This window comes from Thermoanaerobacterium butyriciformans, from assembly GCF_017874545.1.
Lineage (GTDB): Bacteria > Bacillota > Thermoanaerobacteria > Thermoanaerobacterales > Thermoanaerobacteraceae > Thermoanaerobacterium > Thermoanaerobacterium butyriciformans.
Genome location: NZ_JAGGLT010000014.1, coordinates 1 through 57,671, shown reverse-complemented (window position 1 = coordinate 57,671; position 57,671 = coordinate 1). Strand labels below are relative to the sequence as shown.

The 57,671-nt window shown below is 36.1% G+C and carries 55 protein-coding genes, 1 tRNA gene and 2 other annotated features; of the genes, 2 read left to right on the top strand and 54 right to left on the bottom strand.

Annotated features, from left to right (window positions below):
• Positions 1–9 precede the first annotated feature (9 nt).
• The 30 genes from rpsJ to J2Z80_RS07110 all read right to left on the bottom strand — a co-directional run bounded on the left by rpsJ (position 10) and on the right by J2Z80_RS07110 (position 29,505).
• Complete coding sequence (gene rpsJ / locus J2Z80_RS07255) at positions 10–318, bottom strand: 30S ribosomal protein S10 (RefSeq protein WP_013296976.1); 309 nt, start codon at positions 316–318, stop codon at positions 10–12.
• A 177-nt stretch (positions 319–495) separates the two neighbouring features.
• Entirely contained in the window at positions 496–1,698 is a 1,203-nt protein-coding gene (gene tuf, locus J2Z80_RS07250) for an elongation factor Tu (RefSeq protein ID WP_209453801.1), read from the bottom strand.
• 30 nt (positions 1,699–1,728) lie between these two features.
• Positions 1,729–3,798, bottom strand: a complete 2,070-nt coding sequence (fusA, locus tag J2Z80_RS07245) for an elongation factor G (RefSeq protein WP_209453800.1) — start codon at positions 3,796–3,798, stop codon at positions 1,729–1,731.
• Positions 3,799–3,846: 48 nt separating this feature from the next.
• Complete coding sequence (gene rpsG, locus J2Z80_RS07240; RefSeq protein ID WP_209453799.1) at positions 3,847–4,317, bottom strand: 30S ribosomal protein S7; 471 nt, start codon at positions 4,315–4,317, stop codon at positions 3,847–3,849.
• Positions 4,318–4,332: 15 nt separating this feature from the next.
• Entirely contained in the window at positions 4,333–4,704 is a 372-nt protein-coding gene (gene rpsL, locus J2Z80_RS07235) for a 30S ribosomal protein S12 (protein ID WP_013296972.1), read from the bottom strand.
• 65 nt (positions 4,705–4,769) lie between these two features.
• A complete protein-coding gene (locus J2Z80_RS07230) occupies positions 4,770–5,015 on the bottom strand; it encodes a ribosomal L7Ae/L30e/S12e/Gadd45 family protein (protein WP_209453798.1) in 246 nt (81 codons plus the stop codon).
• An 86-nt stretch (positions 5,016–5,101) separates the two neighbouring features.
• Positions 5,102–8,656 carry a DNA-directed RNA polymerase subunit beta' gene (gene rpoC / locus J2Z80_RS07225; protein ID WP_209453797.1) on the bottom strand — a complete coding sequence of 1,185 codons (3,555 nt, stop codon included), beginning with the start codon at positions 8,654–8,656 and terminating at the stop codon, positions 5,102–5,104.
• A 26-nt stretch (positions 8,657–8,682) separates the two neighbouring features.
• Positions 8,683–12,396 carry a DNA-directed RNA polymerase subunit beta gene (gene rpoB, locus J2Z80_RS07220; RefSeq protein ID WP_209453796.1) on the bottom strand — a complete coding sequence of 1,238 codons (3,714 nt, stop codon included), beginning with the start codon at positions 12,394–12,396 and terminating at the stop codon, positions 8,683–8,685.
• 287 nt (positions 12,397–12,683) lie between these two features.
• A complete protein-coding gene (gene rplL / locus J2Z80_RS07215) occupies positions 12,684–13,058 on the bottom strand; it encodes a 50S ribosomal protein L7/L12 (protein ID WP_015310886.1) in 375 nt (124 codons plus the stop codon).
• A gap of 28 nt (positions 13,059–13,086) precedes the next feature.
• Positions 13,087–13,611, bottom strand: coding sequence for a 50S ribosomal protein L10 (gene rplJ, locus J2Z80_RS07210; RefSeq protein WP_015310885.1), 525 nt, complete (start codon positions 13,609–13,611; stop codon positions 13,087–13,089).
• A 14-nt stretch (positions 13,612–13,625) separates the two neighbouring features.
• Positions 13,626–13,743 (bottom strand) — a sequence feature (ribosomal protein L10 leader region).
• Between the two features lie 40 nt (positions 13,744–13,783).
• Positions 13,784–14,476 (bottom strand): 50S ribosomal protein L1, encoded by a 693-nt coding sequence (rplA, locus tag J2Z80_RS07205; RefSeq protein WP_209453795.1) that lies wholly within the window; start codon positions 14,474–14,476, stop codon positions 13,784–13,786.
• 57 nt (positions 14,477–14,533) lie between these two features.
• Positions 14,534–14,959, bottom strand: coding sequence for a 50S ribosomal protein L11 (rplK, locus tag J2Z80_RS07200; RefSeq protein WP_013296965.1), 426 nt, complete (start codon positions 14,957–14,959; stop codon positions 14,534–14,536).
• A 26-nt stretch (positions 14,960–14,985) separates the two neighbouring features.
• Positions 14,986–15,513 carry a transcription termination/antitermination protein NusG gene (gene nusG / locus J2Z80_RS07195; RefSeq protein WP_013296964.1) on the bottom strand — a complete coding sequence of 176 codons (528 nt, stop codon included), beginning with the start codon at positions 15,511–15,513 and terminating at the stop codon, positions 14,986–14,988.
• Positions 15,514–15,543: 30 nt separating this feature from the next.
• The gene (gene secE, locus J2Z80_RS07190) at positions 15,544–15,744 is read right to left on the bottom strand and encodes a preprotein translocase subunit SecE (protein WP_015310882.1); all 201 of its coding nucleotides are present in this window, start codon (positions 15,742–15,744) and stop codon (positions 15,544–15,546) included.
• Positions 15,745–15,772: 28 nt separating this feature from the next.
• Positions 15,773–15,922 carry a 50S ribosomal protein L33 gene (rpmG, locus tag J2Z80_RS07185; RefSeq protein ID WP_013296962.1) on the bottom strand — a complete coding sequence of 50 codons (150 nt, stop codon included), beginning with the start codon at positions 15,920–15,922 and terminating at the stop codon, positions 15,773–15,775.
• A 113-nt stretch (positions 15,923–16,035) separates the two neighbouring features.
• A complete protein-coding gene (tuf, locus tag J2Z80_RS07180; RefSeq protein ID WP_015310881.1) occupies positions 16,036–17,238 on the bottom strand; it encodes an elongation factor Tu in 1,203 nt (400 codons plus the stop codon).
• Between the two features lie 72 nt (positions 17,239–17,310).
• A tRNA-Thr gene (locus tag J2Z80_RS07175) sits at positions 17,311–17,386 on the bottom strand.
• Between the two features lie 57 nt (positions 17,387–17,443).
• A complete protein-coding gene (gene sigH, locus J2Z80_RS07170; RefSeq protein ID WP_209453794.1) occupies positions 17,444–18,088 on the bottom strand; it encodes an RNA polymerase sporulation sigma factor SigH in 645 nt (214 codons plus the stop codon).
• A gap of 79 nt (positions 18,089–18,167) precedes the next feature.
• Entirely contained in the window at positions 18,168–18,662 is a 495-nt protein-coding gene (locus J2Z80_RS07165; protein ID WP_209453793.1) for an NYN domain-containing protein, read from the bottom strand.
• 4 nt (positions 18,663–18,666) lie between these two features.
• Positions 18,667–19,413: a 23S rRNA (guanosine(2251)-2'-O)-methyltransferase RlmB gene (gene rlmB, locus J2Z80_RS07160; protein ID WP_209453792.1), complete on the bottom strand. Its 747-nt coding sequence runs from the start codon at positions 19,411–19,413 to the stop codon at positions 18,667–18,669.
• Positions 19,414–19,427: 14 nt separating this feature from the next.
• Positions 19,428–19,841 (bottom strand): Mini-ribonuclease 3, encoded by a 414-nt coding sequence (locus tag J2Z80_RS07155; protein WP_013296957.1) that lies wholly within the window; start codon positions 19,839–19,841, stop codon positions 19,428–19,430.
• Positions 19,841–21,235, bottom strand: a complete 1,395-nt coding sequence (cysS, locus tag J2Z80_RS07150; RefSeq protein WP_209453791.1) for a cysteine--tRNA ligase — start codon at positions 21,233–21,235, stop codon at positions 19,841–19,843. Before cysS ends, J2Z80_RS07155 begins: the two co-directional genes overlap by 1 nt.
• Positions 21,222–21,893, bottom strand: a complete 672-nt coding sequence (gene epsC / locus J2Z80_RS07145) for a serine O-acetyltransferase EpsC (RefSeq protein ID WP_013296955.1) — start codon at positions 21,891–21,893, stop codon at positions 21,222–21,224. Before epsC ends, cysS begins: the two co-directional genes overlap by 14 nt.
• A 55-nt stretch (positions 21,894–21,948) precedes the next feature.
• Positions 21,949–22,142, bottom strand: a binding site (T-box leader).
• Positions 22,139–23,593: a glutamate--tRNA ligase gene (gene gltX, locus J2Z80_RS07140; RefSeq protein WP_209453820.1), complete on the bottom strand. Its 1,455-nt coding sequence runs from the start codon at positions 23,591–23,593 to the stop codon at positions 22,139–22,141. Its footprint overlaps the feature before it by 4 nt.
• A 117-nt stretch (positions 23,594–23,710) precedes the next feature.
• A complete protein-coding gene (locus tag J2Z80_RS07135) occupies positions 23,711–23,950 on the bottom strand; it encodes a hypothetical protein (protein ID WP_013296953.1) in 240 nt (79 codons plus the stop codon).
• Positions 23,951–24,024: 74 nt separating this feature from the next.
• On the bottom strand, positions 24,025–25,737 hold the full coding sequence (locus J2Z80_RS07130) for a proline--tRNA ligase (RefSeq protein ID WP_209453790.1): 1,713 nt from the start codon (positions 25,735–25,737) through the stop codon (positions 24,025–24,027).
• A gap of 48 nt (positions 25,738–25,785) precedes the next feature.
• Entirely contained in the window at positions 25,786–26,268 is a 483-nt protein-coding gene (gene ispF / locus J2Z80_RS07125) for a 2-C-methyl-D-erythritol 2,4-cyclodiphosphate synthase (RefSeq protein ID WP_015310875.1), read from the bottom strand.
• Positions 26,269–26,280: 12 nt separating this feature from the next.
• A complete protein-coding gene (locus J2Z80_RS07120) occupies positions 26,281–27,525 on the bottom strand; it encodes an esterase/lipase family protein (protein ID WP_209453819.1) in 1,245 nt (414 codons plus the stop codon).
• A gap of 79 nt (positions 27,526–27,604) precedes the next feature.
• A complete protein-coding gene (gene ispD / locus J2Z80_RS07115; RefSeq protein ID WP_209453789.1) occupies positions 27,605–28,291 on the bottom strand; it encodes a 2-C-methyl-D-erythritol 4-phosphate cytidylyltransferase in 687 nt (228 codons plus the stop codon).
• 110 nt (positions 28,292–28,401) lie between these two features.
• Positions 28,402–29,505 (bottom strand): PIN/TRAM domain-containing protein, encoded by a 1,104-nt coding sequence (locus J2Z80_RS07110; protein ID WP_209453788.1) that lies wholly within the window; start codon positions 29,503–29,505, stop codon positions 28,402–28,404.
• 257 nt (positions 29,506–29,762) lie between these two features.
• On the opposite strand from J2Z80_RS07110, the gene J2Z80_RS07105 reads away from it, so the two are divergent.
• Positions 29,763–30,158, top strand: a complete 396-nt coding sequence (locus J2Z80_RS07105) for a nucleoside triphosphate pyrophosphohydrolase family protein (protein WP_209453787.1) — start codon at positions 29,763–29,765, stop codon at positions 30,156–30,158.
• Positions 30,159–30,182: 24 nt separating this feature from the next.
• On the opposite strand, the gene radA is transcribed toward J2Z80_RS07105, so the two are convergent.
• The 18 genes from radA to J2Z80_RS07015 form a co-directional block, all read right to left on the bottom strand.
• Positions 30,183–31,529 (bottom strand): DNA repair protein RadA, encoded by a 1,347-nt coding sequence (gene radA / locus J2Z80_RS07100; protein WP_209453786.1) that lies wholly within the window; start codon positions 31,527–31,529, stop codon positions 30,183–30,185.
• Between the two features lie 97 nt (positions 31,530–31,626).
• Positions 31,627–34,059, bottom strand: coding sequence for an ATP-dependent Clp protease ATP-binding subunit (locus J2Z80_RS07095; protein WP_209453785.1), 2,433 nt, complete (start codon positions 34,057–34,059; stop codon positions 31,627–31,629).
• A gap of 21 nt (positions 34,060–34,080) precedes the next feature.
• Entirely contained in the window at positions 34,081–35,088 is a 1,008-nt protein-coding gene (locus tag J2Z80_RS07090; protein WP_209453784.1) for a protein arginine kinase, read from the bottom strand.
• A 9-nt stretch (positions 35,089–35,097) separates the two neighbouring features.
• Complete coding sequence (locus J2Z80_RS07085) at positions 35,098–35,625, bottom strand: UvrB/UvrC motif-containing protein (protein WP_015310870.1); 528 nt, start codon at positions 35,623–35,625, stop codon at positions 35,098–35,100.
• Position 35,626: 1 nt separating this feature from the next.
• Entirely contained in the window at positions 35,627–36,100 is a 474-nt protein-coding gene (locus J2Z80_RS07080) for a CtsR family transcriptional regulator (RefSeq protein ID WP_209453818.1), read from the bottom strand.
• 147 nt (positions 36,101–36,247) lie between these two features.
• A complete protein-coding gene (locus J2Z80_RS07075; RefSeq protein WP_209453783.1) occupies positions 36,248–36,454 on the bottom strand; it encodes a hypothetical protein in 207 nt (68 codons plus the stop codon).
• A 58-nt stretch (positions 36,455–36,512) separates the two neighbouring features.
• Complete coding sequence (locus J2Z80_RS07070) at positions 36,513–37,730, bottom strand: NAD(P)-dependent malic enzyme (protein WP_209453782.1); 1,218 nt, start codon at positions 37,728–37,730, stop codon at positions 36,513–36,515.
• A 227-nt stretch (positions 37,731–37,957) separates the two neighbouring features.
• A complete protein-coding gene (gene fusA / locus J2Z80_RS07065) occupies positions 37,958–39,994 on the bottom strand; it encodes an elongation factor G (protein ID WP_209453781.1) in 2,037 nt (678 codons plus the stop codon).
• A 123-nt stretch (positions 39,995–40,117) separates the two neighbouring features.
• Entirely contained in the window at positions 40,118–41,845 is a 1,728-nt protein-coding gene (ptsP, locus tag J2Z80_RS07060) for a phosphoenolpyruvate--protein phosphotransferase (protein WP_209453780.1), read from the bottom strand.
• Between the two features lie 234 nt (positions 41,846–42,079).
• A complete protein-coding gene (locus J2Z80_RS07055; RefSeq protein ID WP_209453779.1) occupies positions 42,080–42,394 on the bottom strand; it encodes a PTS fructose transporter subunit IIB in 315 nt (104 codons plus the stop codon).
• 54 nt (positions 42,395–42,448) lie between these two features.
• Entirely contained in the window at positions 42,449–43,489 is a 1,041-nt protein-coding gene (locus tag J2Z80_RS07050) for a PTS fructose transporter subunit IIC (RefSeq protein WP_209453778.1), read from the bottom strand.
• A 17-nt stretch (positions 43,490–43,506) separates the two neighbouring features.
• On the bottom strand, positions 43,507–43,956 hold the full coding sequence (locus tag J2Z80_RS07045; RefSeq protein ID WP_209453777.1) for a PTS sugar transporter subunit IIA: 450 nt from the start codon (positions 43,954–43,956) through the stop codon (positions 43,507–43,509).
• A 266-nt stretch (positions 43,957–44,222) separates the two neighbouring features.
• The gene (locus J2Z80_RS07040; RefSeq protein WP_209453776.1) at positions 44,223–46,181 is read right to left on the bottom strand and encodes a BglG family transcription antiterminator; all 1,959 of its coding nucleotides are present in this window, start codon (positions 46,179–46,181) and stop codon (positions 44,223–44,225) included.
• 108 nt (positions 46,182–46,289) lie between these two features.
• Positions 46,290–46,451: a hypothetical protein gene (locus J2Z80_RS07035; protein ID WP_013296937.1), complete on the bottom strand. Its 162-nt coding sequence runs from the start codon at positions 46,449–46,451 to the stop codon at positions 46,290–46,292.
• Between the two features lie 74 nt (positions 46,452–46,525).
• Positions 46,526–48,190, bottom strand: coding sequence for a sensor domain-containing diguanylate cyclase (locus J2Z80_RS07030; protein WP_209453775.1), 1,665 nt, complete (start codon positions 48,188–48,190; stop codon positions 46,526–46,528).
• A 185-nt stretch (positions 48,191–48,375) separates the two neighbouring features.
• Positions 48,376–51,804, bottom strand: a complete 3,429-nt coding sequence (locus J2Z80_RS07025) for an adenosylcobalamin-dependent ribonucleoside-diphosphate reductase (RefSeq protein ID WP_209453774.1) — start codon at positions 51,802–51,804, stop codon at positions 48,376–48,378.
• Between the two features lie 206 nt (positions 51,805–52,010).
• Positions 52,011–52,502 carry a thioredoxin family protein gene (locus J2Z80_RS07020; RefSeq protein ID WP_209453773.1) on the bottom strand — a complete coding sequence of 164 codons (492 nt, stop codon included), beginning with the start codon at positions 52,500–52,502 and terminating at the stop codon, positions 52,011–52,013.
• Positions 52,503–52,511: 9 nt separating this feature from the next.
• Entirely contained in the window at positions 52,512–53,906 is a 1,395-nt protein-coding gene (locus J2Z80_RS07015; protein WP_209453772.1) for an aspartate aminotransferase family protein, read from the bottom strand.
• Between the two features lie 103 nt (positions 53,907–54,009).
• Here J2Z80_RS07015 and J2Z80_RS07010 point away from each other — a divergent pair, with 103 nt between their 5' ends.
• Positions 54,010–54,195, top strand: a complete 186-nt coding sequence (locus J2Z80_RS07010; RefSeq protein WP_014757882.1) for a hypothetical protein — start codon at positions 54,010–54,012, stop codon at positions 54,193–54,195.
• Between the two features lie 22 nt (positions 54,196–54,217).
• Here J2Z80_RS07010 and J2Z80_RS07005 read toward each other — a convergent pair whose 3' ends face one another.
• From J2Z80_RS07005 to folE, 6 genes are all read right to left on the bottom strand, one after another.
• Positions 54,218–54,433 (bottom strand): DUF896 domain-containing protein, encoded by a 216-nt coding sequence (locus J2Z80_RS07005; protein WP_209453771.1) that lies wholly within the window; start codon positions 54,431–54,433, stop codon positions 54,218–54,220.
• 88 nt (positions 54,434–54,521) lie between these two features.
• Positions 54,522–55,211: a DNA/RNA nuclease SfsA gene (sfsA, locus tag J2Z80_RS07000; protein ID WP_209453770.1), complete on the bottom strand. Its 690-nt coding sequence runs from the start codon at positions 55,209–55,211 to the stop codon at positions 54,522–54,524.
• 19 nt (positions 55,212–55,230) lie between these two features.
• The gene (gene queD, locus J2Z80_RS06995; RefSeq protein WP_209453769.1) at positions 55,231–55,602 is read right to left on the bottom strand and encodes a 6-carboxytetrahydropterin synthase QueD; all 372 of its coding nucleotides are present in this window, start codon (positions 55,600–55,602) and stop codon (positions 55,231–55,233) included.
• Positions 55,603–55,604: 2 nt separating this feature from the next.
• On the bottom strand, positions 55,605–56,102 hold the full coding sequence (folK, locus tag J2Z80_RS06990; protein WP_209453817.1) for a 2-amino-4-hydroxy-6-hydroxymethyldihydropteridine diphosphokinase: 498 nt from the start codon (positions 56,100–56,102) through the stop codon (positions 55,605–55,607).
• Entirely contained in the window at positions 56,099–56,911 is an 813-nt protein-coding gene (gene folP / locus J2Z80_RS06985; RefSeq protein WP_209453768.1) for a dihydropteroate synthase, read from the bottom strand. The genes folK and folP overlap by 4 nt, the downstream gene beginning before the upstream one ends.
• 21 nt (positions 56,912–56,932) lie before the next feature.
• Positions 56,933–57,499, bottom strand: a complete 567-nt coding sequence (gene folE / locus J2Z80_RS06980; RefSeq protein ID WP_209453767.1) for a GTP cyclohydrolase I FolE — start codon at positions 57,497–57,499, stop codon at positions 56,933–56,935.
• Positions 57,500–57,671 lie beyond the last annotated feature (172 nt).

Genomic DNA, 57,671 nt, shown 5'->3' with positions numbered 1-57,671 from the left:
TATTATTTATTATAATTTTATCTCTATATCAACACCAGCAGGTAAATCTAATCTCATTAATGCATCTACAGTCTTTGGTGTTGGACTTAATATGTCAATAAGCCTTTTATGTGTTCTCGTCTCAAACTGTTCTCTTGAATCTTTGTATTTGTGTGGCGCTCTCAATATTGTAATTACATCTCTCTCTGTTGGAAGTGGTATCGGTCCCGATACTTCTGCGCCTGTTCTTTTTGCTGTTTCAACTATTTTCTCAGCAGATTGATCTAAAACCATATGGTCAAAAGCTTTTAATCTTATGCGAATTTTCTGTTTGGGCATAATTTTCCCCTCCTTCTATATGAACAATCATTAATTCCAGATACACTCATCCGTGTGTTTTCAGTTTTAATAAGAATCTCGTTCAACTTTATTAGTTTAACTTAAAGACCGCATTATTTCAAGTCTTGACAAAACAATAGTTATGTGCTAATAGCTTAAGCTATTAGCACATTTTTATTAAGCAAGAATCTTGGAAACAACACCGGCTCCTACTGTGTGTCCGCCTTCCCTTATAGCAAATTTTAACCCTTCTTCCATCGCTATCGGTGTTATTAATTCTATTGTCATCGTTACATGGTCTCCGGGCATTACCATCTCTACGCCCTCTGGTAATTCTATTACTCCTGTTACGTCTGTTGTCCTGAAGTAGAACTGTGGCCTGTATCCATTGAAGAATGGTGTATGTCTTCCACCTTCTTCTTTTGTTAACACGTATACTTGTCCTTCAAATTTCGTGTGCGGTTTTACTGATCCTGGTTTCGCTAATACTTGTCCTCTTTCTACTTCTTCTCTCGTTACTCCTCTTAATAATACTCCTATGTTGTCTCCTGCTTCTGCTTCGTCTAATGTCTTCCTGAACATCTCTAATCCTGTTACTACTGTCTTCTTGCTTTCATCTGATAAGCCTATTATCTCTACTTCGTCTCCTACTTTTAACTTCCCTCTCTCTACTCTTCCTGTCGCTACTGTCCCTCTTCCTGTTATCGTAAATACATCTTCTACTGGCATCAGGAACGGCTTATCTACATCTCTTTCTGGTGTCGGTATATAACTGTCTACTATATCCATTAATTCCCATATCTTCCCGCACCACTGACAGTCTCTTTGTCCGCATCCGCATTCCATTGCTTTTAATGCTGATCCTACTACTATCGGTGTGTCATCTCCTGGGAACTCATATTCGTTTAACAGTTCTCTTACTTCCATCTCTACTAGCTCTATTAATTCTTCGTCATCTACCATGTCTGATTTGTTTAAGAATACTACGATGTACGGTACTCCTACCTGTCTCGCTAACAGGATGTGCTCTCTTGTCTGTGGCATTGGACCGTCTGCTGCTGATACTACTAGTATCGCTCCGTCCATCTGCGCTGCTCCTGTTATCATGTTCTTTACATAGTCTGCGTGTCCTGGACAGTCTACATGCGCATAGTGCCTTTTCTCTGTCTCGTATTCTACGTGCATTGTGTTTATTGTTATTCCTCTTGCTTTCTCTTCTGGTGCTTTGTCTATTTCGTCATATGCTGTCGCTTGTGCCATTCCTTGTTTTGATAATACTATTGTTATCGCTGATGTTAACGTCGTTTTGCCATGGTCTACGTGCCCTATTGTCCCTATGTTTGCATGGGGTTTCTTTCTTTCAAATTTTTGCTTCGCCATTTCTTTTTCCTCCTTACATTAATTTATTTTTTACTTTTTCGCTAATATTTGATCAGCAATATTTTTAGGCACCTCTTCATAGTGACTAAACTGCATAGTATATGTGCCTCTTCCTTGTGTTTTTGAACGAAGGTCTGTAGCATAACCAAACATTTCTGCTAGCGGAACCATGCCTCTTATGACTTTTGCACCAGCTCTATCCATCATGCCTTCAATTCTACCACGTCTTGAATTTATGTCACCCATTACATCGCCCATATATTCCTCTGGCACAACAACTTCAACTTCCATTATAGGCTCTAAAAGTACAGCTCCGCCTTTTTTCATACCTTCTTTGAAAGCCATTGAGCCTGCAATCTTAAACGCCATATCCGATGAGTCAACTTCGTGGTAAGAACCATCCACTAAAGAAACTTTTACGTCCACGACTTCATAACCACCAAGGATGCCATTCTCCATCGCTTCCTGTACGCCGGCATCAACTGCAGGTATATACTCCTTCGGTATAACACCGCCAACGATTTTATTCTCAAATTGATATCCTTGACCTCTCTCCAAAGGTTCCATTTCAAGCCATACATGTCCATATTGACCACGTCCACCTGACTGTCTTATAAACTTGCCTTCGATACGTACAGGCTTTGTTATCGTCTCTTTATAAGCAACTTGCGGTTTGCCAACATTGCATTCTACATTGAATTCTCTTTTCATTCTATCAACAATGATTTCCAAATGCAGTTCGCCCATGCCTGCTATAATTGTCTGTCCTGTCTCTTGATCTGTATATGTTTTAAATGTCGGATCTTCTTCTGCAAGTTTCTGAAGTGCTACAGCCATTTTATCCTGTGCAGCTTTAGTTTTTGGCTCTATTGCAACTCTTATAACAGGTTCAGGGAATTCCATCGACTCTAAAAGAATAGGTTGATTTTCATCGCACAGCGTATCACCTGTTGTCGTATCTTTTAATCCAACTGCTGCTGCTATATCACCTGTATAAACTTTGTCTATCTCTTTTCTATGATTAGCGTGCATCTGAAGGATTCTTCCTATTCTTTCTTTTTTTCCTTTTGTAGAATTCAATACGTATGAACCTGATTCCAAAGTTCCTGAATATACCCTAAAAAACGCAAGTTTTCCAACGTAAGGATCAGCCATTATCTTAAAAGCAAGTGCCGAGAATGGTTCATTGTCATCTGCTTTTCTCTCTATCTCCTCATCACTATTAAGCTTCATTCCTTTTACAGCAGGAATATCGATAGGAGATGGTAGATACCTTACAACAGCGTCTAACATCGGCTGTACACCTTTGTTTTTATATGAGGAACCGCAAGTAACACACACAAGCTCATTATTAAGGGTTCCCTTTCTCAATGCTGCGTGTATCTCTTCTTCAGTTATCTCTTCGCCTTCTAAGTATTTCTCCATCAATACTTCATCTTGCTCTGAAACAGCTTCTAAAAGTTTTTCTCTATACTCCTGAGCTAAATCCCTCATATCTTCTGGAATTTCAACTTCTTCTGATACAGTTCCTAAGTCATCTTCATATATAATCGCATCCATCTTTATTAGATCTATAATCCCCACAAATGTATCTTCTTTTCCAATAGGAAGCTGTATCGCAACGGGATTTGCGTTTAACCTTTCTTTCATCATCTTAATAACATTAAAAAAGTCCGCTCCCATTATGTCCATCTTGTTGACATATGCTAGCCTTGGTACTCTGTACTTATCTGCCTGTCTCCAAACTGTCTCTGATTGTGGTTCAACACCACCTTTTGCGCAGAATACTGCAACCGCTCCATCTAACACTCTTAAAGAGCGCTCTACCTCAACTGTAAAGTCCACGTGTCCCGGCGTATCTATAATATTAATCTTGTGATCTTTCCAATAGCATGTTGTAGCAGCAGAAGTTATTGTAATACCTCTCTCCTGCTCCTGCTCCATCCAGTCCATTGTTGCATTACCTTCGTGTACTTCACCTATCTTATGGACTTTCCCTGTATAAAATAGTATTCTTTCGGTAGTTGTAGTTTTGCCAGCATCTATATGCGCCATTATTCCAATGTTCCTAACTTTATCTAAGCTAAAATCTCTAGGCATTTATATCCTCCTTTCCTGCCCATATAATACACACTACCATAATCCTTATTACCATCTGTAATGTGCAAATGCTTTATTGGCTTCAGCCATTTTATGTGTATCTTCTCTCTTCTTAACACTAGCACCTGTATTATTTGCAGCATCCATAATTTCCGCCGCTAATTTTTCCATCATTGTCCTTCCGCTTCTCTTTCTTGCAAAATCTATGATCCACCTTATACCAAGTGTCTGTCTTCTCTCAGGTCTGACCTCGACAGGTACTTGGTAAGTAGCACCACCAACACGCCTTGGCTTTACTTCTAGCACAGGCATAACATTATTTAATGCTTCTTCAAAAACTTCCAGTGGATCTCTACCAGTTTTTTCTTTTATTATGTCAAATGCACCGTAGCATATCTTTTGAGCTATACCTCTTTTGCCACTGTACATTATTTTATTTATCAGTTTTGTGACTTTTTTACTATTATAAACTGGATCTGGTAGAACATCGCGTTTTGCTACATAGCCCTTTCTAGGCATTCGCTATCCCTCCTATCATTTAGGTTTTTTCGCACCATATTGTGAGCGAGCTTGTTTTCTATTAGCAACACCAGCTGCATCAAGCGTTCCTCTTATAATCTTATATCTAACACCAGGTAAATCTTTTACTCTTCCACCTCTAATAAGAACAACAGAGTGCTCCTGCAAATTATGTCCTATACCCGGGATATATGCAGTGACTTCAGTATTATTTACAAGTCTTACTCTGGCTATTTTCCTTAATGCTGAGTTAGGCTTCTTTGGCGTTGTTGTCTTAACAACTGTGCAAACACCCCTCTTTTGAGGATTACCTTTTAACGCTGGGGATGTAGATTTATATTTAACCTTTTTTCTTCCTTCTCTTACTAACTGATTAATTGTCGGCATCCTTACACCTCCTTCCAATATTTAGAAGATTTATCCCCTATGCAGGGGATAAATCTAATTATTTTTCACTTCAACTCAGCAGCAGTCGCTGCTCCTACATCAATACCACACATGTCTCCTAGTTCTTTCATTGTGTCTATATAAACTATATCGATAGATTTTGAATTACAAGCATCAATAATTTTTTTCGTAACGTGTTCTTCAGCATCCCGAGCAACATATACCTTAGCAGCTTTATCATTCGTTACAGCTTTAAATGTCTGCTTCGCCCCTATTACCATTCTAGAAGAACTACTTTTACTTGAACCCATTAAGTTCTTCTCCTCCCTACTTGGAAGTAGTTTTTAACACACTTAAATATTTTATCATTAAGGTGAAACTCTGTCAATAATAGATATTATTTTGCATTAACTTCTACATTATCACTTTCAGCATTACTTCCAAGGTTGTCTGACTCACCTGCAGTCTTAACAACTATGTTTCTATACCGTGAAAGTCCAGTACCTGCAGGAATCAATTTACCAATGATGACATTTTCCTTAAGGCCTATTAAAGGATCAACCTTTCCTTTTATGGCTGCATCAGTTAAAACTCTTGTAGTCTCTTGGAAAGATGCGGCAGATAAGAATGAATCTGTTGCCAGTGCAGCTTTTGTAATACCCAAAAGTGCCCTGCTACCAGAAGCCGGCCTCAATCCCTTTTCTTGAACCTTCCTGTTTTCTTCTTCAAAGACAAACATATCAACAAGCTCACCAGGCATCATTGATGTATCTCCAGAATCCTCTACTTTAATTTTCCTCATCATCTGTCTGATTATAACTTCAATATGCTTGTCATTTATTTCAACACCTTGTAATCTGTACACTTTTTGAACTTCTTGTAGCAAATACGTCTGAACTGCAAACAATCCTTTTATCTTCAAAATATCATGCGGATTTACAGACCCTTCTGTAAGCTCATCACCTGCTTCAATGTACTGTCCATCTTGAACTTTAAGTCTTGAACCGTATGGTATAAGGTATGTCTTTGAAATATTATTTTCATTATCTGTTATTACGACTTCCCTCTTCTTTTTCGTCTCATTTATCTTCACAACACCTGGTATTTCAGAAATCACAGCTAATCCTTTTGGCTTTCTCGCTTCAAATAGCTCTTCTACCCTAGGCAAACCTTGTGTAATATCAGCACCAGCAACACCACCTGTATGGAATGTTCTCATTGTAAGCTGTGTACCAGGTTCTCCTATTGCTTGTGCTGCGATTATGCCGACAGCCTCGCCAATTTCAACTTGTGAGCCAGTAGCCAAGTTCCTTCCATAGCACATCCTGCAAACGCCATGTTTTGATTTACATGTGAGGAGCGATCTTATTTTAACCTTTTTGATGCCTAATTCTTCAATCTTCTCTGCATCTTCTTCAGAAATCATCGTATTTTTCTTTACTATTATTTGGCCAGTATTAGGATCTTTTATATCTTCTAACGATACCCTTCCACTTAATCTGTCAGCAAGCTTTTCTATTACTTCATTGCCTTCTTTAATCTCGCTTACATAAATTCCTTCATCTGTTCCGCAATCATCTTCTCTTATAATCACATCTTGGCTTACATCTACAAGTCTACGGGTCAAGTAACCTGAGTCAGCAGTTCTCAAAGCCGTATCTGCCAAGCCCTTTCTAGCACCGTGTGTAGAAATGAAGAATTCCAAAACATTAAGTCCTTCTCTGAAGTTGGATCTTATAGGAAGCTCAATTATTCTACCTGCAGGATTAGCCATCAATCCTCTCATGCCTGCTAACTGCTTTATTTGGTTTTTACTACCTCTAGCTCCTGAATGGGCCATCATAAATATTGGATTGAACCTATCAAGATTTGCCATAAGGGCATCACTTACTTTTTCTGTTGTCATATTCCAAGTTCTAATTACGCTTTCATATCTTTCTTCCTCAGAAATAAGACCACGCCTGAACTGGGCATCTATCTTCTTCACTGCCTCATCTGCTTCATTTAAGAGAGTCTTTTTCTCTTCAGGTATAACCATATCAGATACGCTAACAGTTAATGCAGCCTTTGTAGAATATTTATAACCTAATGCTTTAATTTTATCTAGTGTCTCGGCTGTTTTTGTTGGCCCATGTACCCTGTACACTCTATCTAATATCTTTCCTAATTTTGATTTGTCAACAAGTGTTGATATTTCAAGATCAAACATGGTATCGGGATTTGTCCTGTCTACAAATCCTAAGTCTTGAGGGATGGCTGAATTAAATATAAGCTTTCCTATGGTAGTCTCTATGATTTTGGACTTAATCTCGCCATTGACTTCTCTTTTCATCCTTACTTTTATCTTAGCATGGATGTTTATTTGTCCTAATTGATATGCCATCAATGCTTCTTCATAATCTTTAAATATTCTGCCTTCGCCTAAGACGCCGTCTTCATCACCTGTTAAATAGTAACATCCAAGAACCATATCCTGTGTAGGTGTCATAACAGGTTTTCCATCCTGAGGCTTTAATATGTTGTTAGCAGCCAACATCAAAAATCTTGCCTCTGCTTGTGCCTCAACAGTCAACGGGACGTGGACAGCCATCTGGTCTCCATCGAAGTCAGCATTATAAGCCGTACATACCAATGGATGCAACTTTATGGCTCTGCCTTCCACTAATACAGGCTCAAATGCCTGAATACCCAAACGATGCAGTGTAGGTGCTCTGTTTAGAAGTACAGGGTGTTCCTTTATGACATCTTCTAAAACGTCCCACACTTCTGGGCGGACTTTCTCAACCATTCTTTTTGCACTTTTTATATGCTGTGCAATTCCTTCATCAACAAGCCTTTTCATGACAAATGGTTTAAAAAGTTCAAGAGCCATTTCTTTAGGAAGACCACATTGATAAAGCTTAAGCTCTGGCCCTACCACAATAACAGAACGTCCAGAATAGTCAACCCTCTTACCTAAGAGGTTTTGCCTAAATCTTCCTTGTTTTCCCTTTAGCATGTCTGACAATGACTTAAGTGGCCTATTGCCAGGGCCTGTTACAGGTCTTCCTCTTCTGCCATTGTCTATCAGTGCATCTACAGCTTCCTGAAGCATTCTTTTTTCATTTCTAACTATAATATCTGGAGCACCTAGGTCAAGAAGCCTTTTCAATCTATTGTTCCTATTTATAACTCTTCTATAGAGATCATTTAGATCTGATGTTGCAAATCGTCCACCATCTAGCTGAACCATTGGTCTTAAATCAGGTGGTATAACAGGTATAACGTCTAATATCATCCACTCAGGTTTATTCCCAGAATCCAAAAATGCCTGCACAACTTCTAATCTTCTTATAGCTCTAACTCGCTTTTGACCAGTTGACTCTCTTATTTCTGCTTTTAATTCTTTGGATAACTTCTCAAGGTCTATTTCCTGCAAAAGCTCTTTGATAGACTCGGCACCCATGCCGGCTTTAAACTTATTTCCATATTTATCAAGGTATTCCCGGTATTCCTTCTCACTTAACAACTGTTTCTTAGATAAATTTGTTTCACCGGGATCAATTACAACGTATGATGCAAAGTACAAAACTTTTTCAAGTGCTCTTGGGGACATGTCAAGTATTAATCCCATACGGCTAGGTATTCCTTTGAAATACCAAATATGGGAAACAGGAGCAGCAAGCTCAATATGCCCCATCCTTTCACGCCTAACTTTTGATCTCGTTACTTCGACACCACATCTGTCGCATATGACACCTTTGTACCTTACTCTTTTATATTTCCCACAGTGGCATTCCCAATCTTTAGTAGGTCCAAATATTTTTTCGCAAAATAGTCCTTCCCTCTCTGGTTTTAATGTCCTGTAGTTTATAGTTTCAGGTTTTTTTACTTCACCTCTTGACCATTCTCTAATCTTTTCAGGTGAAGCCAGTCCTATTTTCATTGAATCGAAATTTTTAAGCTCAAACAAGGAGTTTCGCTCCCTTCATAATTATTTTATATATCATAATCATCATCGAAGCTGTCACTGTCACCAAAATCAATGTCACTAGGTTCAAAGTTTAAATCATCCAAGCTGTCTTTATCTTCATCGTAATCTTCATTAAACTCTTCACCATAATTTACTTCTGTTGGTGCATCTTCTCTTCCCTCAATATTTATATTTATTGTATCTTCTGAAATATCATCGTCATCTTCATCTTCAAATTCTTTTAATGCTACTTCCTGATTATCTTCAGTCAATACTTTCACATCAAGGCAAAGACTTTGCAATTCCTTTACCAAAACCTTAAACGATTCTGGAACACCAGGCTCTGGTATATTTTCACCTTTAACTATAGATTCATAAGTTTTTACACGGCCTGTTATGTCATCAGATTTGACGGTTAATATCTCTTGTAAAGTATGTGCTGCACCATATGCTTCAAGTGCCCATACTTCCATCTCACCAAATCTCTGACCGCCAAATTGTGCTTTACCGCCAAGCGGCTGCTGTGTAACCAATGAGTATGGTCCTGTAGATCTTGCATGCATTTTGTCGTCTACAAGATGGTGTAACTTCAACATGTACATATATCCAACCGTAACTGGATGGTCAAATGGCTCACCAGTCCTTCCATCGTACAGTTGAATTTTTCCATCCGGTGAGAACCCCGCTTTTTCAAGCAGCTCTTGTATATCTTCCTCATGAGCTCCATCGAAAACCGGTGTGGCCATATACCAGCCTAAAGCTTTTGCTGCAAGACCTAAGTGGACTTCCAGTACCTGACCTATATTCATACGAGAAGGAACTCCAAGAGGATTCAAACATATCTGAAGTGGCGTACCATCAGGCAGGAAAGGCATATCCTCAACAGGAAGAATTCTCGAGACGACACCTTTGTTACCGTGTCTTCCTGCCATCTTATCACCAACAGATATTTTTCTTTTCTGAGCGATAAAGACTCTAACCATTTCATTTACTCCTGGCGGTAACTCATCGCCATTTTCTCTCGTGTACACTTTGACATCTACAACTATACCGCCTTCACCGTGAGGAACTCTTAAAGATGTATCTCTTACTTCCCTTGCTTTTTCTCCAAATATAGCCCTTAAAAGTCTTTCTTCAGCGGTAAGTTCCGTTTCACCTTTTGGTGTTACTTTTCCAACGAGAATATCACCTGCTGTAACTTCTGCACCAATTCGTATGATTCCACGTTCATCAAGGTCTTTTAATGCCTCTTCACCAACATTTGGTATATCCCTCGTTATTTCTTCAGGCCCTAATTTTGTATCCCTAGCTTCCGATTCATATTCTTCAATGTGAATAGATGTAAGTGCATCATCTTTCACAAGCTCTTCACTAATTAAAATTGCGTCTTCGTAATTATAGCCTTCCCATGGCATGAACCCAACAAGCACATTGCGTCCAAGGGCAATTTCACCCAATTCTGTAGAAGGACCATCGCTTATAACCTGTCCTTTTTCAACTCGATCTCCTTCATTTACTATTGGTCTACAGTTTATGCAAGTTCCCTGGTTTGATCTCTTAAATTTAAGCAGCTCGTACTCGTCACGTCTCCCGTCATCTGTTCTTATCACTATTTTATCTGCAGTTACCCTCTCGACTACACCGCTATTTCTTGCAATATTCACAACACCAGAATCTCGTGCAGCTTTATATTCGATACCAGTTCCAACAATAGGTGCCTGTGGCACAAGAAGTGGAACAGCCTGTCTTTGCATGTTTGAACCCATCAAAGCTCTGTTTGCATCGTCATTTTCCAGAAAAGGAATCATAGCGGTAGCAACAGAAACCACCTGCTTCGGAGAAACATCCATGAAATCCACTTCTTCTCTGGGCACTGACAAAATATCATCTTTAGAGCGGACTGTAACTCTCTCATTTACAAATCTATTTTCCTCGTCAAGGGGTTCATCAGCCTGCGCTATTACATATTCATCTTCTACATCTGCAGTCATATAGACAATTTCATTGAGAACTCTACCTGTAGCTTTGTCCACTTTTCTGTAAGGTGCCTCAATAAATCCATATTCGTTTATCCGTGCATATGTAGCAAGGGAACCTATAAGTCCTATATTTGGTCCTTCAGGCGTTTCTATAGGACACATCCTGCTGTAGTGTGTATGATGAACATCCCTAACCTCCATTCCGGCTCTCTCACGACTCAGTCCTCCTGGACCTAATGCACTCAATCTTCTTTTATGTGTCAGCTCTGCAAGGGGATTAGTCTGATCCATAAACTGCGAAAGCTGCGAACTTCCAAAAAACTCTTTAATTGCAGCAACAACGGGCCTTATGTTTATCAAATTTTGAGCAGTTATCTCACTGACATCCTGTATTGTCATTCTTTCTCTGACTACTCTTTCCATTCTTGATAGACCAATTCTAAACTGATTTTGAAGCAATTCACCAACAGATCTCAGCCTTCTATTTCCAAGGTGATCAATATCATCTACAAATCCTATTCCAAATGAAAGATTCAAATTGTAATTTATAGAAGCAATTATATCATCTTTAGTTATATGCTTAGGTATCAATTCATCCATTCTGCGTTTTATTTCATTTTTTATTTCATCCTCATTTGTAAAATTACTAAGTATTTCTTTTAAAACTCCTAATTGAACTTTTTCCTTAATGTTTAAATCAGAAACGTCAAAAGGAAGAGGGTATTCGTTAATATCAACAGTATTATTGCCAATAACCTTTATTGGTCTTCCTTCTACTAGCACTTCAACTACATTTATACCACAATCTTGTATTTTTTTAGCCGTCTCTCTTGATATTCTTTGCCCCTCTTCAACTATAATTTCACCTGTTATAGGATTAACAATCTTTGTAGCTGCCTTTTGATTTGTCAATCTAGAACTTAATGCAAGTTTTTTGTTGAATTTATAGCGTCCAACATAAGCAAGATCATATCTTTTTGGATCAAAAAACAAAGAATACAAAAGGCTTTTAGCACTGTCAACTGTAGGAGGCTCACCGGGTCTCAATCTTTTATAGACTTCAAGCAAGCCTTCTTCTTCAGATTTCGTAGTATCTTTGTCAAGTGTAGCTTTTATCCTTTCATCTTCCCCAAAAAGATCGAGAATCTGAGCATCTGTTCCATAGCCCAGCGCTCTTAAAAATACAGTAATTGGAACTTTCCTTGTCCTATCTATTCTTACAGAAAAAATATCATTAGAATCTTCTTCGTATTCAAGCCAAGCTCCTCTATTGGGGATAACAGTTGCAAAAAAGAGTTTCTTCCCTAATTTATCAAACTGTTGTTCGTAATATACGCCTGGCGACCTCACCAATTGGCTTACAATAACACGTTCTGCACCATTTATTATGAAGGTGCCTTTATCTGTCATCAAAGGAAAATCACCCATGAAAACTTCCGATTCCTTGATTTCTCCTGTATCCCGATTAGTCAGTCTTACTTTTACTTTCATAGGTGCAGCATATGTCGTGTCTCTATCTTTGCACTCCTCTACAGAGTATTTAGGATTGTCATCAAGCTTATAGTCAAGAAATTCCAAAGACAAATTGCCGGTAAAGCTCTCAATTGGAGAAATATCTCGGAAAACTTCCCTTAAACCTTCTTCAAGAAACCACTTGTACGAATTTTTTTGCACCTCAATAAGGTTAGGCATTTCCAAGACTTCTTCAATCCTTGCAAAGCTCATACGCTTCTTATAGCCGGCATCAACAGGATGTAACATCCACTTCACCCCTTATAAATTTAAAATAACCAAAAGAGAAAGCTTTTGGATAATTTACAGAAAGACATAATTATTATTTGCCAGAATACATACAAATATTCTATTATTTACATGTTCATAAAAATTTTATTGTTTCGTACTTCATTTTATGTAATAAAATGACACTGTTAATGCAATATATAATATTACCACAATAGCAAAACCATGTCAATAAGAAAACATTCATTGGAAAGAAAAAAAGCATCCTTTTCGAATGCTTTTTTTCTTAAGTCTAATTTTATTTTTAATTATTTTATTTCTACTTTTGCTCCAACTTCTTCGAATTTTGCCTTTATTTGATTTGCTTCATCCTTGCTTACGCCTTCTTTAATTGGCTTTGGAGCACCTTCAACAAGGTCTTTTGCCTCTTTCAAGCCAAGATTTGTAACTTCTCTAACTACTTTTATTACCTTAATCTTTTCTGAACCTACATCTGTTAGTATAACGTCAAATTCTGTCTTTTCTTCTGCCGGTGCTGCTGCCGCGCCAGCTGCAGGTGCTGCTGCTACAGCAACAGGTGCTGCTGCAGATACTCCAAATTCCTCTTCAAGAGCTTTTACTAAATCAGCTAATTCTAAAACTGTCATACCTTTTATAGCTTCTAAAATTTCTTCCTTATTCATTACAAATACCTCCATTTAAAATTTTTTATTATGCTTCTTTTTTCTCTTTAACAGCATTTAAAGCTATTACAAGACTTCTTAATGTACCAGATAATACATATACAAGATTGTTTATTGGAGCTTTCATGCTGCCAAGTGCTTTTGCAATGAGTTCTTCTTTTGATGGCAATTCTGATAATGCTTTAATTTCTTCTGGACCTACCAGCTTTCCATCAACAATACCTGCTTTTAATTCAAGTCCTTTATTGTTCTTTAAAAATTCAACTAAAATTTTTGCAGGTGTAACAGGATCATCGTATCCAAAAGATACCGATGTTGGTCCTTCTAAGTACTTCTTTAAGTCGTTATATCCCAATTCTTGCGCTGCACGCCACATCAAAGTATTTTTGTAGACTTTATACTCTGCATTCGCTTCTTTAAATTTTCTCCTTAAAGCGGTATCGTCCTCAACTGTCAAGCCACTGTAACTAGTAAATATGACGGATTGTGCTCTTCCCAGTTTATCTTTAAATTCACTAACGACTTTTTCCTTAGCTTCCCTAGCTGTACTCAAACTTACACCTCCCGTCCATAATATTAAAAGGATCCCCCGTAGACATGAGGATCCTTTTTAACTTTATCAAAAACCTCGGTAGGATTTACGTGTTGCCACACCTACTGTCTACGGTAAGTTTTCAATTTTACTTTAAGAGTATATCATTATTGTGTTGTTATGTCAACAGCTTTTATAAAATTCTTTGTGGATTAACCTTTATTCCTGGTCCCATTGTTGAGGAAAGAACAACACTTCTTAAATATTGTCCCTTTGCAGCTGCAGGTTTAGATCTTATTATAGCATCCATTATCGTTTTGAAATTTTCAACTAATTTCTCTTGTCCGAAAGATACTTTCCCAATCGGCACATGTATTATTGAATTTTTATCTACTCTGTACTCAATTTTACCAGCTTTAACATCTTTTACTGCTTTCTCAATATCAAATGTAACAGTACCAGCTTTTGGGTTTGGCATCAAACCTTTTGGTCCTAAAACTTTACCAAGTCTACCCACAACACCCATCATATCTGGTGTAGCTATAACAACATCGTAGTCAAACCAGTTTTCATTTTGTATCTTTGAAACAAGTTCCTCTGCACCAACATATTCTGCACCAGCAGCCTCAGCTTCTTTCGCTTTATCACCTTTTGCAAAAACCAAAACACGAACTGTTTTACCAGTTCCATGAGGCAATATTACAGTTCCTCTAACCTGTTGATCAGCATGCCTCGGATCTACGCCAAGTCTTACAGACAAATCAACAGTTTCGTCAAATTTTGCTTTAGCAGTCTTTAAAACTAAATCAACAGCTTCATTTGCATCATACAATCTTGTAGAATCTATCAATTTAACACTATCTAAATATTTTTTCCCATGTTTCATTCTATTTTTTACCTCCTTGTGGTATTTTTCGGACATTCATCCTCCCACTAAAAACATCTATTGCTCAATTTCAATACCCATACTTCTAGCAGTACCAGCTATCATTCTCATAGCAGCTTCAATATCTGATGCGTTCAAATCTTTCATCTTTAGTTCAGCTATTTCTCTGACTTTATCTTTTGTTATCTTTGCAACTTTTTGTTTATTTGGCTGTGGTGAACCACTTTCAATGCCAGCCGCTTTCTTTAAAAGCACAGCCGCAGGCGGCGTCTTTGTGATGAAAGAAAATGATCTATCAGCATATATTGTAATAACTACAGGAATGATCAAACCAGCTTGTTTAGCTGTCCTTTCATTGAATTCTTTACAGAAACCCATTATGTTGACACCATGTGGTCCAAGTGCTGTACCTACTGGTGGAGCTGGTGTAGCCTTTCCTGCAGGTAACTGTATCTTTACCACTGCAGCAACTTTTTTAGCCATGTTTACACCTCCTAATTTATGTCATTTTATTGGATTTTTTGAATCTGGACAAAGTCAAATTCGACTGGAGTCTCTCTTCCAAACATCGAAATTAAAACTTTAGCCTTTTGTCTGTCAAGGTAAATCTCTTCAACAACACCGATGAAATTTTCAAGTGGTCCGGCAATAACTCTAACACTATCGCCTACTTTTATATCTACTGACGTCTGTGCTTCTTTAATGCCTAAACTTCTGACTTCCGCTTCAGTAAGTGGTACCGGCTTAGAGCCAGGCCCAACGAAGCCAGTTACACCTCTGGTATTCCTGACAACATACCATGATTCGTCATTCATAACCATCTTCACAAGTACATATCCAGGAAATACCTTTCTATCAACAGACTTCTTTTTGCCGTCTTTAATTTCTACCACTTTTTCTGTCGGAACAACAATCTGATGTATTAAGTTTTGAAGGTTTCTATTTTCAACAGACTTTTCCAGATTCGCTTTAACTTTATTCTCATATCCGGAATAGGTATGGACTACATACCATTTAGCTGAGTTCGTTTCAGACATCTTCGATTTGGGGATTGACCCCATCCTCCTTTAACTTTTTATAATTAATTTCAGTAGATAGCTAAAGGCCGAGTCTGCAAGAAATATTAATAAAGTAAATGCTATTACAACGACTAGTACAACTTCAGTATATGTCAGTAAATCATTTCTTGTTGGCCACGTAACTTTTTTCATCTCGGCTTTTATTTCCCTAAAAAACTTCCCGACTTTTCTCCTTTCATCGGCAGCCATCGAATCACATCCCTTTATAACATGTATTTTACCTTGTCTCTTTATGCAATGTATGTTTTCTGCAGAACCTACAGTATTTCATAAGCTCTATCCTATCAGGATCATTTTTCTTATTTTTCGTAGTGTTATAGTTCCTTTGCTTACATTCCGTGCAAGCTAATGTGATCTTAACCCGCAACAATTCCACCTCCCGGAATTTAAAACTACTTTTAAAACTTTATCATAAATATTAATTTATGTCAATCTAATTGTATAAACTCAAAAAAAGCCAGGTAAAATACCCAGCCCTTTTTATGACAGAATCTTGGAAACAACACCGGCTCCTACTGTGTGTCCGCCTTCCCTTATAGCAAATTTTAATCCTTCTTCCATTGCTATCGGTGTTATTAATTCTATTGTCATCGTTACATGGTCTCCGGGCATTACCATCTCTACGCCCTCTGGTAATTCTATTACTCCTGTTACGTCTGTTGTCCTGAAGTAAAACTGTGGTCTGTATCCATTGAAGAACGGTGTATGTCTTCCGCCTTCTTCTTTTGTTAACACGTATACTTGTCCTTCAAATTTCGTGTGCGGTTTTACTGAACCTGGTTTCGCTAATACTTGCCCTCTCTCTACTTCCTCTCTTGTTACTCCTCTTAACAGTACTCCTATGTTATCTCCTGCTTCTGCTTCGTCTAATGTCTTCCTGAACATCTCTACTCCTGTTACTACTGTCTTCTTGCTTTCGTCTGATAAGCCTATTATCTCTACTTCGTCTCCTACTTTTAATTTGCCTCTCTCTACTCTTCCTGTTGCTACTGTCCCTCTTCCTGTTATTGTGAATACATCTTCTACTGGCATCAGGAATGGCTTGTCTACATCTCTTTCTGGTGTCGGTATATAACTGTCAACTACATCCATTAATTCCCATATCTTGCCGCACCACTGACAGTCTCTTTGTCCGCATCCGCATTCCATTGCTTTTAATGCTGAGCCTACTACTATCGGTGTGTCGTCTCCTGGGAATTCATATTCGTTTAATAGTTCTCTTACTTCCATCTCTACTAGTTCGATTAATTCTTCGTCATCTACCATGTCTGCTTTGTTTAAAAATACTACAATGTATGGTACTCCTACCTGCCTTGCTAACAGGATATGCTCTCTTGTCTGCGGCATTGGACCATCTGCTGCTGATACTACTAGTATCGCTCCGTCCATCTGCGCTGCTCCTGTTATCATGTTCTTTACGTAGTCTGCGTGCCCTGGACAGTCTACATGCGCATAGTGCCTTTTCTCTGTCTCGTATTCTACGTGCATTGTGTTTATTGTTATTCCTCTTGCTTTCTCTTCTGGTGCTTTGTCTATTTCATCATACGCTGTGGCTTGTGCCATTCCTTGCTTTGACAATACTATTGTTATTGCTGATGTTAACGTCGTTTTGCCATGGTCTACGTGCCCTATCGTTCCTATGTTTGCATGGGGTTTCTTTCTTTCAAATTTTTGCTTCGCCATTTTTCTTTTTTCCTCCTACTTTAATAAACTCATCCACGCGTTTCTATTGTTTTAAATATAAAAAAATAAAATTGGAGCCCATGACCGGGATTGAACCGGTGACCTCCGCCTTACCAAGGCGACGCTCTGCCGACTGAGCTACGTGGGCAATCACTATTTTGCATCGATTTTAAATTTTACTATAAAAGCTTTAAAATGTCAATAGTTAACTATTTCTCATCTCGAGATACCTTTCAAGCTTCCTCTTGACTCTCTGGAGGGCATTGTCTATTGATTTTACATGTCTTCTAAGCTCAACAGCAATTTCTTGATACGATTTGCCGTCAAGATAAGATATAAGCACTTCCCACTCAAGATCGCTTAACATTTCTCCAATCTTGTTTTCGATGTTAACGTATTCCTCTCGGTTTATTATTAGCTCTTCAGGATCAGATATACACTCACTCGATACAACATCCATCAAAGTTCTATCAGATTCTTCTTCAAAGATAGGCTTGTTCAGAGAAACGTAAGAATTTAGAGGAATATGTTTCTGCCTTGTTGCAGTCTTAATAGCAGTTATCATCTGTCTTGTTATGCATAGTTCCGCAAACGCTTTAAATGAAGAAAGTTTATCACTTTTGAAATCGCGAATAGCCTTATACAGCCCAATCATACCTTCTTGCACAATATCTTCTTTGTCTGCGCCGACCAAAAAGTAGGAACGTGCCTTTGCTTTGACAAAAGAATAGTACTTATCAATGATAAATTCCAATGCTGCTTCATTGCCCCTCTGGGCTTCTTCTACGACATCGCCTTCATCCATTGATGAAAACACATTGTATAAATCTATTTGTGCCCCCGGTTTCACAAAAATCGCCTCCGCTTATAGGCCAAGTTCACATAATAATTATACTTTTATTAAAGATTATAGTCAAGAATATTTTTTATCATTCAGCCATTTTCCGCAGTTTTTTTATAACTTCCTCAGAAAGCCTTGATTCAATACTATCCTTTTTGTCATCTTTTGCATATAATTTCTTCTTGTTTTCCAAATAATTATTCAATTCTTCGTATAATTCCCTAGCTGACATTCTTATGGCCCCTTGACCCAAAACAACTTGCTGTAAAATCCAGTCAGAAGTTACAACAACAACCTTATCATTTTTTATTATATCTTTTATGATTCCTTCTATATAACTATCGGCAGATTCACCTTCCTTCGTATATACAACTTCAAGCCCGCTATAATATTCATGCTTTTGCTGGCTTCCTTTTACATACATTGCATCAAAAACCAATATTATGTTAAATCCTGTATACCCTCTAAAATTTAAAAGTATATCTATCAATTTCTGCCTAGCATCTTCAAGACTGCTTTTAGCTTCAAGCTTTAAATCTTGCCAATTGTTTATTATATTGTAACCATCAATCACCATATACATCAGATCACGCCTTACCCATCCTCTGTCTTACAACCTCGTACATAAAAATAGAAGCCGCAACCGACGCATTTAAAGAATTTATATTCCCTCTCATGGGTATTTTCGCTATATAATCACAATTCTTTTTTGTAAGCTCAGACATTCCTCCTCCTTCGCTGCCTATTACAACTGCTACAGGCACAGTATAATCGACATTTTGAAAATCGACGTCTGCATCTAAACTGCTTCCAACAATCCAAACCCCTTGCTTTTTAAGATTATTTATAGCATTGTTTATATTAGAAACTTTAGCTATTTTAATGTATTCGGTAGCACCTGCTGACGTTTTTACAACTGTACTATTGACAACAGCGGATCTTCTCTTTGGTATAATGATACCATGAGCAGAAAAAGCTTCCGCAGTCCTTATTATGGCACCTAGATTATGTGTATCTGTGATTCCATCCAATAGCAAAATAAAAGGCTTTTCACCTCTTTTATCCGCGTATTCAAGTATGTCTTCAATTTCATAATACTTGTATAAGGAACATAAAGCTGCAATTCCTTGGTGATTGCCATAATTAGACAGTTTATCCAAAGTTCCATTATCTGTCGTAGAAACGATTATATTTTTATCCCTTGCTGCTTTTATAATCTTAGAGATATTACCCTTTGCATTTTTTGATACATATATTTTTTCAATTTCACGACCGCTATTAATAGCTTCCAAAACAGGATTTCTTCCGTATATTATATTTTCATTTTCTTTCATAATCTAACCCTCATTTATATTATATTTAATGCACAGTTAAGTATTTCATCTAGCCTATCGTATCTTCCTAAAAGATATAAATATCCTAATAGTGCCTCAAATGCAGTAGCCAGCCGGTATTCTTCAATACCGGCGTGCTTTGGAATAGTTGCACTTTTTACATTTCGTCCTCTCCTTATTATGTCCTTTTCTTCTTCGTCAAAAATATCATAAAGCTTTTTTAAAATTTCAGACTGAGATGATGCTTTAACATATTGTACACATTCTTTATGAATTTTATTTATAGGCCTATTTCCCTTAACAGCGATGTGCGTTCTTATGAATAAATCATAAACGCTATCGCCAATAAAAGCCATTATAAGTGGAGATAAGCTCATAACCTCTTGTTTCGAAAGTATTTTATTGTTTTTTATAATAAAGCTATCCATTAAATCCTCTTCCACCTTACTCCACTAGGAGTATCTTCTAATGCTATCCCTTGTTTTTTAAGCTCATCTCTTATTTTATCAGCTTCTGCCCAATTTTTCGCCTTTCTAGCTTCCTCTCGCTTTTCTATCAATTTCTTTATTTCATCATCAAGCAATTCACGCTTTTTATATGATATACCAAGTACAGAAGACAATTTTAAAAATATATCTAATATATATTCTATCAATTCTTTAGGAGAATTTCCATCAATATTTGTATTAATATCCCTCACCATCTCAAAAAGAACCGAAATTGCATCGGCAGTATTAAAATCGTCGTCCATTGCTTCTTCGAACCTTCTTTTATATTCATCATATTTCTCTTTATATGCTTTTTCCTCATCACTTAACTCCCTGTCTAAAGCATCATCTAAAAGATGTCTAAGATTGTCAACTGTATTGCTTAACCTTAAAAATCCACTTTTTGACTGTTCTAGAAGGTCATGACTGAAATTTATAGGATTTCTGTAATGTGATGTCAACATGAAAAATCTCAATACTTCCGGATCATATTGGCTTGTTATATCCCTTACAGTAAAAAAGTTATTTTTTGATTTTGACATTTTTTCGTTATTGATATTTAGATATCCAATATGCATCCAGAATCTTGCAAATTCCGCGTCATTAGCAGCTTCACTTTGTGCTATCTCATTTTCATGGTGAGGAAATATCAAATCAGGACCTCCTGCATGTATGTCTAGTGTTTTCCCTAGATACTTTGTTGACATTGTAGAGCATTCAATGTGCCAGCCAGGTCTCCCCTTCCCCCATGGACTATCCCAGGAAGGTTCCCCTTCCTTAGCAGCTTTCCAAAGGACAAAATCTGTTGGATTTTTTTTATCCTCATTTACTTCTATCCTCGCTCCTGCTTTTAGTTCATCGATATTTTTATGCGAAAGCTTACCATATTCTTTGAACTTCGTTGTGTCGTAATACACATCGCCATTTAATACGTAAGCAAATCCCTTATCTATCAATTTTTTTACAAAATTGATTATATCATCTATGTTTTCGGTAGCTCTTGGATGAACCGTAGCTCTTTTTATTCCAAGACTATCCGCATCTTTAAAATACTCCTCAATATATCTGTCAGCCAATTCCTTGACAGTCGTATTTTCTTCATGTGACCTTTTGATAAGTTTATCATCTATGTCAGTAAAGTTTTGTACATAGTTCACCTTATATCCTTTGTATTCAAAGTATCTTCTAACCGTATCAAAAACGATAAACGCTCTTGCGTTTCCTATGTGTATAAAGTTATACACAGTTGGACCACATACATACATGTTTACAATATTATCATTCAAAGGAACAAACTCTTCTTTTTTTCTTGTTAATGTATTATATATCTTCATCTCTATCATCCTCCATGTTATTCATATAAGACTCCAGTTTCTTTATCCTAGCTCTCAAACTTCTGATTTCGTCCTCTATAGGATCAGGTAACTTACCGTGCTCTAAGTCAATATTTAATTTTGAAGCTGACTTGACCTTTATATTATCTTTTTTCACGCAATGTCCTGGAACACCTACGACAGTGCAATTAGGCGGAACGTCGTGCAGTACAACAGCACCTGCCCCTATTTTTGTATTATCGCCTATTTTGATAGGACCTAAAACTTTAGCACCACTTCCTATTACAACATTGTTCCCTATTGTAGGGTGCCTTTTCCCTTTATCTTTTCCAGTACCTCCCAGTGTAACACCCTGATACAGTGTTACATTATCACCTATCTCTGTAGTCTCCCCTATCACTACCCCCATGCCATGGTCTATGAAAAATCCCTTACCTATTTTTGCGCCAGGATGTATTTCAATTCCCGTGAAAAATCTGTTAAATTGCGATATAAGCCTTGATAATAACAATAGTTTCCTATTATATAAATAGTGAGCGATTCTATGCATTATTATAGCATGAAATCCCGGATAGCATAAAACCACTTCCAAAACGCTTTTGGCTGCAGGATCCCTTTCAAATACTACTTTTATATCCTCCTTCAATGTTTTAAACATTAAAATCAATCTCCCTTTGAAAAAATTAAATAAATGGTAAAAAAATCCCCCATCATCCAGAGACGAGGGGGCTCGCGGTTCCACTCTGATTGAGTAAACTCCACTTGTATTTATAACGGATACCCGTACGCTTAATTGCGTATAGCTCATGGGTGCACTTCACACAATATATCCAGAAGCTGCTTTCAGCCCATGACAGCTCCTCTCTTTTGGAATCTACTATGCTACTCTCCCACTCATCACATTTACGATATTATTTTCATCGCTTTATCAATCCTGTATAATATCTTTTGTTTACCTAAAAGAGGAATTATCATTACAAGTTCTGGTCCATGATCCTGTCCTGTTATAGCAAATCTTATAGGCATGAAAAATGCTTTGCCTTTAACCCCTATCTTCTTCTGCAACATCTTAAGCAATGTTTTAACAAACTCTTCACTGATATCTTCCATATTTTCGATCTCTTCTTTGAAGCTCTTCAAAACTTTCATTGCATCGCCACATAATATATCGTCTTTTAGATTATCGTCATATTCAATATCATCATCAAAAAACATTTTCGCTTTGTCTTTTAATTCTGCAACATAATGCAGACCGTCTTTGAAAAGAGACACTACCTTCTTTAGCCATTCATAAGTCTTATCATCAACATCTTTGATATAACCTGCTTCTTTAAAGTATGGTATTGCTAGGTCTACTATTCTATCTACAGAACTCATTTGAATATAATGTTGATTCATCCAGTTTAACTTTTCAATGTCAAACACAGGATTTGCACTGTGAATTTTATTGAAATTGAACTTTCTTACTATTTCATCTTTTGACATCAATTCGACATTATCTTCAGGCGACCAGCTTAAAAGCGATAAAAAGTTAAACATGGCCTCAGGTAGATAACCCATCTCTCTATATTGTCCAATGTAAGTATTGCCATGCCTCTTTGACAGCTTAGTCCTATCTGGCCCTAAGATGAGTGGCGCATGTGCGAATACAGGAGGTTTAAAGCCTAATGCTTCGTATATAAGCAGCTGCTTTGGTGTATTGTAAATGTGGTCTTCTCCTCTTATAACATGGGAAATCCTCATAAGCGTATCATCAATTACAACTGCAAAATTGTAAGTGGGCATACCATCAGATTTAACTATTATCATATCTCCACCCAGTGTATCTGATTTAATCTCTATTCTCCCTTTTATCATATCATCAAACGCTATTATAACATCATCAGGTATAATAAACCTGATTGATGGTTTTCTGCCTTGTCTTAAGTATTCCTCTTCCTGTTCTTTAGTCAAATGTCTACATCTTCCCGAATACCTCGGTATGTCGCCTCTTTTAACAGACTCTTCCCTATCTTTATCCAGTTCTTCAGGTGTACAGTAACATCTATACGCCTTACCTTCTTTTATAAGTTGTTCTGCATATTGTCTATAAATATGAAGCCTTTCGCTTTGTCTGTAAGGTCCATAATCACCAGGTTTATCAGGCCCTTCGTCCCACTCAATGCCAAGCCAATTTAACTCTTTAAAGATGAGCTTTTCAAAATCTTTTGACGACCTAGTCAAATCCGTATCTTCTATCCTTAATATCAGCTTAGCACCTTCGCTTCTTGAAAATAGATAATTAAACAAAGCCGTACGAATATTACCAATATGAATCGCACCTGTAGGACTTGGTGCAAATCTAACTCTTTTCTCCATATAGCCATCTCCATCTTTTGTATTCATCATATACATTATACAAATTTTATGTCATTCTTACAATACATCATTACTAAAATTGTTTGCAAAGAGGTAGCATGCGCTACCCCAAGCAAATCATTTAACAGTCATATGATTTACTTTGACAGACGGAATACTTGTAAGTTCCTTTGAAAATTCATTTATATAGTTTTCATCCCCTCGTACATTCAATGTTATAAGCCCGTTATCATCGCTGTCATCATGTATTCCGAATCTCGCCAATATATTTTGACCGTGTTTAGTCAACACCTCTTGAACTTTAGGTGCAAAATCTGATCTTTTATCAACGGAAATGCCCATTATGTAAATCGACATGCAACCACTCCTTTCTACTTTATTTTTTTATTAATCGCAAAATATTATGCGAATAAAAAAGGAGCATTTAGCTCCTATATACTATTAATAATCAGTTCTTTAACCTTATTTACCACTTCATCATAATTTAATTCAATTGAATTTTCATCTCTTCTAAGTTTTAACTCAACAATGTTGTCCGAAGCCTTTTTACCTACTGTTATCCTTATAGGTATTCCCAATAGATCAGCATCATTAAACTTAACTCCTGCCCTTAAATCCCTATCATCTATCAGCGTCTCAATGCCAGCCTTGCTTAATTCATCGTATATTTTTTCTGCCAAATTCCTTTGTGCATCGTTAGAGACATTGACTGGCACAACAATGGCATGATATGGAGCTATAGACATAGGCCAAATAATACCTTTATCATCGTGATTTTGTTCTATTGCGGCAGCAGCAATCCTATTTAACCCAATGCCATAACAGCCCATTATCATAGGCTTTTCATTTCCATTCTCATCAATGTAATTTGCACCAAGTGCATCTGAGTATTTTGTCCCTAGTTTAAATATGTGTCCTACTTCAATACCCCTCTCAAGTTTTAAAGGATTCCCGCATCTAGGACATTTATCACCATCTACGACTTTTCTAATGTCTGACACCACATCTGCCTTAAAGTCTCTTCCGTAATTTGCATTTTTTAGATGGTAATCTGTTTCATTTGCACCTACGATGATGTTTTTCATCATAGGCACCTCTGCATCAGCTATCAAAAGGACATCTCCTTTAAGCCCAATAGGACCTGCAAATCCTACATTTGCGCCTGTTACACTTCTTACGGTTTCTTCATATGCCAAATCTATATCATTTTCATTTACTTTAAGCAAATTCGCTAATTTCACAGTATTTACTTCTCTATCTCCTCTTACAAGTACCGCTGCAATTTTACCTTTATACTTATATATCAAAGTCTTAACAAATTTATCTGCTTTTACGTCTAAATATGATACGAGCTCATCAATTGTCCTTACATCTGGCGTATGAATCTTTTCTAATGGCTTCATTTCCTCATCGCTTTCATGCTCTACAATGCATTCAGCCTTTTCCTCATTCGCGGCATATCCGCAGCTATCGCAGTAGGCTATTACAGCTTCCCCTACACTTGAAGTGACCATAAACTCTTTCGAGTCTTTTCCTCCCATCGCACCTGAGTCTGCTTCAACAACTGTGTACTTCAATCCACATCTATCAAATATTCTGCAGTAAGCATCGTACATCTTGTCAAAAGAAACATCAAGTCCATCCCAATCAGCATCAAAACTATACGCATCCTTCATTATAAACTCGCGGGATCTCATGACTCCAAACCTAGGCCGCCTCTCATCCCTGTACTTCGTCTGTATCTGATATATAGTCAAGGGAAGCTGTCTATATGACTTCACTTCATTTCTCACAAGATCCGTAAATACCTCTTCATGTGTTGGCCCCAAGCAAAATTCTCTATCATTTCTGTCTTTTAGCTTAAACATCTCAGGTCCAAACACATCCCATCTTCCAGATTCTTTTAAAAGTTCCGCAGGTATGATAGCAGGCATAAGTACTTCCTGTGCACCTGCTCTATCCATTTCTTCTCTTACTATTTCTTCAATCTTTTTAAGTACTCTTTTTCCAAGAGGAAGATAGATATATACGCCTGATGCAAGCTTTCTCATCATAGCAGCTTTTAACATAAGTGTATGACTTGGTATCTCCGCTTCTGCCGGAACTTCTCTTAATGTTGGTATAAGTAATTGTGATAGTCTCATCGTTTACCTCCTAATATTTATCATGTTTGTATTTTATTTAATTTAATTTTAACTGTCAATACATTTTTCAATCAGGCTTACAATTGCATAAGCCGATATTCCTTCTTTTCTTCCTGTAAATCCAAGCCCTTCTTCAGTCTTGGCTTTAATGTTAACTCTGTCAATTCCTATATTTAACACTTTCGACAAGTTTCTCGCTATGGCATCTTTATATGGAGATATCTTAGGCTCTTGAGCTACAACAATACAATCTATATTATTTATAGCAAATTTGCCTTTAATCAAGTCCATAGTCTTTTTAAGAAGAACAGTGCTATCTATATCCTTATAAATCCACTCTGAATCAGGAAAATGCGTTCCTATATCTCCAAGTCCTGCAGCACCAAGAATTCCGTCAATCACCGCATGTATTAGCACATCCGCATCAGAATGACCCAGTAGCCCTTTCACATATGGAATTTGAACACCACCTAATATTAATTTCCTTCCTGCCTCCAGTTTGTGCACATCGTATCCAATTCCAACCCTCATAGCAACACTCCTTTATCTTTTAATATCAAAATTGCCATTTTTATCAACAAAAAGATCTATTCTACTATTTCTATACCTGCCAGAAGGCTTAAGTGTTTTAACAGTAAATCCTTTATTTGTGTGAATCATTATTGACCTTATTGAAAAGTCTGGCGATGAAAAATGATATTCTCCTTCTTCGTTAAAAGACATATACCAATTCACCTTTCCAAAAATGTTGTATTTTTTTAACTTCTGACCTCTGTCCAATACAATCACTTTGCTATCGGTCAAAATGTTTACAAAAGATGTTATTTTTTCAAGCAGGCTAACTTTAGGCGCCTCTTCTACGCCAAATATTTCTTTAAGATCCGGTATTGACGCATTTAATATGCCTCCATGTCCTGCATCCAGAACATGCTGGTTTCCATTTACACCCAAAGCACTTTTAATTAATACAGTTCCATCTCCTTTGTCATCTCTTACAACGCCTACAGCCCGCCCATCCGGCCATACAATATCGTCGTCGCTTTCTGTCACTTGAATAAATTTATTTGTGTATATTCCATTACCTGAAAATACATATATCTCATTCGCTCTTTCATACAATCTATCAATAGAATAATTTAATTCATTTAAAAAATCATTCTGCTCCTTCATATAAAGTATATTTTTAAATAATATTTTATTGTTTTTAATTGGATATTTAAAAACATAGTTTCCATACTCATGAGTTGGTAAGAGGCATTTTATGGATGGAATGTATTTTCTAATTATCATAAGCTCATCTTTTTCACCTTTTATTTTGCCTATTGCCCATATAAAACCTCTTAAAAGTATATTTAAAAAATCTTCGTCATTATCAGGTGGGACTGCTCCACCTTCCCATGCATAATATGCATTAGCAGCACCATAATGAGGCGATGACAAAAATATGATTTTGTCTACATCATTCCTGTAATAATCTCCTTGAACATAGCTTCGCAACAATAAACCACCCATGCTGTGGCATACAACATCAACTTTATCACAGTTGTTTTTTATTTTTGCCTCATTAATCTTGGACATAAGCGTATTTACACATTCAGGTATATCTTTCCACCACTCATAATAACATATAAAAAGGTTTTTCCCTTCTGTGTATCCTAACGTTTTAAGATTGTTAATAAACGAATCGTATATATAACCTGCAGGTCCAAATCCCCATGCTTTCCCAACAAGTGTGGGAACATATATTGAACCAAAAATTCCGTGTACAAATACAAGAGGCCTTCTCATTATAATCACCTCATATAATCTCAACTACAATACTCCTATAATAATTATATGAGATTTAAAGCATAATGTTATTGATATATTATATGGTCTTCAAGAAAGCCTCTGATATTATTAGATCTTCTGGTGTAGTTATCTTGATATTCCTGTAACTCCCTTCGACAAGCTTGACTTTGTATCCAAGCCTTTCAACAAGGACGGTATCATCAGTACCTAAAAATCCATCTTCTATTGCCTTTAAATGTGCTTTGTATATAAGTTTGTAGTCAAAAATCTGAGGTGTCTGAATTGCCATAAGGCGGTTCCTGTCAGGTGTGTCAATGACAAAATTATCATTATCAACAACTTTTATTGTATCTTTTACAGGAACTGCAATGCCTACAGCACAATGACTTTTAGCTTCTTCTATGCCTTTTTGCAATGTCACCCTGTCAATAAAGGGCCTCGCACCATCATGTATCAATACTATATTGCACCGATTATCTACCGATTTTAGACCCATGAAAACAGATTCTTGTCTCTCAGACCCTCCCACAACTATATGCTTAACTTTTTTAAAATTATATTTATCAACTATTTCACTTTTGCAAAATCTCAAATCCGATTCAGACACCACTAAAACAATCTCATCAATTTCATCAACATTTTCAAAAGCCTTTATAGTGTAATAGAGAACTGGTTTTCCATTCAAATTTAAAAAAACTTTGTTTAATTTTGTTCCCATTCTTTTGCCTTTACCAGCAGCAACTATTATCGCACTAATAAACATAATGCACCCTCTAAATAAAATATACTGGTAAAATTATATCACAATCAGTGCCTTTCCGCCATTAACAAAATAAAAAAGGCATTCTCTAATAGAGAAAATGCCCAATTAAACTACATAGCTTTTTCCTGATCTGATTGCTTTGGTTTCGCAAATATCATTCTGCCTGCTGCAGTCTGCAACACACTCGTAACCAATACATCTAAAGTATCGCCTATATGCTTTTTACCTCCATCAACTACTATCATCGTGCCGTCATCAAGGTATGCTATCCCTTGCCCTGACTCTTTTCCATCTTTTATTACCTGCACAACCATCTCTTCTCCTGGTAGTACCACAGGTTTAACGGCATTTGATAGCTCATTTATATTAAGCACCGGCACACCTTGAAACTCTGCTACTTTATTTAGGTTATAGTCGTTTGTTATGACTTTTCCATTCATCATCTTGGCAAGCCTCAAAAGCTTGGTATCTACTTCAGATGCATCAACATCTTTATCTATAATCTGGACCTTCAAATCAAGCTCTTTTTGTATTTTATTTAAGACATCAAGCCCTCTCCTTCCTCTGTTTCTCTTTAAGGAATCGGATGAATCTGCTATGTGCCTTAATTCCTCAAGAACAAAGTTGGGAATTATAAGAGGTCCTTCTACAAATCCCGTCTTACAAATATCAAATATTCTCCCATCAATTATAACACTTGTATCAAGAATTTTAGGAATTTCATTTATTTCTACCTTTTGCGATTTTTGCTGACCCATCTTTTTTACTATCGCAAATAAATTCATAAATTCATCCTTTTTCTTCAATGATATACTTATACCAAGATAACCAAAAAACACGCTAATAATTATAGGAATGACTTTACCAACAATCGGTAGCTGATAAATTGGAGCACTTATAAGATTTGCCAGAATTAAGCCAACGATTAGCCCAAAAGCTCCTATTAAAATATCATATATAGGTGATTTCTGAAGTGCCATTTCAAGCCATGTTTCAAAATCTTTTCCCCATTTAATAAGTTTAGGAGAAAGAATGAAAAATATGATTCCACCTAGCAATGCACCAACTGCGTATATGATAACTGATGTAATACTAGTTAATGTTAAATTCATCAGTTTTTGTAGGTTTAAAACTGCCACAGACAAATAAACCGCTTCAAATCCAAGTCCCAAACCTACTAATGAAATAATCCCTCTTACTATTTTATAAAGCATATATTCACCTCCATTTCTATTATTATCAAATATGTCATTAAATATAAGTCAATGGGGAAATTTTATAAAAAAATACATAGCAAATTTTACATGTATAGCGCTTCTTCAATAAAAGTATACTACTAATAGATAAACATTGTCAATTTACAAAAAATTTCATCATGTTATAAATGTTATTTCGTGTAAATATTGACAACACAACATTTACAAGTATATAATTAATCTAAGATTTTAAAAAAACGGGAGTGGGCATAACCATGAAGGATATAATAGTCGATGATCTACAAAACACAGTAGAAGAATTTCTAATTCGTCACAAGAGCATTCTCGATATTTTAACAAAAATTCAAGAAAGCAGCGGCAGAGTCAACAGGGCAGTAGCAAAATCAGTAACAGAGTGCGGATGCTTAAAGATTAATGCTCAAAAGCAAGAAATACCTGAAGATGCAACTATCGAAGATGCACATACGTATATTAAAACACACATTGATGGAGAACTGTGTGATAACTGCAGAGAAGTCTTAGAAACAGAAATCGGTAACAACATATTTTATATAATTGCGCTTTGTAATACACTTGGTTTAAATTTCTACGATATTCTGCTTAAAAAAGATAAAGAGCTAAATACGCTGGGAGTTTTTAATATGCTGTAATTTTAGTGGGTAAAACCCACTTTTTTAATTTTTAAAGATGTCCATCAATTCAATAATGTTTTTAATTCTTATTACATTTATCCCTTCGGTTTTCTCCATTTTCATGTATGGAACGAATATTGTTTTGAATCCCATCTTTTTTGCTTCACTGATTCTTCTTTCTAAATTGCTTACTGCTCTAACCTCGCCTGTTAAACCTACTTCACCGGAAAAGCAGATATCGTTAGATATTGGCACATTTAAATAGCCTGACATTACTGCTGATACAATTCCTAAATCTGCTGCAGGTTCCTGAACCTTTAATCCTCCTGCAATATTTAAATATACATCTGATTGTGAAAGATTGATTCCACACTTTTTCTCTATAACAGCCAGCAGAAGGACAAATTTGTTGTAATCTATCCCTGTAGACATCCTTCTGGGCAACCCGAAATTAGTGTGGCATATAAGCGATTGAACTTCTAGAAGAATCGGCCTTGTACCTTCCATTGAGCTTATCACAGCTAAACCTGGCGCATTTAAATCTCTGTTAGAAAGAAGCACCTCAGATGGGTTTTTTACTTCTTTAAGGCCTTGAGACTCCATTTCGAATACACCTATTTCATTTGTAGAGCCAAATCTATTCTTATATGCTCTCAATATTCTAAACGATTGTGTTCTATCACCTTCAAAGTACAATACGGTATCTACCATATGCTCTAATACTCTTGGACCTGCTATAGAACCTTCTTTTGTAACATGTCCTATTATGAATGTGGTTATTCCATTTTGCTTTGCAAGCCTCATAAGGTGCTGAGTAACTTGCCTTACCTGAGATACGCTTCCAGGTATAGTTGTGCTTTCTTCCGCATACATAGTTTGTATAGAATCAATTATCATAAAACCCGGTGATATTTTTTCTATATGCTTTTCAACATTATTTATGTTTGTCTCAGCCAAAAAATATATATTCTGTTTTCCTCCTATAATTCTGTCAGCTCTTAGCTTTATCTGCCTTGATGATTCCTCACCCGACACATAAAGAACTTTTGTGAAGTTAGACATAATATCCGAAACCTGTAAAAGCATTGTGGACTTACCAATCCCAGGTTCACCACCTATTAAGACCAATGAACCCTGCACTATACCACCACCCAGCACCCTGTCAAATTCGCCAATACCTGTCTTTATGCGGTCTTCATCTTTTGCTTCTACATCTTTCAAAAGCTCCACTTTTGATGTTAATAACTCCTGCTGCGACTTTTTATCATCTTCTTTCTCAACCTCTTCTACAAACGAATTCCATTCATCGCAGTTAGGACATCTGCCCATCCATTTTGTACTTTCAAATCCACATTGCTGACATACAAACTTAGTCTTTTCCTTCTTCACTTTGCCACCGACTTTCCAATTTAATCTATATTTATTATAACATAGAAGGCAATAAAAATAGGACACCCTCGCTGACGAGGGCATCCCCAAAATCAATTTACACTTTAGTAAAATCAAATTTTCCGTCTTTCAGCTTCACTAAAATTTTATCACCGGATTTTACTTCACCTTTCAACATCAATTCTGAAAGCTCACTTTCAACAACTTTTTGTATAGCCCTTCTTAAAGGTCTTGCACCATACGTTACATCATAGCCTTCTTTTAAAAGCTCCTCTTTAGCATCATCTGTAAATTCAAGGCTAATATTATTGTCCTTCAGTCTCTTATTTAAATCAGCTATCATCAAATCAGTAATTTTTCTTATGTCGTCCTGTGTCAGTTGACGGAATACGATAATATCATCTATCCTGTTTAGAAACTCAGGCCTAAATGACTTTTTGAGCTCATCTAAGATGTTTTCTTTCATCTTTTCGTATGATGCCTTATTCTCTTCACCTTCAGGCATAAATCCTAAAGTTGTCTGCTTCTTTATAAGCTGTGCACCAACATTAGAAGTCATTATTATAAGCGTATTCTTAAAGTCTACTGTCCTGCCTTTTGAATCCGTTAGCCTTCCATCGTCTAAAATCTGCAGAAGTATATTGAAGACATCAGGATGCGCCTTTTCAATCTCATCAAAGAGAATCACAGAATATGGTTTTCTTCTTATTTTCTCTGTAAGTTCTCCGCCCTCTTCGTATCCTACATATCCAGGAGGTGAGCCAATAAGCCTTGACACAGAGAATTTTTCCATATATTCTGACATATCTATTCTAACTATTGCTGATTCGTCGCCAAACATAGCTTCGGCTAATGCTTTGCTAAGCTCTGTCTTGCCAACACCAGTTGGTCCCAAGAATATGAATGATCCGATAGGTCTTCTAGGATCTTTTAATCCAACTCTTGCCCTCCTTATTGCTCTTGCTACAGCGTCAACTGCTTCATCCTGTCCTATTACACGTTTGTGTAGGATCTCCTCTAAATGCAACAGCCTTTCTGACTCTTCTTGAGCCAATTTTTGTGTTGGAATTCCGGTCCAAAGCGATACAATCTGAGAAATCTCCTCGGCACCGACGCTTTTATCTTTTACCAATGAATTCTGCTGCCACTTTGATTTTAAATTCTCCAACTGTTCTTTTATCTTTTGCTCTTCATCCCTTATTTTAGCAGCCTTTTCGTACTCTTGCGTTCTAATTGCCTCTTCTTTATCCTTATTTAACATATTTAATTTGTCTTCTAGCTCTTTTATCTCTGGTGGAGCTGTAACTGTTTTTAATCTTACCCTTGATGCAGCTTCATCTATAAGATCTATAGCCTTGTCAGGCAGATATCTATCTGTTATATACCTGTGTGAAAGTTTTGCAGCAGCCTCAATAGCTTCATCCGTAATTTTTACTCTGTGGTGTGCCTCATATTTATCTCTAAGCCCTTTTAATATTTCAATCGTTTCTTCTACAGACGGCTCTTCAACCATTATAGGTTGAAACCTTCTTTCGAGCGCTGGGTCTTTTTCAATGTATTTCCGATACTCATCTATAGTCGTCGCACCTATTACTTGTATTTCTCCTCTTGCAAGGGCAGGTTTTAAAATATTGGATGCGTCTATTGCACCTTCAGCAGCACCAGCTCCTATTATTGTGTGTAACTCATCTATGAACAGTATGACATTTCCTGCCTTTATGACTTCATTTAAGACATTTTTTAGCCTATCCTCAAATTCTCCTCTGTATTTTGTGCCTGCAACCATTGAAGCCATATCCAAAGTTACAACACGTTTACCTTTAAGGATTTCTGGTATTGTACCGCTTTCAATTGCTTCCGCCAATCCTTCAGCAATTGCTGTTTTTCCAACTCCAGGCTCTCCTATAAGACATGGGTTATTTTTAGTTCTTCTGCTTAATATCTGTATTACTCTTTCTATTTCTTTTTCACGCCCAATGACAGGATCTAGCTTTCCTTCCCTTGCAAGTTCAGTCAAATCCCTTCCAAACTGGTTTAAATTAGGTGTATTAGTATTTTTAGCCCTTTGTGCCTTATTTGCGGCACCAGAAGGTTCTTCACTAACCATCTTTACTATCTCTTCTCTAACTCTGTTAAAATCCACACCTAACTCCATCAATATCCTTACTGCTACACCTTCGCCTTCTCTTATTAACCCTAATAAAATGTGCTCTGTACCAATATAATTCGTATTAAATCTCCTGGCCTCAGCAAAACTAAGCTCTAAAACTCTCTTTGCTCTAGGAGTATATCCTACAACATCTCCTGGTACATTGCCCATTCCAATCAAAGTCTCTACCTTTTCTCTTATATCATCATACGTTACACCGAGATTTTTAAGAACTCTCGATGCTATTCCATCTTCTTCTTTTATAAGACCTAAAAGAATGTGCTCTGTTCCCACATAATTGTGATAAAGAGAACGTGCCTCCTCTTGTGCCTGATAAAGCACTTTCTGTGCCTTCTCTGAAAATCTTCCAAACATTGCCATTACAATGCACCTCCTGTTATATTAACTTCTGATTAATTTTGATACATATTCAGCTCTCTTTACATCTCTCTCATATGGTTCCAACTGCTTCCCTATTATTTTTTGTAAATTTCCTGGCTGAATATGTGTTGTTATTTCATCTATTTTTTGAATGTCTATGTTTATAATGTTTAAAACAGCACCTAACCTTACATCTGAAATAAGCCTCATAAATTCCTGCGTCGACATGACTTTTGCATTTGTCAGAAGTCCATATGCTCTTCCTATCCTGTCTTCAATTTGTACTTTTCTCCTCTTATACAGATCTTCTCTAGCTTTTCTTTCATTGTTTATAATCTGTTTTACAATTCCTTCCAAATTTTCAATTATCTCAATTTCACTCTGCCCTAAAGTAACCTGGTTAGATATCTGATAAATATCACCTAATGACTGAGTACCTTCTCCGTACATTCCTCTTACAGCTATGCCGATTTTCGACACAGAGTTAAGTATATTTCCTATTTGGCCTGTTATTGTAAGAGCCGGAAGGTGCACCATTACAGATGCTCTTATACCAGTTCCAACATTCGTAGGGCATGCTGTAAGATAACCTAATTTCTCATTAAAAGCATAACTTAAGTTTTCTTCTATCAAATCATCTATCTTATCAGCCAGATCCCAAGCTTCTTTCAAATTAAGGCCGTTAAAAATCGTCTGTATCCTTAAATGGTCTTCCTCATTAATCATTATACTGATAGTACCATCATTTTTAATAAGAGCACTGCCATTTTTTGTATTCTGAGCAAGATCGGGACTTATCAAGTGTCTTTCGACAAGAGATTGCCTCTCTAAAGGAGTTATTTTTTTCATGTCGTATTCAGAAAACTGTGTTGAAAGGATTGTCTTGCTGTCAAATATAGCCTTTTTTACCAATTCCTTCACTTTGTCTGCTTCACTCTCCGCCATAACGGACGGAAAAGGAATGTCACTTAAATTCCTAGCAAGTCTGATTCTGCTGGATATCACAACATCATTATCGTGATCAAACATTTCTGCCACCTACTTTCCGTACTTCTTCTCAAGTTCTCTGATTTTATCCCTTAATTTGGCTGCTTCTTCAAAGGCTTCCTCTTTTACTGCTTTTTCAAGCTTTGCTTTCAACTCCTCTATTTCCCTCTTTGCCCTTAAAACGCCACCTGTTTTTCTTGGAATCTTACCTCTATGTCCAATACTTCCATGAATTCTCCTTATAAGTGGATTCAATTCATCTGCAAATGAATCATAACATCTGCTGCATCCAAGCCTTCCTGTTTCTTTAAATCTATCATATGTCATGCCACAATTATTGCACTTCAATTGCTCTTCTACATAAGTGTTTCCGGTATTAGGCAGAAAATTCATAAGTCCAGCCAGCAAGTCCTGCACAGAAAATGGTGCAAAATTTACAAATGGAGAGAAAGTTTCGCTGTTTAATAAACCCTCTTCCTGGGCACATTGTTCACATAGATTCATCTCCGTCTTTACACCATTAATTATTTGCGTATAATGAACTGTAGCTGGTCTTTCTTTGCACTTGTCGCACAACATTTCAATCACTCCTTTTAATTAAATTATTTGAAAGTTCTGCAAGCATGACTTTTAAAAGTATTGCCCTCAATATTGGTTTTTCATATTGCGATACAGGCAAAATCTTTTCGTTTAATACAGACTTCATCAATGCAGCTTCCCTTTCAGTTATTAAATTATGTTCTAATAAAGTATCAATGTAAAGTCTGCTTTTGCTTTCTGTTATATTATCTCCTATATCTGAAATAAGTTTTGACATCCAATCCTTTGAAACGGGTCTTTTTATTATTTTTATATAGCCACCACCACCACGTCTGCTTTCAATAATATATCCGTTTGATAGATTGAATCTTGTTTCAAGCACATAGTTAATCTGTGATGGGGCGCAATTAAAAATATTAGCAAGTTCATTTCTTTTGATTTCTATATATTCTTCATCCGCTTCTTCAATTAAGCTTTTTATGAAATCTTCAATCAAATCGCTTAACCTAGCCATCCCATCACCACTTTTCTTACTTTGACTTTCTTTGACTTTCACTTACTATTTTATTCCTTTTTTATGATACGTCAACAACAATTTTAAGCTATTTTACCATAATTATCTTAATTAAATGCCGTTTAATTTATATTAACTTTTATTTGTTTATTTTTTCTCGTCACTGCTTTTATTTTCATCTATACCTGAATTATAATAGCAGTAAAAGTCATTATAAATATCTATATATTCATCGCTTTTTTCTGTCATCTTTGACTTTGAATATGTGCTGAGTATTTTGTCAATATTAGCATATACATCGAAAAATTCATAATTACTGTTGTATATTTCTGAGAACCTGCTATTTAAAGACATAAAAAGCCTCCTTTATTTAAATTTCTACTATATTTTTAGCAAAGGAGGCTAATTCATACTATAAAATTTTATTTAATTTTTTCTCTAATTCAACTAAATCTATATTTAAATTAGCGACTTTAGTATCCATAGCTGCCTTAGCCACATTTGCAGCTACCGTCTTAGCCACTCTTTTGTCAAATGCCTTTGGTATTATATAATCTTCTCTTAATTCTTCATCAGAGACCAAGCTTGCAATAGCATATGCAGCTTGAATCTTCATTTCCTCATTGATTTCCGTTGCCCTTACTTCCAATGCACCTCTGAATATACCGGGAAAAGCCAGAACATTATTTATCTGGTTAGGAAAATCAGACCTTCCTGTTCCAATTACCCTTGCACCCCCTTCTTTTGCCTCATCCGGATATATCTCAGGTACTGGATTTGCCAGTGCAAATACAATTGCATCGTCATTCATTGCCTTTACCATATCTTTTGTCACAACGTTAGGAGCTGATACCCCTATAAATACATCAGCACCAATAAGAGCATCTCTCAACGTGCCTTTTAATTTACCTTTATTGGTAACTTTAGCTATTGATATTTTTGATGAGTCCGTGCCTTGTCTTCCTTCGTATATGATGCCTTTTCTGTCACACAAAATGACATCGCCGATTCCAGCATTTATAAGCAATTTCGCAATAGCTATCCCTGCTGCACCTGCACCGTTTATCACCGCTTTTATACTTTTAAGATTTTTGTTTACAATCTTTAATGCATTGATTAATCCGGCAAATACAACTACAGCCGTCCCGTGCTGGTCATCATGAAATACAGGAATTTTAAGAGCTTTTTTTAACCTTTCCTCGATTTCAAAACACCTAGGTGCCGATATGTCTTCAAGATTTATTCCACCAAAAGTTGGCGATATGTTTATAACCGTTTCAACGATTTTATCCACATCTTTTGTCCCAATGCATATTGGAAACGCATCAATTCCACCAAATTCTTTGAATAAGACAGCTTTTCCTTCCATGACAGGCATTCCTGCCATTGCCCCTATATCGCCTAATCCTAATACAGCAGAACCATCCGTAACAACCGCTACAAAATTCCCTTTGTTTGTGTAGTCATATATCATGTCAGGGTTTTTATGTATCTCTTTACACGGCTCGGCAACGCCAGGCGTATACGCCAACGACAAATCTTTTGAATCTTTTACTTCAACCTTGCTTAAAATGCTTATCTTTCCATGATTATCTTTATGCAATTTCAGCGCTTCTTCTCTTGAATCCATTATTACCCTCCTTAAAGTATACAGTATATTAAGAATATTATATATCATAATCATCCTAATATCTATCACTTTAGGCTAGTAAATAGATAAAATATACTGTTAATACTTCAAAAATCGTAGTTTAATGTAAATTTATTAAATGTTTTGTTTTTTATACATTTTCTATCCTCAAATTTATCAAATTGTTAAAAATAGGGCTTAAGTATGTTACCTTAAGCCCTCTGCATTTATTCCTGAACTTTTTTTCTGGCTTCTATTACTTTTTCAGCAACCACAGATGGAGCCTCCTCATAACGAGCAAAAGACATCTTGAATTCTCCTCTTGCCTGCGTTAAGGACCTCAAATCGGTAGCGTACTTAGCCATTTCAGCCTGAGGCACCTCTGCTGTCACTACTTCCATCTCTCCTTTAGACTCCATGCCCAATATGCGGCCTCTTCTTTTATTTAAATCTCCAATGACATCTCCCATATACTCCTCAGGCACTGTTACCTCAACATGCATTATGGGCTCCAGTAAAACTGGATTTGCTTCCTCCATTCCTTTTTTAAACGCTATGGATGCAGCCACTTTAAACGCCATCTCAGATGAATCTACAGGATGATAAGAGCCATCCAAAAGAGTAGCCTTTATATTTACAACGGGATACCTAGCGAGTACACCTTCTTTTATACATTCTCTAAGCCCTTTTTCAACTGCAGGAATATACTGCTTTGGAACAGCACCACCGAATATTTTATCTTCAAATTTGAATTCTCCCTCTTTGTAGGGTTCAAATTCTATCCAAACATGACCATACTGTCCATGCCCGCCAGTTTGCTTTTTGTGCTTGCCTTCCACCTTCGATTTGCCTTTGATTGTTTCCCTATAAGGTATTATGGGCTCTGTAAGAACGCATTCTACGCCAAATTTGCTTTGCAATTTTTTAGATAGTACCTCTATATGCTGCTCACCCATGCCATACACTATAACCTGTCCTGTTTCTACATTCTTTTCAACTTTAAATGTCTGATCTTCTTCCTGAAGCCTCTGCAGTCCATTACTAATCTTATCTTCATCACCTTTCGCTTTAGGCTCGATTGCCAATGCCAGAGTTGGTTCAGGAAACGAAATCGGTCCAAACTCTACCTGATTTGCCGGATCGCATAGAGTATCGCCTGTCATGGTAAATTGTAATTTTGCACATGCTCCAATATCGCCAGCAACAAGCTTTGAAACAGGCATCTGTTTTTTCCCTCTCAGTATATAAAGCTGACCAATTTTTTCATTTGCTTTCTTTGTACCATTGAATACAGTTGAATCAGATGTAATTGAACCAGATAGCACTCTGAAGATTGACAGCTTGCCAACAAATGGATCTGCTATCGTCTTAAATACAAATGCTGAATAGGGCTTATTTACATCAGATACAGCGCCAAATTTATTGACCTCATCAGGTGATGGCAAAACATCTGTCATTATATTTAATAATACATCTATACCTATATTTTTTAAGCTTGAACCACAGATAACTGGGAAAATATCCCTGCTTTTTACTCCTTCTTTTAATCCATGAAGAAGTTCATCATTTGAAAGCTCTTCTCCTGCAAAAAATTTTTCCATCAGTGCCTCATCATTCTCAGCAATATCCTCTATAAGTTCCTCCCTGAATTTTTGTACATTTTCTTCCATATCTTTAGGCACATCAGCTTCTTCAATGCCTTTTTGGCTGTAAACGTATGCTTTATTTGTGATAAGGTCTACATAACCGGTGAAACTGTGTTCACTTCCTATTGGAAGCGTCATCGGCACAACTTTGTTTCCAAATTTATCTCTTAACTGATTTAATGTCTTATAATAATCAGCATTTTCTCTATCCATCTTATTTATAAATATTACTGTGGGGAGATTTTCCTCTTCTAGTATGTGAAACGATTTTTCAGTGCCAACTTCAACCCCTGAGGCGGCACAAACAACTAATACAGCACTATCGGCAGCTTTTAAACCGCTTATGACTTCACCAAAAAAATCAAAATATCCTGGTGTGTCAAGAACATTTAACTTGTAATCTTTCCATTCAATCGGAATTACAGAAGTAGATATTGAAAATTGTCTCGAAATTTCCTCAGGATCATAATCAGATACTGTTGTTCCGTCTTCTACGCGTCCAATCCTATCTATGGCTTTTGCATTGTACAGTAATGCTTCTGTCAGCGTCGTCTTTCCAGCTCCGCCATGCGAAACCAATCCAACATTTCTAATTTGTTGCGTTCTATAATCTTTCATATATATCCCCCTATCTTATTGCTTTAATATTATAATTCTATACTTATCTTAAATTTCCTTTTTATATTTAAAAATTTTTTAAAAAAACCTCTGGTATATTATTATATTACCAGAGGTTTTCAATCATTCACCAATTATATCGTATAAAATTTTTCTTGACGCATCTTCAATTTCGTCAGGTGTCGACATGTTCAAAACCATTTCTGTAAACTCTTTTGCTTTCTCGTAAGATACATTTCGTATTATGTTCTTTATATTTGGTATAGAGCTTGCGCTCATTGAAAATTCATCAAGACCCAGTCCCAAAAGAATAACTGTTGTAAGGGGGTCACCAGCCATTTCACCACACATAGCAGTAAATATTCCTTCTTTGTGGGATGCATCTATTACATTTTTAATAAGCCTAAGAATTGCAGGATTAAACGGCTTATAGTAATCCTTTATTCTTTCATTCATTCTATCAACTGCCAGCGTATACTGGCACAGATCATTTGTCCCTATGCTAAAGAAGTCTACCTCTTTAGCTAATATATCAGCGGTTACGGCTGCAGACGGTATCTCCACCATAATACCAACTTTTATATTTTTATCGTATTTTATGCCTTTTGCATCCAGTTCTTCTTTTACCTCATTTAAAATCGCATTTGCTTTTCTAACTTCAACAACAGAAGAAATCATAGGATACATTATCAAGATGTTTCCATAGGCACTGGCCCTGAGCAAAGCCCTAAGCTGTGTTTTAAACATCTGTTTTTCATCAAGGCAAAGCCTTATTGCTCTATAGCCTAAAAATGGATTCATTTCATCGGGCATATTTAGATAAGGTAATTTTTTATCACCGCCAATATCTAATGTCCTTATTGTAACAGGTTTTCCATTCATCTTCTCAGCTACATATTTATACGCTTCAAACTGTTCTTCTTCACTTGGAAAATCATTTCTGTTCATGTACAAAAATTCAGTTCTAAATAAGCCTATACCTTCTGCTCCATTTTTCAAAGCGCCCTCTACATCTTTAGGTGTACCGATATTTGCAACTAGCATAGATTGTTTTCCATCTGTTGTCACGGCAGGCAGATCTTTAAGTTCTTTTAACTTTTCAATTCTAATTTTGTATTTATTTAATTTATCTTCATATTCTTTAAGAATATCGTCGCTTGGATTTATTATCACTATGCCTTCGTTTCCATCGACAATAGCAATCTCACCGCCAGCTACATTCTGTGTGACATTTCCAGTACCAACTACTGCTGGTATCTCTAAAGAACGAGCCATAATCGCTGTATGTGATGTCCTGCCGCCAACATCCGTAGCAAACCCCAATACTTTATCTTTTTTCATAGTCGCAGTATCTGATGGCGTCAAATCTTTAGCAATTATTATCACATCTTCATCCAGCTCCGATAAATTCACATTTACTATACCCAGAAGATTATTTATTATCCTGCTTCCTACATCTCTTAAATCAACAGCTCGCTCTTTTAGGTACTTGTCATCTAAAGATTCCATCATAGAAGCGTGCTGTTCTATTACATGGTTTACCGCATTATCAGCTGTCACATATTCATTTTTAATCATACTTATTACAGAGTCATAAAGCTCTGGGTCATTTGCCAGCATAAGATGTGCCTCAAAAATCTCAGCTTTATCTTTGCCAAACTCCCTTTCTGTCTTCTCTTTAATTTTCTCTATTTGTTCTTTTGTTAATTTTAGTGCATTTTCAAATTTTGCGATTTCATCTTTTACCATAGATTCATCGATATTTCGGGTATTAATTTCAGCAAACTTTTTTGTGTATAAAAATACTTTGCCTATTGCAATACCCGGTGATGCCGCAACACCTTTTAACATGTTTTTTCCTCCTCATTAGACTTTAATAGATATTATAGCATAATAGTAGCACAACTTTAAGTGTTTTTAATATTTTAACCAAACAAAAAATAATGTACCATTTTACAAATATTGTTATAAATCTATCAATTTCATCCCACCTTTACAATTTATAATATCATAAAAATTAAATTTATTGAAGTTTATAAATCATTTCAAATATTTCTAAACACAAAAATGAGGAAGAAACCTTCCTCATTTTTGTTCCGCTAATTTAATTGCTTCTTCTACAACTGCTTTCGCATTCTTTATGGCTTTTTGGGCCTCCACTTTGTAAATTGGTTTGTCCTTAAACCGTGATTCTTCTTTCACTGCAACATCTGCTGCAAATATAACTAAGTCGGCTTCGTCAGCTTCTTTTTGTGATATTTTATTCTCTATACCTATAGAACCTTGTGTCTCTACTTTGATATTGTGACCAAGCTGTTTTGCAGCTTTTTCTAATGCTTCTGCAGCCATATACGTATGTGCAATTCCTGTAGGACAAGCTGTAACTGCAACAATTTTCATTTCACATCAACCTCTTTTGGTGTTATTTTTTATACTATAATTATATCATAAATGTTATGCTGTTATTTCATCTTCATCTTCTTCAGAAACATTTTTCTTTAAAGCATTTACAATCACTGCTGTTACTGCTATACCAATCAACACAGCTATTATAAATCCTATTTTATTGTCAATAACAGGAAGTACTATTGGACCACCGTGTGGCGCATGATCCCCAACTTTAAACATTGCCGCCACTGCTGCAGATATAGATGAGCCAATCATTATAGACGGTATAACTCTTAATGGATCGCCTGCCGCAAATGGTATGGCGCCTTCAGTAATTCCAATCAAGCCCATCGCAAGTGCACCATATCCTGCTTCTCTTTCTACCTTTGTATATTTTTTAGGAGCTAAAAGCGTTGCAACACCCATTCCAAGTGGTGGTGTGCATATAGCTGCAGCAATTGGTCCCATTATTGTATATACTCCTTCACCTATCATAGCAGCACCAAATAAGAAAGCAACTTTATTGACAGGACCACCCATATCAAATGCTATCATAGCACCCATTATCAAAGCTAAAACTATTGCATTACCTGTAGACATCGATTTCAACCAATTCGTCATTGCTTCCATAGCTGAAGCTATCGGATTACCGAGAATATATATCATGAGTCCACCAACAACCAATGATGAAAGTATTGGTATTACGAAAATAGGCATTATTGGCCTTAAATTTTTGTGAACTTTCCAGCCTTTGATCCATCTTGCAACATAACCTGCAATAAACCCTGCTACTATTCCACCTAAGAAACCAGCTTTTAACTGATTTGCTAAAACACCTCCAACAAGTCCAGGTGCGAGACCAGGTCGATCAGCAATACCAAATGCTATGAATCCAGCAAGAACTGGAACCATCATAGAAAATGCAGCAGAACCTATATCATTCATGTTTTTAAGAACAGGATTTGTTATAACAGCACCTTTGCCTGCTTGTACACCACTTAGCGCTATTGAGAAAGCTATTAATACACCACCGATTACAACAATCGGTATCATGTATGATACACCTGTCATAAGATATTCTCTAACTCTTTTTAATTCATCCTTCATTCGAAAACTCCTCCTTTTTACTCAATATTAATGTCGCTTAAAGCTTCTAAGACATCATCTTTTGCATCAGCCATTTTTAGCCTCTCTACAAACTCATCATTCATGAGTTTCCTGGATAATTGAGATAAGATCTTAAGATGAATGTCGCTTACGTTTTTGTCTGGAACCCCTAATAAAAAGATGATATTAACAGGTTTTCCGTCTAGAGATTCCCACTCTATGCCGTGGCTAGACTTTCCAAATACAATCATCGCCTCCTTTACAGCATCCGATTTTCCATGCGGTATTGCAATACCATTGCCTACCCCAGTTGTATATGTCTTCTCCCTTTCAAATACGCTTTTTGCAAAGTCATCAACAGAAGTGATTTTGTCTTCCTTTAAAGCCTGTTTCGCCAGCTCTAATATTGCACTTTCCTTGTCTTTTGCTTCTAAATCTAGTATGATCATATTTTCGTTTATTATCATAACGGTTCCCTCCAATATATGAGATACACACATAATTAGTAAATAATATTGCCACAGCAATGAGGTAATTATATTGATTAATTTATCATCACTTCTAATAATATTATATCGTTAATCTCTTATTTTTCAATGCTTTACTCGTTATTTTTTATACCTCTTTAATGTGGTAATACTTTATTAATTTTCGTTTACATATAATGTTAGAAAAGTCAAATGGATTTTATATTAATAGCACAATAAAAAGCGAAACAAAACAATTTCGCTTTTTAACTTACTTCTTTAATTAGTATATCCTGTAATTCACTTTTATTATCTGCTTTTAATATATTATCCAAAAAATTTGGTTCATCTACCATGTGATAAAACTTTCTAAAAAATCGGTTTGCATATTTAATATCTCTTGTCGCTATTGATACCATTATTATTACCTTTACTTCGCCATCATTCCATCTTACAGGTTTTTTTAGTCGCGTAACAGATATTACGGATTTATTAACATTTTCAGGATTCCCATGTGGAAGCGCAATGCCATTACCTATATAAGTTGATGAAATATTTTCTCTTTTTAATACATCATCTAAATACTCTTTTTTTACATGACCTATCCTGATTAATTCTCCTACTATACGCTTTAGTATCTCTTCTTTATCTTTTGTTTCATCCTCTATATTCAGAATTTCTACATCGACAATCTTTTTATTTTCACTATAATCATCAATAAAATTTTCCAACTTTTTTATGTCGTTCTGTGTCAGCAGCGGTGTTATATTAACAACAGGTTTTTTACTTTCGATAGAAACCGTAGATATAATAAAATCTGCATTATCAAACATTTCATCATTTAATGCCAAAGAAGATACTATATCAATTATCTCAATATTTCTAAAACATCTTTCCAATCTTACAGCTAAAAGCTGTGAGGTTCCAATTCCGCTAGAGCATACGACCAAAGCTTTAAGAGGCTTTTTAGCTCTTTCAAAAGCCGCACCTAAATGCAATGTTATATAGCCAAGTTCTTCTTCACCTACTTTTTTGCCAATGTATTTTTCAAAGACAATACTGGTCATCCAAGCTACTCCAAATATATCCGGGTAATTTTCTTTAATTTGATTTAATATAAGATTTCGCAATGTTAATCCGTATTTTAATCTATTTATTGTTGGTTTCAAATGTAAAATCAAACCATTTAAAAGCTGACTGTCGCCACTAAAATCCACTGACAGAGCTTTTTCAGCAATTTTTATTATCTCTTTTGCCATTGTAACAGCTATATCAATATTTTCATCTTCTTTTATTTCAATATCGATGTTTTTAAGTTTATTTTGCTGCATTTTTGCTCCTAAAATATGAAGTAAAATATATCCAATCTCTGAATCAGGCAATTTAACTTCAAAGTTTTCCTCAATCTCCTTAGCTGCTTCTTTTGCAATTGTATATTCTTCGTGTTGCTTTAATTTTTTGAGAACATCATTGGATAACTTGATGTCCTTATTTCTTCTTAGCCTTTCCATTGATATAGCAATATGAATAATTAAGCTTACAAATGCTTCATCAGAAAACCTAAATTGCAACTTTGGTTCCATATTAGAAACTATCTTTTCAAGCTTTCTATAGTCAATATCAATCAATTCTTTCAATCGAGTTAAAGTCTTGTAATCTATTCTACCTGTATAATCTTCATACAAAAGTTCTTTGATTTCCTCTTGCCCTTTATTTGATACAATTAAACTTGCTGCAGCATTTCGCCAGTCTTCCTCGCTACCATATATTTCTATTCCATAGTTAGTTTTCTTTATCAATCTCAGATTATATTTCGACAGCCATTCCTCCACAGCTTCAAGGTCTTTGTGTATTGTAACTTTGCTTACATAAAGTTCATCTGCCAGCTCCTTAATAGTTATATTTCTATTGCTCATAAAAAGTCTCTTTAATATGTAATTTTTTCTAGCTTCAGGTGAAAATGGTTCTACAAATTTAGAACTAGTATTTAGCTCAGTCAAAAGATCTAGTTTTTTATTTTCGGGACCCTCTATCATAACGCCTGTACCAGGTTTTTTCAAAAGCTTTAAACCCTTTCCATTTAGAAATTCCTCCACTTTTTTAAGGTCATTTCTAATTGTTTTATTAGAAACATTGAGTTTTTTTGCCAATTCATTCACAACTAAAGCTTCCTCACTATTTAACAGAGTTTTAATAATTTCAATTTCTCTTTCACTTATGATCATATCCATACCTTCTTTTAATCGAAAATTGAATTTATTCCTCTAACTTTATTTTTATTATACTATAAATTAATACCTACATGTATAAATGCCGGTTTACACCGGCATTTATTATGAAGCTTTTTCCATATCATCAATATTTTCTTCATTGTGACTATATAATTCAAAAATAGATTTTTCTGCTTCGTAACACAGCGAAATAACTTCTTCCGTAAATGCATTTACAACCTTTGCTCTATATTCCCTACTAAATATAAATTTTAATATCTCCATTTTGAATTCCTCCTCAACTTATCATTTATCTATATTGTACCCACTCAAAATGAAGATATTATGAAGATTTTTATTTATATTTCATATACTGCAACTCTGTCTCTACCTTTTGTTTTGCAGCCAGCGTAAAGGGCCCTATCAGCATGGCTTACAAGCTTTTCTGCTGACTCCGCTTTATTCGGATAATCAGCAACACCAGCACTTACTGTTATAGTGATATCGCCCACATCAGTCTTTATTGGTTTCGATGATACCTCATATCTAATCCTCTCTGCTATAACGCAGGCTTGTTCTGCTGTAAGATTCGGCAATATCACAGAAAATTCTTCACCCCCATACCTTGCAACAATGTCATTACTCCTTACGCATCTTTTTATCCTGGATGCTATCTCCCGCAATACAGCATCTCCAATCACATGGCCATATGTATCATTTATGTTCTTAAATTTATCTACATCTAGCATTATAAGACTAACTGGAATCTTATCAGCAGCCGATTTTGTTACGCTGTCATGCAATACTTGATCGAAAAACCTCCTATTGTAAGTTTTAGTCAAAGGATCAGTAATCGATTTTTTACTTATTTCAAAATACATAATTGCATTCATTATAGCTATCGAAGACTGCTCTGACAGTGCTTCCATTATTTTGAGAGAATCTACGTCAAATGCATTAATTTCATTTTGAAAAACCGAAATACAGCCTATTATTTTATCTGCATTTTTAAGAGGAACTACAATTGCAGAATCATAATGTTCAGAAATGTTGCTGTCAAAATAATGCTTATCGCTTCTTAAATTATCTATTATTACAGGTTTTCCCTCATATACAACCTTTCCAATAAGCCCTTCATCATTCATATACACATCTTTAAAAGCATTCTTTGATTCTTCAGAGCATTTAATCTTCTCCTTTACTATAAACCCATTTTGATCCTTTAAATAGATGGCAATACCCGAAACAGTAACAACTTTTTCTGTTACATAGACAATTGCCTCCAAAGTTTTATCTAAGTCTAACTTTGAATTGATAATCTTAACCATCTCATAAAGAGCATTAAGCTTTTGATTTGCTTTATAAAGATCTCTAAAAGCTCTAATAAAGTAAGCTAATAAAATCAAAGGTATCACATGATAAATAAATATATATGTCCCATATTTTAAATACGCATTTGCGAAAAATATGGCAAAAGGAATCATTACAAAATAAGAAACCAGCTCTAATATAGAACTTTCAGCCCAATACTTTTTAAACAACACTTTCCCTTGAAATTTCAATGTATAATACAATATAAAATAATTTATGACAAAGCTAGCTAAAACATATATTATTATATATTTTAATTGATTTAAAGAAAATTGCCCAAATTCCCCACCTAAAAACTCATAAACACGTCCAGCAACTATATAAGTTATCGAAAACATAGCTCCATTTAAAAATCCATTTTTAACTTTTTTCCTGAAAAATATTGTTTCGATCATAATCGACAAAACAGCTAAAAGCGTAGATGATTCTGTACCGTATACCAAAAAAGAAGCTATAGTAATTACAGGGCTTATAGACAATTTAATATCTGTATACTTGATTCCCAAATTATCAAGTATAAGCATGACTGCTAGCAATAGCGAAAATAATTTTATATCTATTTTTAAACCATATCTGATGCAGGAAAATATCAACAGTAAAAAACCCACCGCAATTAAAAGTGAATCAAATATTACTTCCTTTTTTTTTAACATTTTTAACCCCTCTTGATTTAATTAATGTGTTATTCGACATAAATTAAAAAAATCCTTCATTGTTAATAAGCAAAATTTTATACACAAATGAAATTATATCATATCTATCATTCATAATATGTCGTTTTTTGAGATGAAGTAAAAAAATCTCCCAAAATCGGGAGATTTTTTGGCTATCTTTATTTTTAACCGCATTTTGAATAACCACAATTTTTGCAGACAACACATCCACCTTCATGTTCTATTTCGCTGCCACATTCAGGGCAGAAGCGTTCTTCTTGTGTATCATAAGTATATGCCGCCTGCAAAACCGCATCATCATTTTTATGGTTGCTACCATTTATAGGCACATCAATTGGAGCAAAGTTTTCATCTTCTTCGACTTTTAATTTCATCACTTTTTCAATGACTTTTGCTATAGCATCCGGACACGAAAGAACTTTGATTTCTTTATTATTTGCCATCTGCCTTAAAGTAGAATGACATCTTATCCCTTTTAACTGCTCAACAATTGCCTTGGCATCTAATCCAGATCTTAACGCAATAGATATCAATCTACTAGTAGCCTCTGACTGAGATGGGCAACCACCAGCTCGTCCTAAATTAGTAAACACTTCACATATACCTTTGTCATCGTAATTAACCGTTATATACAGATTTCCGCAACCGATTCTTACCTTCTCAGTAATACCTTTTGTGACTGGCGGTCTAGGCCTTGGCACGATTTGATTCTCTTCTGCATTACCTTTTATATCTTCTTTCACGTCTTCTTTTTTATCTTTTTTTATACCTAAATTCAGCACCTGAGAATCACGGCTTCCATCGCGATAAATAGTGACTCCCTTAAGACCAAGTTTGTACGCTAGCTCATAAACTTCTCTTACATCATCAACTGTTGCGTCATGTCTAAAATTAACTGTTTTTGATACCGCATTATCAACGTGCTTTTGAAAAGCTGCCTGCATCCTTATATGCCAAACAGGGTCAATGTCATGAGCTGTGACAAAGACTCTTTTTACATCATCCGGTATGCCATCAATCCCCTTTAATGTACCTTGCTCTGCTATCTTCTTCATCAATTCCTCTGAATAAAAGCCTCTTTTCACAGCTACTTCCTTAAATATAGGGTTTACCTCCACCAATTGGGTATTGTCCATTACATTCCTTGTCATTGCTATGGCAAATAAAGGCTCAATACCACTGGATGTCCCTGCAATTATAGATATCGTACCAGTAGGTGCAATGGTAGTCGTCGTCGCATTGCGGAGTTTAATACCTTTATCCTTGTATATGCTTTTATCATAGTACTTAAAAACGCCTCTCTTTTTTGCAAGTTCTATTGATGCTAACTTAGATTCTTCGTCGATAAATTTCATTAATTTATCAGCAAATTCTACAGCCTCTTCTGAATTGTAAGGTATATTTAGCATAAGAAGCATATCAGCAAAGCCCATGACTCCTAAGCCTATTTTTCTAGTACCCTTAGTCATCTCGTCTATCTGTGGCAGTGGATATTTATTTGCATCAATGACATTGTCAAGAAAATGTACAGCGTTATGTACCGTGTTTCTTAATTTTTCATAATCAACTTCATATTTGCCATTTTCCTCTTTTAGCATATTTTTAAGATTTATAGACCCTAAGTTACAGGATTCATATGGCAAAAGTGGTTGTTCGCCACAATTATGGATAATTATACCATTAGCATCAAATGAATTAATCCTAGGTACCTGTACATCATAAACATCTTCAAATCCGCTTTCTTTAACATCTAAAACTCTTGCTACAAACCGTTCTTGATGAGAACCCTTTTTATATGATGATAAAAGAGTTATTAATCTATGCATTTTTTTAAGATCTTGGAAACCTATCCGTTTTGCATAAATCTCTATATTATCGCCGCTAATACATAACTCATGTTGTGGCTTTATTTTATATTCTTTTAGGCCTCCTTTTCCATCAGGCATTAGTTTCATAGAAGCTTTTCTCCTGTTAACATATATCTTACTTACAATGCCTAAACGCAACAACATTCTTTGCACCGCTTTTAAAAGATCTAAATCGCTCTGCGCAAGTCGTATACTTGCACCTTTTTCTGGGCTACCTTGCACAGAAGCATCACAATCAAAAAGTCCCCTAATAAAACCTATGTAAGCATCCGACGACATTTTTTCTAATTCAGGAGTTACTGTTTTAAATCCATTGTGCATTCCCATTTTAAGCGCCAAGTCTCTTAATGATGCTAATTTTAGCCTGTATTCATTTCGCCCTTTTATTTCCATCCACCCTGCAAAATCTCTGCGATGCGGCAGTCTCATTGCGCAATCCAAAGCATATTGCATAACATTATCAACGCCACAATTATTCACATCTCCTACAGCTTTTCCTTCTTTCCAAGCGGAAAGTATTGCAGTATCTCTTTTAAGAACACCATCACCGACTAGTAGTCCTAATAGATATCCATCTCCTTCGTCAAGCTCCCCTGACCACCCAATTAAATTTCTGTTATTATTAAGAATAATTTTATCTCCAGGTTTTAGTTCTATCGCAGAAACCCATTCAGTTTTCATTTCATTTAAGCTACTATCTACAGCTTTTAATATTTTGTGATCATCTGTTAATCTTATAGAGTAACCTTCAATCGTCTCAACTAAAACAATATGTTTATGACCCGTTTTAAAGAAACCTTCATTTGTAGTTCTATAGAACCTGCCATTTATAATAGCTTCAAAAGGCTTACCAATTAAATCATTTACTTGCTTTGGCCCTTCTGTAGTCATTACCCAAGTATCCCCTGTGACACATGGGTTAGTTGACTCAATTTCACCTATTGCCGGTGTCGGATTTTTTTCGTTTATACGGTCTAAAAATACGATTCCCGGCTCACCATTTTTCCAAGCCATTTCAACGATAAGCTTAAATACTTCTCTCGCATTAAGCTTATTTACAACTTTTTTTGTATGAGGATCTATCAGTTCGTAGTCATCGCCCTTTTCAACTGCTTTCATAAAATCTTCTGTTATTCCGACACTTATATTAAAATTGGTTATTTCATTGTTGTCTTGCTTACACTGAATGAATTCAAGGATATCTGGATGATCTATCCGCAATATACCCATATTTGCCCCACGGCGTGTGCCACCCTGTTTTACCGCTTCAGTAGCAGAATTAAACACCTTCATAAAGCTTACAGGGCCAGACGCCACACCACCTGTCGATCTCACTGTAGCTCCCTTCGGCCTAAGTCTTGAAAAGCTAAACCCTGTGCCACCACCACTTTTGTGAATTATGGCTGCATATTTCACTGCGTCAAATATCTCTTCCATGGAATCCCCCACGGGAAGCACAAAACACGCTGAAAGTTGCCCTAATGGCCTTCCTGCATTCATAAGCGTAGGAGAATTAGGCAAAAAGTCCAAGTTCGTCATCATCTCATAAAACCTTTTTTTAACGGCTTCCGTGTCTGCGTTTATATCGTACTCTTTGTCTACATCTGAAATCGCCTTCGCTACTCTCTCAAAAAGTTCCTCAACAGTTTCAATGACACGTCCATTCTCATCTTTTGCCAGATACCTTCTCTCAAGAACCTTCTTAGAGTTTTCAGTCAAATTCATTTAAAACCTCTCCTCATTATGTAATTAACTACAATATTTTGTGTATTGATAAAGTTAATTATACATCTTATTGTGTGTCAAGACAAATCCTCTCTCATTGAATTTTTATATCTATTTACCACGATTTTTCTTCATATCTTAGATTTCTAAATCTTTATATCGTCATTTGCAAATTTTATTTGATACGCCATAAAAATATCCCGTCATCATGAACGGGATATTTTTTCTAAAAGCTCATCTATAATCTCTTTATCGTATGCTCCATTTACATAACCACTTCTAAAGCTATTGTCGCCTTTTGCCACAAGTTCCTTTATAACTTTAGGCCTTTCTATCCATGTACCTACAACTTTGAAAGAATCGTCCAGAAAAGCAAATGTTGGTATCTTTGCTTCTTTGTCTTTGCATAGCACCATCATGTCTTCTTCGTACCCTTTTCTTTTCAATATGTGAAAGTCAATTCCCAATATAGCACATATCTTAGCCATTATAGGCACACTTACTTGACAGTCAGGACACCAGCTTTCAGCGAAAGCCAAAACACTTGAAACCCTACTGCTATCTTTGATATTCTTTATGCTTTCATCTATAGTTACAGTTTCAAATCTATTTTTGAAAATTTCTGGGTTTTTGTTGTCTTCACTCTTAATAAAATCATTAAAACTTATACCGCTATCAAACAATTTCTTAATATCCATTAAAATCACCTATCTATTGAAAAATGAGCCTAAAACAGTCTTTGCACTTGATAATGTCATACCCAATAAACTACCGCTTCTGGTCATTATCTCATCTAAAGCATCTACGACTCTATCAATCTGCTCTTTAGTAACAATAAGTGGCGGCTCAAATCTTATTACATTTGGGTTATTAAGTGTATATGCTGTTATGATGTGATGCTTATTTTGAAGTTCTCCAGCAACTAATGAACCTAAGTATTCATTTGACAATTTTGATACAGCACCGCCAGATAGTTTGTCCAGCAATCCGCCTTCTGGCTGGTTAAATTCAACGCCTATCATAAGACCCTTTCCTCTTACGTCTTTTATGAGTTTGTGCTTTTCTTTCAATTTTTTTAATCTGCTTAAGAAATATTCTCCTTTTTCTCTTGCAGCCTCAGGAAGATTTTTATCTAAAATAAGTTTTATAGCAGTTATACCAGCCGCGCATGCCAACGTATTGCCTCCAAATGTTGAGGTATGCAAAAGACATCTGTCCATAGTTCCATAGCCTTTCTTCCACACTTCATCTTTGGCAATATACGCACCAATTGGCATCACACCGCCTCCAAGCGATTTTGCCAAGCACATGATATCCGGCACTACATTTTCATGTTGGCAAGCAAACATCTTACCGGTCCTTCCAAAACCAGTTTGTACTTCATCAAATATGAGATATGCATCATACTTTGTTGTAAGCTCCCTAACTTCTTTTAAATATCCATCATGTGGCACGATAACGCCGCCTTCACCTTGTATAGGTTCTACTATAAACGCCGCTACATCCTTCCCTTTCAAAGCATCTTCCAGTTCATTGGCATCACCGTATTCTACCTGTATTGTATCGGGAACAAGCGGTTTAAAATACTTTTGATATTTTTCACGCCCAGTAACCGAGAGAGCTCCTGCCGACTTCCCATGAAAAGAATTTTTGCAGTACACAATTTTATGCTTTCCAGACGCAATTTTTGCAAGTTTTAAAGCTCCTTCAACTGCCTCAGCACCGCTGTTACAGAAAAAGCTCCTTTTCAAATCACCTGGTGTAACTAGCGCTAAATCATATGCCAATGCACCGGGAAAATCATTTACCGCAGCTTGAAGTATGTTTGGCAGATCTTTCACCTTTTCTATCGCTTCATAAATTTCATCAGGATTATGTCCAAGGTTTAATGCACCGTAGCCGCCGAGAAAATCTAAGTACTCGTTGCCGTCGCTGTCCCATACAGACACGCCTTTTGCTTTCACAAAAAGCTTATCAAACTGCAGCATAGACAGCATAGAGACAAAATTAGAATTTACGTACTCCCTGTAATTTTCCCGTACTTGGCTTCTGTTCAGTCTAAGTGCATCATCACACGTTATGTATCTTTGATCCTCTTTCATAAAAAACATCCTTTCTTTAAATTTAAAATGATACCATCAGTATAAATTTGTTTTATTAATGAAAAATATAATTAAACACCAAAAATCATTGGAGGTGTTTTTGATGTCAATCAGAAAGAGCCACTGGACAAATATCAAAGGAAACCGAGTGGAATTCGCTGCTGACATCTACAAGTGGGAGACAAGGCATTTTAAGCGAGAAGCAAAATCGCAAAAAGCCCAATACAGAGCCCACAATCATGGCATAAGCAAAGATGTAAAAAGGCCTATGCACGACAAAGTCACATGAGGGAGATACATCTCTCCCTCTTTTATTGGTGATGGTGATGATGGCAGCAATCGTCGTGACAATCATCCTCATCTGCAAATTTTATGCTGTCAAGCTGCTGCTTTACCCTCTCTCTTATCTCCTTTACGTATTCCATCCTTAACTTTGACTGCTCTATCTTCTCTTCATCTGTTAGACCTTCATTTTTTGATTTATGGTACAGATAATTTATCCTGTCTATCATCTCTTTTGTAATCATATATTCACCTCAATCACTAATTAATAATTATATTATATGACTTTTAACAAAAAAACAAAAGACGAGTAACCTCGCCCTCTAAACATGGTTAAATTTTAATTTCGACTTCACCTTTAATGTCAATAAAGTTTTCTTTAACTTCGCAACAATATGCGTAGGCTTCAACGCCGGATTCAATAGCATCTTTTAAAGCAGAGGCAAATTTAATATCTGTCTTTACATTTGGCGTAAAATAAAGCACGTCATCCATCTGCACGAGAAAAACGACAGCGGCCCTCATGCCTTCTTCTTTTACGCTTTTAAGCTCTACCATGTGTTTTGTTCCTCTCTCAGTTGGTGCATCCGGAAACATTACAACACCATTTTCCTCAAGGGTGACCCCTTTAATTTCTATGAAAAAAACCTCATCTTTTTTAGAAAGCTTAAGATCAAATTTGCTGTTTTTATACGTCTTTTCTTTTTCAATAACATCATATCCTGCAAATTCATCCAATTTGCCCCGCACAATGTTATCCATCACTACTTTGTTGGGAATCTGTGAATCGATAGATATAAGCCTTTTCCCTTTATATACGAATTCCAACTCGTAAGGAGTTTTTCTTCCCATTCCTTCCCGCTTTTCAAGGACAACAGTTGCGCCCGGCACAAACAGTTCCTTGCACCTGCCTGTATTAGGTACATGAACAGTTATAATTTGGCCGTCTACCTCTACACGAGCTAAAAATCTGTTTATTCTCTCCAAAAATCTCCCTTTTACAATGGGATTTTCTATAAACATCTGACACAACCTTCCACAGTTACTTTGTAAAGTCCTGTATGGTTACTTCGGCGAAACTCGTAGGGGTTTCCCACAGCCTTATGCTGAAAAGATGAAATCTATCACTTTTTAAAAGAGGGTCTAATTTTTCCCACATCCACATTGCTATATTTTCACACGTTGTGTTAAAACCTAAGACATCATTTAAGTACGCATGATCCAATTTTTTTACCACTTCACTATCAACGATAGCTTTAAGCTGAGCAAAATCTATGACCATTCCTTCATCGTCTATACTGCCTTCCACCGTTACCTCCAGCTTATACGTGTGCCCATGAAGATTTTCACACTTTCCATTGTACTTGGTCAAATTGTGAGCACTGTCAAATGTAAATGACTTTGTCACCTTCATATCTACACCACCTTGTACCAATCCATTTTATAAAGTTTCACACCTTCTTTGTCCGGCAGCATTTCTATTATACGCGATAATTTTACTCCATCATTCGTGATGTTGGGATCAATATCATTAAGTGGCACAAGTACAAACGCTCTCTCCCACATTCTCTCATGAGGTATTTTTAAATCATCATCATTTATAGTTACATCACCATACAACAGTATATCTATATCAATTGTACGGGGTCCCCATCTTATAACCCTCTCTCTTCCAAGTTCTTTTTCTACCGTATTAATAATTTTAAGAAGCTCATGGGGCTTAAGTTCTGTCTTTGCCTGTACCACCGCATTTAAAAATTTGCCTTGTTCTTTATATCCAACAGGTTCTGTCTCATAAATAGGAGATACTTTTTCTATGATAACTGAATTCTTGGCAAGCTTAATAAGTGCACTTTTTAAGTATCCTTCCCTATATCCCACATTTGAACCAATCGATATGTATATATCCGTCATCTTATCATCGCATCCGTCATCCTGGCTACTCGCCACATTTCTTTCACGTCGTGCACTCTGACGATGTCAGCACCCTTTACTATTCCAACCACAACTGTGGCAGCAGTACCCTCCATTCTTTCATTTACGTCAAGGTTTAAGACACGCCCTATCATTGATTTTCTTGATGTGCCAAGCAATATAGGAAGTCCCAATATTTTAAGCTCATCAAGCCTTTTCATCAATGTCAGATTGTGCTCTAAAGTCTTCCCAAAACCTATTCCGGGATCGATCATTATGTTTTCCTTTTTTATGCCTGCTTTTAAAGCAATATCAATGCTTTTCTCAAAGAAACTTATAACCTCCTGCAAAAGGTCATGGTATTCTGCCACTTCCTTATTGTGCATTATCACCACGCCAGCACCATAATCAGCAACGACTTTTGCCATATCAGGATCTCTTTGCAAACCCCAGATGTCGTTTATGATGTGAGCTCCATTCTTAAGGCACTCGTAGGCCACTTTTGACTTCATTGTATCAATTGAAATTATGGTGTCTACTTCACACAACTTCTTGACTATATCATTTATCCTGGAAAGTTCTTCTTCTGCAGTCACAGGTTCGTATCCAGGCCTTGAAGATTCGCCGCCTACGTCTATTATATCAGCTCCGTCTTCCATCATCTTTAAGGCTCTTTCCATGCCCTTCTCCAAAGTATTGTATTTCCCACCATCAGAGAAAGAATCAGGCGTCATATTCAATATGCCCATTATGTACGTTCTCTTTCCAATTTCCAACTCTTTATTTCTTAATTTTAACATATAAGCCATAATATCACCCTTTCCTTGTGATCATCGCTTTCCATTTATCAAAAGCATGACTTCTTCTCTTGACCTTTGGTCTGTTTTAAATAAGCCTCGTAAAGCAGATGTAACTGTCTTTGCACCAGGTTTTTTTATGCCCCGCATCGTCATGCAAAGGTGCTCTGCCTCTACGACGACTGCAACTCCTAAAGGATTTGCGGCTTTTACAATCGTATCAGCGATCTCACTGGTAAGCCTCTCCTGCAGTTGAGGCTTTTTAGCCAAAATATCGACGATTCTGGCAAGCTTGGAAAGTCCCAGAATTGTGCCTTTTCTCGGAAGATACGCCACATGTGCAACACCCATAAATGGCAGTAAATGATGTTCGCACATAGAGTACATTGGTATATCTTTCACTATGACTATCTCTTGATGTTCATCTTCCTTAAAAGTCTTTATCACATCCATCACATTTGTATGAAGTCCTGAAAAAATCTCTTCGTACATTCTTGCAACTCTATCAGGTGTCTCTAAAAGGCCCTCCCTTTTTGGGTCTTCTCCTATAGCCTCAAGTATATCAAATACAGCCTTTTTTATCTTTTCTTTGTCAATCATCGCCATGCTCCTCAAATAGAACTTTTTATATCAATATATCATTTTTTAGATTTGTATACAAGTATTAGTTTAATACGGTTTGTGTCAAGTAGTTGTTGGCAAATTTTTTTCTTCAAATTTTATTCACATAATGTTTAATGTATTGTGAATTTTCATGCAATTGTTTTTACTC

Excerpts from the sequence above, each read along its gene's own strand:
- J2Z80_RS07105 (WP_209453787.1), top strand. The coding sequence starts at position 29,763 with ATGAAGGATATAATAGTCGATGATCTACAAAACACAGTAGAAGAATTT.
- sfsA (WP_209453770.1), bottom strand. The coding sequence starts at position 55,211 with ATGTTTATAGAAAATCCCATTGTAAAAGGGAGATTTTTGGAGAGAATA.
- rpsJ (WP_013296976.1), bottom strand. The coding sequence starts at position 318 with ATGCCCAAACAGAAAATTCGCATAAGATTAAAAGCTTTTGACCATATG.
- J2Z80_RS07050 (WP_209453778.1), bottom strand. The coding sequence starts at position 43,489 with ATGAAGGATGAATTAAAAAGAGTTAGAGAATATCTTATGACAGGTGTA.
- J2Z80_RS07110 (WP_209453788.1), bottom strand. The coding sequence starts at position 29,505 with ATGCTTTATAAAATAGTAAGAGGGATTATTTCATTAGTAGGTTTGGGA.
- queD (WP_209453769.1), bottom strand. The coding sequence starts at position 55,602 with ATGAAGGTGACAAAGTCATTTACATTTGACAGTGCTCACAATTTGACC.
- ispD (WP_209453789.1), bottom strand. The coding sequence starts at position 28,291 with ATGTTTATTAGTGCGATAATAGTTGCTGCTGGTAAAGGCAAAAGAATG.
- folP (WP_209453768.1), bottom strand. The coding sequence starts at position 56,911 with ATGGCTTATATGTTAAAATTAAGAAATAAAGAGTTGGAAATTGGAAAG.
- J2Z80_RS07075 (WP_209453783.1), bottom strand. The coding sequence starts at position 36,454 with ATGTCTTTAAATAGCAGGTTCTCAGAAATATACAACAGTAATTATGAA.
- rpsG (WP_209453799.1), bottom strand. The coding sequence starts at position 4,317 with ATGCCTAGAAAGGGCTATGTAGCAAAACGCGATGTTCTACCAGATCCA.
- fusA (WP_209453800.1), bottom strand. The coding sequence starts at position 3,798 with ATGCCTAGAGATTTTAGCTTAGATAAAGTTAGGAACATTGGAATAATG.
- J2Z80_RS07040 (WP_209453776.1), bottom strand. The coding sequence starts at position 46,181 with ATGATCATAAGTGAAAGAGAAATTGAAATTATTAAAACTCTGTTAAAT.
- rlmB (WP_209453792.1), bottom strand. The coding sequence starts at position 19,413 with ATGAAAGAAAATGAAAATATAATATACGGAAGAAATCCTGTTTTGGAA.
- rpoB (WP_209453796.1), bottom strand. The coding sequence starts at position 12,396 with ATGTTACATCCTGTTGATGCCGGCTATAAGAAGCGTATGAGCTTTGCA.
- fusA (WP_209453781.1), bottom strand. The coding sequence starts at position 39,994 with ATGAAAGATTATAGAACGCAACAAATTAGAAATGTTGGATTGGTTTCG.
- J2Z80_RS07045 (WP_209453777.1), bottom strand. The coding sequence starts at position 43,956 with ATGATAATAAACGAAAATATGATCATACTAGATTTAGAAGCAAAAGAC.
- ispF (WP_015310875.1), bottom strand. The coding sequence starts at position 26,268 with ATGAGGGTTGGAATTGGATACGATGTGCACAAACTGGAGGCAGGAAGG.
- J2Z80_RS07005 (WP_209453771.1), bottom strand. The coding sequence starts at position 54,433 with ATGATTACAAAAGAGATGATAGACAGGATAAATTATCTGTACCATAAA.
- J2Z80_RS07070 (WP_209453782.1), bottom strand. The coding sequence starts at position 37,730 with ATGGATTCAAGAGAAGAAGCGCTGAAATTGCATAAAGATAATCATGGA.
- rpsL (WP_013296972.1), bottom strand. The coding sequence starts at position 4,704 with ATGCCGACAATTAATCAGTTAGTAAGAGAAGGAAGAAAAAAGGTTAAA.
- J2Z80_RS07085 (WP_015310870.1), bottom strand. The coding sequence starts at position 35,625 with ATGTTGTGCGACAAGTGCAAAGAAAGACCAGCTACAGTTCATTATACG.
- rplL (WP_015310886.1), bottom strand. The coding sequence starts at position 13,058 with ATGAATAAGGAAGAAATTTTAGAAGCTATAAAAGGTATGACAGTTTTA.
- J2Z80_RS07130 (WP_209453790.1), bottom strand. The coding sequence starts at position 25,737 with ATGAGACTATCACAATTACTTATACCAACATTAAGAGAAGTTCCGGCA.
- J2Z80_RS07230 (WP_209453798.1), bottom strand. The coding sequence starts at position 5,015 with ATGGGTTCAAGTAAAAGTAGTTCTTCTAGAATGGTAATAGGGGCGAAG.
- folE (WP_209453767.1), bottom strand. The coding sequence starts at position 57,499 with ATGATTGACAAAGAAAAGATAAAAAAGGCTGTATTTGATATACTTGAG.
- secE (WP_015310882.1), bottom strand. The coding sequence starts at position 15,744 with ATGGCTGCCGATGAAAGGAGAAAAGTCGGGAAGTTTTTTAGGGAAATA.
- rplA (WP_209453795.1), bottom strand. The coding sequence starts at position 14,476 with ATGAAACATGGGAAAAAATATTTAGATAGTGTTAAATTGATAGATTCT.
- ptsP (WP_209453780.1), bottom strand. The coding sequence starts at position 41,845 with ATGTTAAAAGGTGTTGCGGCATCACCGGGTATTGCAATAGGCAAAGTA.
- J2Z80_RS07010 (WP_014757882.1), top strand. The coding sequence starts at position 54,010 with ATGTCAATCAGAAAGAGCCACTGGACAAATATCAAAGGAAACCGAGTG.
- J2Z80_RS07090 (WP_209453784.1), bottom strand. The coding sequence starts at position 35,088 with ATGTTTGATCACGATAATGATGTTGTGATATCCAGCAGAATCAGACTT.
- gltX (WP_209453820.1), bottom strand. The coding sequence starts at position 23,593 with ATGGAGAAAAGAGTTAGATTTGCACCAAGTCCTACAGGTGCGATTCAT.
- J2Z80_RS07030 (WP_209453775.1), bottom strand. The coding sequence starts at position 48,190 with ATGTTAAAAAAAAAGGAAGTAATATTTGATTCACTTTTAATTGCGGTG.
- J2Z80_RS07080 (WP_209453818.1), bottom strand. The coding sequence starts at position 36,100 with ATGGCTAGGTTAAGCGATTTGATTGAAGATTTCATAAAAAGCTTAATT.
- J2Z80_RS07155 (WP_013296957.1), bottom strand. The coding sequence starts at position 19,841 with ATGGATAGCTTTATTATAAAAAACAATAAAATACTTTCGAAACAAGAG.
- J2Z80_RS07120 (WP_209453819.1), bottom strand. The coding sequence starts at position 27,525 with ATGAGAAGGCCTCTTGTATTTGTACACGGAATTTTTGGTTCAATATAT.
- tuf (WP_209453801.1), bottom strand. The coding sequence starts at position 1,698 with ATGGCGAAGCAAAAATTTGAAAGAAAGAAACCCCATGCAAACATAGGG.
- cysS (WP_209453791.1), bottom strand. The coding sequence starts at position 21,235 with ATGAAGATATATAATACATTAACAAGAAAAAAAGAAGAGTTTGTTCCT.
- tuf (WP_015310881.1), bottom strand. The coding sequence starts at position 17,238 with ATGGCGAAGCAAAAATTTGAAAGAAAGAAACCCCATGCAAACATAGGA.
- J2Z80_RS07055 (WP_209453779.1), bottom strand. The coding sequence starts at position 42,394 with ATGAAAATTGTTGCAGTTACAGCTTGTCCTACAGGAATTGCACATACG.
- rplK (WP_013296965.1), bottom strand. The coding sequence starts at position 14,959 with ATGGCTAAAAAAGTTGCTGCAGTGGTAAAGATACAGTTACCTGCAGGA.
- nusG (WP_013296964.1), bottom strand. The coding sequence starts at position 15,513 with ATGTCTGAAACGAACTCAGCTAAATGGTATGTAGTCCATACCTATTCC.
- J2Z80_RS07095 (WP_209453785.1), bottom strand. The coding sequence starts at position 34,059 with ATGGCAATGTTTGGAAGATTTTCAGAGAAGGCACAGAAAGTGCTTTAT.
- epsC (WP_013296955.1), bottom strand. The coding sequence starts at position 21,893 with ATGTTTAAAACATTGAAGGAGGATATAAAAGTAGTATTTGAAAGGGAT.
- folK (WP_209453817.1), bottom strand. The coding sequence starts at position 56,102 with ATGACGGATATATACATATCGATTGGTTCAAATGTGGGATATAGGGAA.
- J2Z80_RS07015 (WP_209453772.1), bottom strand. The coding sequence starts at position 53,906 with ATGAAAGAGGATCAAAGATACATAACGTGTGATGATGCACTTAGACTG.
- J2Z80_RS07165 (WP_209453793.1), bottom strand. The coding sequence starts at position 18,662 with ATGTATATGGTGATTGATGGTTACAATATAATAAACAATTGGCAAGAT.
- J2Z80_RS07035 (WP_013296937.1), bottom strand. The coding sequence starts at position 46,451 with ATGGAGATATTAAAATTTATATTTAGTAGGGAATATAGAGCAAAGGTT.
- J2Z80_RS07025 (WP_209453774.1), bottom strand. The coding sequence starts at position 51,804 with ATGAATTTGACTGAAAACTCTAAGAAGGTTCTTGAGAGAAGGTATCTG.
- J2Z80_RS07135 (WP_013296953.1), bottom strand. The coding sequence starts at position 23,950 with ATGTCGATTTACATAATGGGCATTTCCGTTGATAAAAGATCAGATTTT.
- J2Z80_RS07020 (WP_209453773.1), bottom strand. The coding sequence starts at position 52,502 with ATGGATATTAAGAAATTGTTTGATAGCGGTATAAGTTTTAATGATTTT.